Source organism: Fictibacillus barbaricus (assembly GCF_014635025.1).
GTDB lineage: Bacteria > Bacillota > Bacilli > Bacillales > Fictibacillaceae > Fictibacillus > Fictibacillus barbaricus.
In genome coordinates this window covers 1-57671 of record NZ_BMCE01000005.1, presented here as the reverse complement: position 1 = coordinate 57671, position 57671 = coordinate 1, and the positions used below count along the sequence as shown (strand labels likewise).

61 protein-coding genes and 1 pseudogene (1 of these 62 running past the window's edge) are annotated in these 57671 nt (G+C 37.6%); 14 read left to right on the top strand and 48 right to left on the bottom strand.

Translation table 11 applies throughout. The features are described from left to right. The 4 genes from IEV52_RS20345 to IEV52_RS20330 all read right to left on the bottom strand — a co-directional run. Nucleotides 1-58, bottom strand: the 5' portion of a protein-coding gene (locus IEV52_RS20345; RefSeq protein ID WP_188404425.1) for a magnesium transporter CorA family protein. The gene continues 878 nt to the left of window position 1, outside the view; 58 of the gene's 936 nt are visible here — the first part of the coding sequence; its start codon is at nt 56-58; its stop codon lies off the left edge, out of view. A gap of 30 nt (nt 59-88) precedes the next feature. Then, nucleotides 89-391 (bottom strand): hypothetical protein, encoded by a 303-nt coding sequence (locus IEV52_RS20340; RefSeq protein ID WP_188404424.1) that lies wholly within the window; start codon nt 389-391, stop codon nt 89-91. A 48-nt stretch (nt 392-439) separates the two neighbouring features. After that, nucleotides 440-850, bottom strand: a complete 411-nt coding sequence (locus IEV52_RS20335; RefSeq protein ID WP_188404423.1) for an NUDIX hydrolase — start codon at nt 848-850, stop codon at nt 440-442. 76 nt (nt 851-926) lie between these two features. Continuing rightward, nucleotides 927-1829: a hypothetical protein gene (locus tag IEV52_RS20330; protein ID WP_188404422.1), complete on the bottom strand. Its 903-nt coding sequence runs from the start codon at nt 1827-1829 to the stop codon at nt 927-929. A gap of 222 nt (nt 1830-2051) precedes the next feature. Here IEV52_RS20330 and IEV52_RS20325 point away from each other — a divergent pair, with 222 nt between their 5' ends. Continuing rightward, on the top strand, nt 2052-3299 hold the full coding sequence (locus IEV52_RS20325; RefSeq protein ID WP_188404421.1) for a tetratricopeptide repeat protein: 1248 nt from the start codon (nt 2052-2054) through the stop codon (nt 3297-3299). An 18-nt stretch (nt 3300-3317) separates the two neighbouring features. Next, a complete protein-coding gene (locus IEV52_RS20320) occupies nt 3318-3620 on the top strand; it encodes a hypothetical protein (protein ID WP_188404420.1) in 303 nt (100 codons plus the stop codon). Between the two features lie 59 nt (nt 3621-3679). Here the strand turns inward: IEV52_RS20320 and IEV52_RS20315 are convergent, their stop codons facing one another. From IEV52_RS20315 to IEV52_RS20300, 4 genes are read right to left on the bottom strand one after another with little or no spacing between them, the layout of a single operon-like run. Next, nucleotides 3680-4015, bottom strand: coding sequence for a L,D-transpeptidase (locus tag IEV52_RS20315; RefSeq protein WP_188404419.1), 336 nt, complete (start codon nt 4013-4015; stop codon nt 3680-3682). A gap of 48 nt (nt 4016-4063) precedes the next feature. Further along, nucleotides 4064-4561 (bottom strand): DNA-3-methyladenine glycosylase I, encoded by a 498-nt coding sequence (locus IEV52_RS20310; protein WP_188404418.1) that lies wholly within the window; start codon nt 4559-4561, stop codon nt 4064-4066. Nucleotides 4562-4609: 48 nt separating this feature from the next. Further along, nucleotides 4610-5167 carry a signal peptidase I gene (lepB, locus tag IEV52_RS20305; RefSeq protein ID WP_188404442.1) on the bottom strand — a complete coding sequence of 186 codons (558 nt, stop codon included), beginning with the start codon at nt 5165-5167 and terminating at the stop codon, nt 4610-4612. Between the two features lie 8 nt (nt 5168-5175). Next, nucleotides 5176-5577 carry a VOC family protein gene (locus IEV52_RS20300; RefSeq protein ID WP_188404417.1) on the bottom strand — a complete coding sequence of 134 codons (402 nt, stop codon included), beginning with the start codon at nt 5575-5577 and terminating at the stop codon, nt 5176-5178. Nucleotides 5578-5690: 113 nt separating this feature from the next. Here IEV52_RS20300 and IEV52_RS20295 point away from each other — a divergent pair, with 113 nt between their 5' ends. Beyond that, entirely contained in the window at nt 5691-7526 is a 1836-nt protein-coding gene (locus tag IEV52_RS20295; protein ID WP_188404416.1) for an LTA synthase family protein, read from the top strand. 19 nt (nt 7527-7545) lie between these two features. Here the strand turns inward: IEV52_RS20295 and IEV52_RS20290 are convergent, their stop codons facing one another. After that, nucleotides 7546-8091, bottom strand: a complete 546-nt coding sequence (locus IEV52_RS20290; protein ID WP_188404415.1) for a DUF6886 family protein — start codon at nt 8089-8091, stop codon at nt 7546-7548. Between the two features lie 49 nt (nt 8092-8140). Between IEV52_RS20290 and IEV52_RS20285 the strand changes: the two genes are divergently transcribed. Then, nucleotides 8141-8881 carry a metallophosphoesterase family protein gene (locus IEV52_RS20285; protein WP_188404414.1) on the top strand — a complete coding sequence of 247 codons (741 nt, stop codon included), beginning with the start codon at nt 8141-8143 and terminating at the stop codon, nt 8879-8881. A 9-nt stretch (nt 8882-8890) separates the two neighbouring features. Here the strand turns inward: IEV52_RS20285 and IEV52_RS20280 are convergent, their stop codons facing one another. From IEV52_RS20280 to IEV52_RS20230, 11 genes are all read right to left on the bottom strand, one after another. Beyond that, on the bottom strand, nt 8891-9250 hold the full coding sequence (locus IEV52_RS20280) for a VOC family protein (protein WP_188404413.1): 360 nt from the start codon (nt 9248-9250) through the stop codon (nt 8891-8893). 11 nt (nt 9251-9261) lie between these two features. Continuing rightward, nucleotides 9262-10287, bottom strand: a complete 1026-nt coding sequence (locus tag IEV52_RS20275) for an S-adenosylmethionine:tRNA ribosyltransferase-isomerase (protein ID WP_188404412.1) — start codon at nt 10285-10287, stop codon at nt 9262-9264. Continuing rightward, on the bottom strand, nt 10287-11012 hold the full coding sequence (locus tag IEV52_RS20270) for an SDR family NAD(P)-dependent oxidoreductase (protein ID WP_188404411.1): 726 nt from the start codon (nt 11010-11012) through the stop codon (nt 10287-10289). Before IEV52_RS20270 ends, IEV52_RS20275 begins: the two co-directional genes overlap by 1 nt. Before the next feature lie 174 nt (nt 11013-11186). Next, nucleotides 11187-12152, bottom strand: a complete 966-nt coding sequence (gene uvsE, locus IEV52_RS20265; protein WP_188404410.1) for a UV DNA damage repair endonuclease UvsE — start codon at nt 12150-12152, stop codon at nt 11187-11189. A gap of 418 nt (nt 12153-12570) precedes the next feature. After that, a complete protein-coding gene (locus tag IEV52_RS20260; RefSeq protein ID WP_188404409.1) occupies nt 12571-15600 on the bottom strand; it encodes an efflux RND transporter permease subunit in 3030 nt (1009 codons plus the stop codon). Nucleotides 15601-15795: 195 nt separating this feature from the next. Continuing rightward, nucleotides 15796-16254: a C40 family peptidase gene (locus tag IEV52_RS20255; RefSeq protein WP_188404408.1), complete on the bottom strand. Its 459-nt coding sequence runs from the start codon at nt 16252-16254 to the stop codon at nt 15796-15798. Between the two features lie 115 nt (nt 16255-16369). After that, nucleotides 16370-17539: a hypothetical protein gene (locus tag IEV52_RS20250; RefSeq protein ID WP_188404407.1), complete on the bottom strand. Its 1170-nt coding sequence runs from the start codon at nt 17537-17539 to the stop codon at nt 16370-16372. Next, nucleotides 17526-18071, bottom strand: a complete 546-nt coding sequence (gene sigX, locus IEV52_RS20245; RefSeq protein ID WP_188404406.1) for an RNA polymerase sigma factor SigX — start codon at nt 18069-18071, stop codon at nt 17526-17528. Before sigX ends, IEV52_RS20250 begins: the two co-directional genes overlap by 14 nt. Nucleotides 18072-18278: 207 nt before the next feature. After that, the gene (locus IEV52_RS20240) at nt 18279-18890 is read right to left on the bottom strand and encodes a TetR/AcrR family transcriptional regulator (RefSeq protein ID WP_188404405.1); all 612 of its coding nucleotides are present in this window, start codon (nt 18888-18890) and stop codon (nt 18279-18281) included. Between the two features lie 51 nt (nt 18891-18941). Further along, nucleotides 18942-19859: a GNAT family N-acetyltransferase gene (locus tag IEV52_RS20235; RefSeq protein ID WP_188404404.1), complete on the bottom strand. Its 918-nt coding sequence runs from the start codon at nt 19857-19859 to the stop codon at nt 18942-18944. Between the two features lie 151 nt (nt 19860-20010). Then, complete coding sequence (locus tag IEV52_RS20230; protein WP_188404403.1) at nt 20011-20307, bottom strand: hypothetical protein; 297 nt, start codon at nt 20305-20307, stop codon at nt 20011-20013. 108 nt (nt 20308-20415) lie between these two features. Here IEV52_RS20230 and IEV52_RS20225 point away from each other — a divergent pair, with 108 nt between their 5' ends. Continuing rightward, nucleotides 20416-22827: a transglycosylase domain-containing protein gene (locus IEV52_RS20225; protein WP_188404402.1), complete on the top strand. Its 2412-nt coding sequence runs from the start codon at nt 20416-20418 to the stop codon at nt 22825-22827. A 31-nt stretch (nt 22828-22858) separates the two neighbouring features. Here the strand turns inward: IEV52_RS20225 and IEV52_RS20220 are convergent, their stop codons facing one another. Then, the gene (locus IEV52_RS20220) at nt 22859-23731 is read right to left on the bottom strand and encodes a metal-dependent hydrolase (RefSeq protein ID WP_188404401.1); all 873 of its coding nucleotides are present in this window, start codon (nt 23729-23731) and stop codon (nt 22859-22861) included. Between the two features lie 132 nt (nt 23732-23863). Continuing rightward, entirely contained in the window at nt 23864-24352 is a 489-nt protein-coding gene (locus IEV52_RS20215) for a DinB family protein (protein ID WP_188404400.1), read from the bottom strand. A gap of 125 nt (nt 24353-24477) precedes the next feature. Here IEV52_RS20215 and IEV52_RS20210 point away from each other — a divergent pair, with 125 nt between their 5' ends. Beyond that, nucleotides 24478-24669, top strand: coding sequence for a YjcZ family sporulation protein (locus IEV52_RS20210; RefSeq protein ID WP_188404399.1), 192 nt, complete (start codon nt 24478-24480; stop codon nt 24667-24669). An 87-nt stretch (nt 24670-24756) separates the two neighbouring features. On the opposite strand, the gene IEV52_RS20205 is transcribed toward IEV52_RS20210, so the two are convergent. The 4 genes from IEV52_RS20205 to IEV52_RS20190 all read right to left on the bottom strand — a co-directional run bounded on the left by IEV52_RS20205 (nt 24757) and on the right by IEV52_RS20190 (nt 26377). Continuing rightward, nucleotides 24757-24978: a hypothetical protein gene (locus tag IEV52_RS20205; RefSeq protein WP_188404398.1), complete on the bottom strand. Its 222-nt coding sequence runs from the start codon at nt 24976-24978 to the stop codon at nt 24757-24759. A gap of 44 nt (nt 24979-25022) precedes the next feature. Further along, a complete protein-coding gene (locus tag IEV52_RS20200; protein WP_188404441.1) occupies nt 25023-25445 on the bottom strand; it encodes a pyridoxamine 5'-phosphate oxidase family protein in 423 nt (140 codons plus the stop codon). Nucleotides 25446-25571: 126 nt separating this feature from the next. Next, nucleotides 25572-26033: an SRPBCC family protein gene (locus IEV52_RS20195; protein ID WP_188404397.1), complete on the bottom strand. Its 462-nt coding sequence runs from the start codon at nt 26031-26033 to the stop codon at nt 25572-25574. Continuing rightward, the gene (locus IEV52_RS20190; protein ID WP_188404396.1) at nt 26027-26377 is read right to left on the bottom strand and encodes a MerR family transcriptional regulator; all 351 of its coding nucleotides are present in this window, start codon (nt 26375-26377) and stop codon (nt 26027-26029) included. The genes IEV52_RS20195 and IEV52_RS20190 overlap by 7 nt, the downstream gene beginning before the upstream one ends. Nucleotides 26378-26539: 162 nt before the next feature. Here IEV52_RS20190 and IEV52_RS20185 point away from each other — a divergent pair, with 162 nt between their 5' ends. Beyond that, a complete protein-coding gene (locus tag IEV52_RS20185; RefSeq protein ID WP_188404395.1) occupies nt 26540-26869 on the top strand; it encodes an Mpo1-like protein in 330 nt (109 codons plus the stop codon). A gap of 30 nt (nt 26870-26899) precedes the next feature. On the opposite strand, the gene IEV52_RS20180 is transcribed toward IEV52_RS20185, so the two are convergent. From IEV52_RS20180 to IEV52_RS20170, 3 genes are all read right to left on the bottom strand, one after another. After that, nucleotides 26900-28609 (bottom strand): ABC transporter ATP-binding protein, encoded by a 1710-nt coding sequence (locus tag IEV52_RS20180; RefSeq protein ID WP_188404394.1) that lies wholly within the window; start codon nt 28607-28609, stop codon nt 26900-26902. A 373-nt stretch (nt 28610-28982) separates the two neighbouring features. Next, the gene (locus tag IEV52_RS20175) at nt 28983-29675 is read right to left on the bottom strand and encodes an aspartate/glutamate racemase family protein (RefSeq protein WP_188404393.1); all 693 of its coding nucleotides are present in this window, start codon (nt 29673-29675) and stop codon (nt 28983-28985) included. Between the two features lie 136 nt (nt 29676-29811). Continuing rightward, on the bottom strand, nt 29812-30354 hold the full coding sequence (locus IEV52_RS20170; protein ID WP_188404392.1) for a GNAT family N-acetyltransferase: 543 nt from the start codon (nt 30352-30354) through the stop codon (nt 29812-29814). A gap of 363 nt (nt 30355-30717) precedes the next feature. On the opposite strand from IEV52_RS20170, the gene IEV52_RS20165 reads away from it, so the two are divergent. Then, nucleotides 30718-31473 (top strand): PAS domain S-box protein, encoded by a 756-nt coding sequence (locus IEV52_RS20165; RefSeq protein WP_308464587.1) that lies wholly within the window; start codon nt 30718-30720, stop codon nt 31471-31473. Between the two features lie 198 nt (nt 31474-31671). Here IEV52_RS20165 and IEV52_RS20160 read toward each other — a convergent pair whose 3' ends face one another. Together IEV52_RS20160 and IEV52_RS20155 are read right to left on the bottom strand one after the other, a co-directional pair. After that, nucleotides 31672-32121 (bottom strand): SRPBCC family protein, encoded by a 450-nt coding sequence (locus IEV52_RS20160; RefSeq protein ID WP_188404390.1) that lies wholly within the window; start codon nt 32119-32121, stop codon nt 31672-31674. 170 nt (nt 32122-32291) lie between these two features. Continuing rightward, nucleotides 32292-33698, bottom strand: a complete 1407-nt coding sequence (locus IEV52_RS20155) for an aminotransferase-like domain-containing protein (RefSeq protein WP_188404389.1) — start codon at nt 33696-33698, stop codon at nt 32292-32294. 114 nt (nt 33699-33812) lie between these two features. On the opposite strand from IEV52_RS20155, the gene IEV52_RS20150 reads away from it, so the two are divergent. After that, nucleotides 33813-34733, top strand: coding sequence for a DMT family transporter (locus tag IEV52_RS20150; protein ID WP_188404388.1), 921 nt, complete (start codon nt 33813-33815; stop codon nt 34731-34733). Between the two features lie 421 nt (nt 34734-35154). Here the strand turns inward: IEV52_RS20150 and IEV52_RS20145 are convergent, their stop codons facing one another. From IEV52_RS20145 to IEV52_RS20135, 3 genes are read right to left on the bottom strand one after another with little or no spacing between them, the layout of a single operon-like run. Next, the gene (locus tag IEV52_RS20145) at nt 35155-35937 is read right to left on the bottom strand and encodes a DUF817 domain-containing protein (RefSeq protein ID WP_188404387.1); all 783 of its coding nucleotides are present in this window, start codon (nt 35935-35937) and stop codon (nt 35155-35157) included. A 44-nt stretch (nt 35938-35981) separates the two neighbouring features. Then, nucleotides 35982-36200 (bottom strand): helix-turn-helix domain-containing protein, encoded by a 219-nt coding sequence (locus tag IEV52_RS20140; protein WP_188404386.1) that lies wholly within the window; start codon nt 36198-36200, stop codon nt 35982-35984. Nucleotides 36201-36210: 10 nt separating this feature from the next. Next, on the bottom strand, nt 36211-36699 hold the full coding sequence (locus IEV52_RS20135; protein WP_188404385.1) for a DUF2975 domain-containing protein: 489 nt from the start codon (nt 36697-36699) through the stop codon (nt 36211-36213). An 892-nt stretch (nt 36700-37591) separates the two neighbouring features. On the opposite strand from IEV52_RS20135, the gene IEV52_RS20130 reads away from it, so the two are divergent. Next, nucleotides 37592-38245 (top strand): DUF1801 domain-containing protein, encoded by a 654-nt coding sequence (locus tag IEV52_RS20130; protein WP_188404384.1) that lies wholly within the window; start codon nt 37592-37594, stop codon nt 38243-38245. Between the two features lie 336 nt (nt 38246-38581). On the opposite strand, the gene IEV52_RS20125 is transcribed toward IEV52_RS20130, so the two are convergent. The 6 genes from IEV52_RS20125 to IEV52_RS22635 all read right to left on the bottom strand — a co-directional run bounded on the left by IEV52_RS20125 (nt 38582) and on the right by IEV52_RS22635 (nt 44657). Further along, nucleotides 38582-39838 (bottom strand): DUF445 domain-containing protein, encoded by a 1257-nt coding sequence (locus IEV52_RS20125; protein ID WP_188404383.1) that lies wholly within the window; start codon nt 39836-39838, stop codon nt 38582-38584. Nucleotides 39839-40197: 359 nt separating this feature from the next. Further along, nucleotides 40198-41205 carry a DUF3231 family protein gene (locus tag IEV52_RS20120; protein WP_188404382.1) on the bottom strand — a complete coding sequence of 336 codons (1008 nt, stop codon included), beginning with the start codon at nt 41203-41205 and terminating at the stop codon, nt 40198-40200. A gap of 134 nt (nt 41206-41339) precedes the next feature. Next, complete coding sequence (locus IEV52_RS20115) at nt 41340-42110, bottom strand: isocitrate lyase/PEP mutase family protein (RefSeq protein WP_188404381.1); 771 nt, start codon at nt 42108-42110, stop codon at nt 41340-41342. A gap of 229 nt (nt 42111-42339) precedes the next feature. Continuing rightward, nucleotides 42340-43074 carry a DUF4261 domain-containing protein gene (locus IEV52_RS20110; protein WP_188404380.1) on the bottom strand — a complete coding sequence of 245 codons (735 nt, stop codon included), beginning with the start codon at nt 43072-43074 and terminating at the stop codon, nt 42340-42342. Between the two features lie 184 nt (nt 43075-43258). Next, nucleotides 43259-44308, bottom strand: coding sequence for an SDR family oxidoreductase (locus tag IEV52_RS20105; RefSeq protein ID WP_188404379.1), 1050 nt, complete (start codon nt 44306-44308; stop codon nt 43259-43261). Between the two features lie 214 nt (nt 44309-44522). After that, nucleotides 44523-44657: a hypothetical protein gene (locus tag IEV52_RS22635; RefSeq protein WP_268234797.1), complete on the bottom strand. Its 135-nt coding sequence runs from the start codon at nt 44655-44657 to the stop codon at nt 44523-44525. Nucleotides 44658-45131: 474 nt separating this feature from the next. Between IEV52_RS22635 and IEV52_RS20100 the strand changes: the two genes are divergently transcribed. Further along, a complete protein-coding gene (locus IEV52_RS20100; RefSeq protein WP_188404378.1) occupies nt 45132-49214 on the top strand; it encodes a S8 family serine peptidase in 4083 nt (1360 codons plus the stop codon). Here IEV52_RS20100 and IEV52_RS22840 read toward each other — a convergent pair. From IEV52_RS22840 to IEV52_RS20065, 8 genes are all read right to left on the bottom strand, one after another. Continuing rightward, nucleotides 49188-49331, bottom strand: a complete 144-nt coding sequence (locus IEV52_RS22840; protein WP_373869446.1) for a hypothetical protein — start codon at nt 49329-49331, stop codon at nt 49188-49190. The genes IEV52_RS20100 and IEV52_RS22840 overlap by 27 nt on opposite strands. Before the next feature lie 301 nt (nt 49332-49632). Next, nucleotides 49633-50535, bottom strand: coding sequence for an RCC1 domain-containing protein (locus IEV52_RS20090; protein ID WP_188404377.1), 903 nt, complete (start codon nt 50533-50535; stop codon nt 49633-49635). Between the two features lie 317 nt (nt 50536-50852). Further along, entirely contained in the window at nt 50853-50978 is a 126-nt protein-coding gene (locus IEV52_RS22630; RefSeq protein WP_268234796.1) for a hypothetical protein, read from the bottom strand. An 873-nt stretch (nt 50979-51851) separates the two neighbouring features. Then, complete coding sequence (locus IEV52_RS20085; RefSeq protein WP_188404376.1) at nt 51852-52397, bottom strand: GNAT family N-acetyltransferase; 546 nt, start codon at nt 52395-52397, stop codon at nt 51852-51854. Between the two features lie 214 nt (nt 52398-52611). Beyond that, nucleotides 52612-53352 carry a type I methionyl aminopeptidase gene (gene map, locus IEV52_RS20080; protein ID WP_188404375.1) on the bottom strand — a complete coding sequence of 247 codons (741 nt, stop codon included), beginning with the start codon at nt 53350-53352 and terminating at the stop codon, nt 52612-52614. A gap of 588 nt (nt 53353-53940) precedes the next feature. Beyond that, complete coding sequence (locus IEV52_RS20075) at nt 53941-54399, bottom strand: DinB family protein (RefSeq protein WP_188404374.1); 459 nt, start codon at nt 54397-54399, stop codon at nt 53941-53943. A gap of 197 nt (nt 54400-54596) precedes the next feature. Continuing rightward, complete coding sequence (locus IEV52_RS20070) at nt 54597-55412, bottom strand: GNAT family N-acetyltransferase (RefSeq protein WP_188404373.1); 816 nt, start codon at nt 55410-55412, stop codon at nt 54597-54599. 345 nt (nt 55413-55757) lie between these two features. Beyond that, nucleotides 55758-56657 carry a DMT family transporter gene (locus tag IEV52_RS20065; protein ID WP_188404372.1) on the bottom strand — a complete coding sequence of 300 codons (900 nt, stop codon included), beginning with the start codon at nt 56655-56657 and terminating at the stop codon, nt 55758-55760. Between the two features lie 28 nt (nt 56658-56685). On the opposite strand from IEV52_RS20065, the gene IEV52_RS20060 reads away from it, so the two are divergent. The 3 genes and pseudogenes from IEV52_RS20060 to IEV52_RS22685 all read left to right on the top strand — a co-directional run. Next, entirely contained in the window at nt 56686-56829 is a 144-nt protein-coding gene (locus IEV52_RS20060) for a hypothetical protein (protein WP_188404371.1), read from the top strand. Between the two features lie 116 nt (nt 56830-56945). Further along, nucleotides 56946-57341, top strand: coding sequence for a hypothetical protein (locus IEV52_RS20055; protein WP_188404370.1), 396 nt, complete (start codon nt 56946-56948; stop codon nt 57339-57341). A 179-nt stretch (nt 57342-57520) separates the two neighbouring features. Continuing rightward, nucleotides 57521-57671: pseudogene (locus IEV52_RS22685) on the top strand (dihydrofolate reductase family protein); the annotation flags it as partial.

Sequence of the window (57671 nt, the reverse complement as noted above, 5' to 3'; positions counted from 1 at the left end):
TTTCATTATGGTATTCATGACGATACCAGGTCCAGCCATAAACACTTGTCTGCTCCATCATTTAATCCCATCCTTTATTGTAAAATAATTAGACGATTGTATAGTCCTTAGCACCCTTTAGCTTTAACCATTTTAAAGAAAATTGCATCATTTCCGGATGGTTTTTTATGTTTTCCCCTATTCCATAAAACCAAATTGATCCCATTTTTTCTGTTTCTTTTACCTTTAGTAAAGCCACACCAGCAATCTCAGCGTCGTTTTGAAGAACAACTACTGAAGTGTCATCACGATCTTCTATATAGTGAGAGAGTTTTTTCTGAAATTCAGGAGCACCTTTACACCATTCCAGTAAACGGCTCAGATCCTCTTTTACTGCGAATATCGGCTTCACCTTATGTCCTCCCCATCTAGATTTCCCCCTTAAATAACTGGGCAAACCTTAAGTTATCTTTTCTGATTGAGAAAGGTAATTCACTAGAACTTCCCGATCCTCCGGGAAGGATAAAGGAAGAGATTGTAGCTCCTCCAAGGATACCCATCTAATATCGTAAATTAAACCATCCGGATCTTGGATCACAGGTGAACCACCGATCAATTCAGCTGAATAGTATTGCACCTTATAGGTGATCCCATATGAAACTCCTTCTTTACTATGCAGCTTCTGTTTAACCTTCACGACAAAACCTGTTTCTTCCCACACTTCACGGATACAGCACGCCTCAAGACCCTCGTTTTCTTCTCTGCCCCCGGACGGCACGCTCCATTTTTTCTCTTCTTCTGGTGTTCCCTGCAGCACCATCAATAACTTTCCTTTATGTATACAAATGCAGCTTGCTCCTTCCCATTTCATAACATCTCCCCCTTTTCCCCTTACTTTCTAGCTGCACAAAAAAAGTCCTGTGCAACCACACAGGACTTTTCAACAATTATATGACTTTGGACTGATCCGGTACTTTTTGGGTGTTCACAATTTTACGATTGCAATGGTCCCAAATGTATAGCGTTTTACTGTTTTGTTCTAAAAGTGAGAGGGAATCTTTTGTGCACTCAACAATCGTTGAATGAGGAATGTCGTGTTCCTTCTGTTCTCCTGTTTTCATATCAATGTATACGATCCGCTCGCTTTTCCCCGTTGAAAGATCTAGTTCATATACCAGCAGTTGGTCGTCAACTTGATATAGAGCACGTGGAGAGATGGACAATTTGAATTCACAAACCACTTTATCCTTATCATTTAACACCATAATTTTCTTAGGATCTCCGTTTAATACAGGAGCACCAGAAACATAAACATGGTTATCATGGCATAAGATATCTGTTGGTGCCATATTGCTTCCAAGGTTTACTCGTTTTTTCTTGCCGTTACGAATGATGTACAGAACTGCTTGATCTTCTTCTACAATATAGGAAGAAATGTATAAAACATCACGGTTCATTTCAACTTCCCAAAGGTATCCGTTCACTTTCCATTCTTTCATTAATTCCGGTCCGTTTTTAGAAAAGATCAAAACTGAGCCTTTCGAACCATCACCCTCACAAGCTACTACGACACATGAATCAAATTCATAAAAGTTAGGTTGTCCTTTAATGATCTGCGACTTAAGGCAGCCGTTCTTATGGTCAAAGATAAAAAGTTTATGGTCCTTCGATTGATCTTCTACCTTTTTTGAAAACCAGTAATTCTTCTGTTTGTCCATGAATACTTCGGAGTAGGCAAATGCGCCTTCCTCATTTTTTACTACACTTCCGGCCGGTTCAGGATCACGTGAGACATACAGCGATTGAGTCTTCTCTGCAGTTCGTGATGATAATTTATACATTTTGGCCATAGTACTCTCTCCCTTCGAATTTGACGCCGGTCCCATGCTGAAATAAGATTTATGTAAACGTTTTTTCTAAATTATCAATTTCTAGCAAAAACTTTGTATTTTCTGTTATATTTATCTTATCAAACAAACGGTTTATTCTGTATTGGGAAAAATAGTAGTATAGATACTTGTTTATTGGGGGTCTTGCATGACAATTTTCCCAAGTTCTAAAAGGGGGATTTTATGGTCGGTCAACGAATAAGATATTATAGAAAAACCAAAGGCCTAACCCAAGAAGAGCTGGCTCAGGGAATTTGCTCTGTCTCGTACTTGAGTAAAATTGAGAAAGGGGACGCCAAATCAAGCGAAGAAGTTATTAACCTGCTTTGTGAACGTCTAGGTATTTCGCCGGAGGAAGTGGACAATAACGAAATACTCGAGTTGTTAAATGAGTGGAATTTATTAATGACAAGCAGAAAATTTGATGAAGCCCAGGAACTTTTTCCTCAGGTGGCGGCTAAAATCACTACCGTAAGAGATCCAGATATACTTATAAGGTACAAACTTTTCTGTTCAAGGTATTATTTGATTTTAAAGAACCCTGATTTAGAAAATGCTCTAGACCTATTGGAAGAAGTAAAAGGTTTTTATAGTCAACTCACTCCAGAACTTAAATTTTATTATTATGTTTTCTGGGGCATGCATGCTAACTATAGCAATAAATACAAAGAGGCACTTGAGTTTCTGCATTCAGCAGAAGATCAATATAAAAGTACTTTAAACGTTAATGAACTTGATATAGCAGTTTTATATTATTTGTTAGCATTGACCTATAACTTCCAAATGAGAATAAATTCAGTTACAAATTATGCTTACAAAGCGATAACTATTTTTGACAGTGAGTATAATTATAGTCGAAGTGCGGACTGTCAAGTTTTGTTAGGGATAAGCTACCGTCGCGCAAAAAATTATGAACAGGCTGAATTCCATTTGAAAAAAGCATTAAAATATTCAACTTCTTTTAAAGATGACTTTTTAAGTGGTGTGATTTATCATAATCTAGGGTATGTAAACTCTTGTAAAAATAATAACCTTCAAGCTATCGACTGCTACAAAAAAAGCCTCCTTTATAAAGACTCTCAACCAGACAGTAATAAGGCAAACACACTTTTTCTTCTGGCAACCGAGTATTTTAATTTAGAAGACTATGACAAAGCTCTTGATTTAATTGAACAAGGATTTGAGATAGTTTCAACTGATAGTGAAATATATTACCATTTAACTATTTTGAAATTAAGAATTAATAAGTCTGATAAGTTTGAAAACTTTTTAGCAAAGGAAGTTATTCCATTCTTTGAAAAGAGAAATACGTGGGAATATGTATCTAAGTATTCTGAATTACTAGCGGATATTTATTTCGACCAAGGTTCTTATAAAAAAGCAAGTCAGTATTATAGAATTGCGAATAATGGAAGGAAGAATATTTTTTAATTTATAGGGGGAAGTTTGATGAAGAAATTTGCATTTTTGGCACTTATACTAGGTCTTATGGTTTCTATATTTTCTGTTAACCAATTAGCACATGATGATAGTCCTAAGCCCAATAGTCAAAAGTATTATGCTCATGATGACAGTCCTAAGCCTAATAGTCAAAAGTATTATGCTCATGATGACAGTCCCAAGCCTAATAGTCAAAAGTATTATGCTCATGATGATAGCCCGAAGATCTCGCATGATAATAGCCCTAAGATTACAAGAGCAAGTTTATTAGCACATGATGACAGCCCTAAAATTAATAGTATTCGCTCTTAATAAAATAATATGACCGATAAAATAACCTTACTTTTACTTTAAAAGTAAGGTTATTTTATTCATGCACTTATAACAACCTTCGTCCCAATAGGCACGATTTTAGATAATTCCATTACATGGTTGTTATGCATCCTTACGCACCCTTTGGATACATTTTTTCCTATGGATGCGGGGTTATCAGTGCCGTGTATACCGTAATGAGGCCTGGACAGGCCCATCCACATGACGCCAAACGGACCGCCTGGATTCGGGGCTTTGTTGATGATGGTATACGTTCCAGTTGGTGTGGGTGTCAGCATTTTCCCAACGCCAATGGGATACCGTTTGATTACTTTCCAATCCTTTAAGAGAGCCAGTCTTTTTCTAGCAGTTGAAATTAAGATCTGATAAGGCATTATCATACCTCCCGCTTTAGCTTATGCAGGATATGTATAAAATGCCTCTTATTTTATGTACATAAAACAATGTTCACTGTGTGATGCAGGGATCCTGCCGGTTGCTTCCAGGAAACTTTCCGCTGTCGTTAATCCCACATGCTTAAAGGTTTGTTGCAGTTTTTTCTGTTTCTCCTGTTTTTCCTCAGGAAGTTGATCGAGAAAAGCATCGAAGCTGCCATACTCGGTAATGAGTTGGCTTACTCTTTTTGCGTTTTCAATCGTGGCTTCAATCTTCTTTCTATGTCTGACAATGCCAGCATCTCCTAGCAGCCGTTCGATATGCTCTTCCCCAAAGTTCATCACTTTTTCAATCTCAAATCCGGCAAACGCTACCCTAAAGTTTTCTCTTTTATGAAGAATGGTTTTCCAGCTTAAGCCGGATTGAAACAATTCTAGTGTTAAACATTCAAACAATTTATCGTTTCCTGTTACTTGCATGCCCCATTCGTTATCATGGTACTTCTGGAGCATTTCACTCTCTTCACTCCACTTGCATCTGATCATTGGTTAAACTCCTTTACTAAATAGAAAAAGCACAGCTATGCTGCACTTTTATTGGGTCGTTCGCATTTCTGAAAATGGATAAATGACTACTTCTGATCGTCCTTCAATCGTTTTTGTTTCGATGAGTCCTAGTCCATTTCGTGAATCCATACTGTTTAAACGGTTGTCACCCATAACAAAGGCTTTACCTTTTGGGACTTTAAGGGGGCCAAAGTCTTCTGTCAAATAGACACCTAGACTTTTAGCTTCAGATTTATTCTCTTGCAGGTAAGATTCTTTTACCTTTTTATTGTTTACATAAAGTACGTCACTTTTCATTTGGATTATGTCTCCTTCAACTCCAATGACCCGCTTCACGTAACGCTTATCATCACCCTTAATGATTACGATATCTCCCTTTTTCGGTTCAGAAAAAGCATAAACAATCTTATTGACGTACAGCTTTTCTTGGTCATGCAAGGTAGGTGACATGGAAGCTCCTTCTACCATATATGGTGCAAAAAAGTAAGCTTTCATAATAAAAACAAAGACTAACGCAAATCCAATGGCCTTCATCCAACTTACCCATTCACTTTTTTGCTTCGTCTCTTTTTCCTGCTCGATCATATCTTTATTCACCTCGACGCCACTATTTCAATTTTAATCCTGTCTGGATCTTCAAAGAACAAAGCATAGTGATTATCTCCCCCAGCAAAAGGGAATCGATCTTCATATAAAAAGGAAATATTTTTCTTCTTCAATTGTACACGAAGGTGCTCTATATGCGCACGTGATTTAGCCCAAAAGGCCAGATGATTTAGTCCTGAACGTTTTCGGTGAAAAGGAATTTCTTTATAAGGCTCTTCTGTCTGTGTAAAAACGAGATAAGCTGTACCATTTTTGTAACTAAAGCCCTTATCCCATTGCTGAAAAAGAGAGTAGCCTAATTCAGGCATCAACCAGTCGTAAAAGAAACGACTCTTCTCTAAATCGTGAACATTTATCTCTATATGATGAAATCCTTGTGGTGTGGTCATCGCTTTTTACTCCCTATCCCTTTAAAAAATGAAAAAAGTAATCTATCACTTTTAATCTAATGAAAAATAGCCTACAATGGTAAAGATTTCCGTCTAAACAGGAGGGTTTTCATATGAATGGTAAAACGAAACACGGAGCAATCTTCCTGGCTATTCTTCTGCTTTGGTTGAAAACGTATCTCGTATATAAGGTTTCTTTTACGCTGCCTATCGATCATTTCCTGCAAGAAATTTTATTATTTTTAAATCCACTTGGTTTTTTAGTTCTTTATTTCTGTTTAGCCTACTTTAGTTCTCCGGTACTCAGAAAGCGCGTTATCTTATGGTTAGCCATTATTTATAGTATTATATTGTACGCGAATGTCGTCTATTATCGTTTTTTTACAGATTTCCTTACCATACCAGTATTATTTCAAACTAAGAATGTAGGAGACATCGGAAATAGTGTTTATGAACTCGTTTATGCAACCGATGTATTCTTATTTTTAGATTTAATCATTTTAGCTTATCTATTAAATAAACCAAGATGGAAATCTGACTATCTCTTAAAAAGTAAAGATCGTAAAAAAGTCTTTATAACTGGTATCGCCATTCTAGCTGTTCATTTAATTCTAGCTGAAATCAATAGACCACAGCTCTTAACACGTACGTTTGACCGAGAAATACTAGTAAAAAGCTTAGGAACCTTCAATTACCACTTATATGACATCATGCTTCAGTCAAAATCCTCGATGCAGAAGGCACTGGCAAGTAACTTAGATGCAGAGGAAATTCTTCAAAAGACTAAAAAAGATACGACACATGATCCCGAGTTATATGGGATTGCTAAAGGCAAAAATTTGATTGTTGTATCATTAGAATCAACTCAAAACTTTGTATTAAATTACAAAATCAACGAAAAAGAAGTAACACCTTTTTTAAATGAACTTGCTGACTCAAGCTATTATTTTAATAATTTTTATCATCAAACCGGACAAGGCAAAACGTCAGATTCAGAGTTCCTTGTCGATAATTCATTGTACCCGCTCCCAAGAGGTGCCGTTTTTCAGACCCACCCATTAAATGAATACAACGCCATGCCAGAAATCTTAAAAGCAAACGGATACTATTCTGCTGTGTTTCACGGAAACAATAAAAGCTTCTGGAACCGCGATGTAGTCTATAAAACAATGGGATACAACCATTTTTTCAGTGAAGAATATTATAAAGTTACAGATGAAAACACCATTAATTACGGATTGAAAGACATACCTTTCTTTGAGCAATCCATGCCTTATTTAAAAGATTTACCCCAGCCTTTCTATGCTCGTTTTATTACACTTACCAATCATCATCCGTATTTAATTCATGAGGATGAGCAATGGATTGAGCCCTATCCGGTTGATGACGGAACCGTTAGCCGGTATTTTACGACGGTGCGTTATGCAGACGAAGCGCTGCGCAACTTTTTCAATGATCTAAAGAAATCAGGTCTTTATAAGAACTCAGTCGTTGTGGTTTACGGTGACCATTACGGTATTTCAGAACGGCATCAGGATGCGATGGCCCAAGTGTTAGGCAAGCCTAATCTTACTGCCTATAACCAAGTCGAATTACAACAGGTTCCTTTGTTTATCCATGTTCCCGGAAAAAGAGGCAAGCAGCTTGATACAGTTGGCGGACAAGTAGACCTTAAACCCACCCTTTTACACTTGCTAGGTATTGACACAAAAAATGATGTCCATTTTGGATCCGATCTTTTTTCAGAAGATCATCATGAGTTAACGGTATTGCGCAATGGATCTTTTGTAACAGATAAGTTTATTTACACCAATGAAACATGTTATGTAAAGCCATTTGGAGCACCAGTTGATATACGTAAGTGTGAGCCTTATATTGAAAAAGCAAAAGAAGAACTCGATCAATCGGACCGGATTATCTATGGTGACCTGCTGCGATTTCTAAAATAATAACAGCCCCGTTTTGGGGCTATTTTTTTGCGTTTCGCATTCGAATCATTGAAAAATGCAGTGTGGTTTTCAGAAGCTCTTGGGATAGAGGCTGAAGAGAAGGCACAATCCTAATTTCTACCTCATCGTTAATAAGCGCATCCAGTAAATTGCCAACCGCTTCTACACTTACTGGTGTTTCAATCTCATATGAAACAAAATATCCTGCTCCCTCATCCAGCATCTTAAAATGATCCGGTTGGAACGTATAACGGTGGAGATCCGTTGTTTGTAACCGGTGAAGCCAGTCTCCTTCTATCGCTACTATTTTATTTGCAGTGGTAGTACGGAAAAAACGGTCACGATCACGTTCAGTTGTACCGGGTACAGCCCAAAACGCAATTCTAGGGCAATCACGCGGGAAGTAATAAAGTGGTGAACGATCTTGATCAATGGCCCACACCATTGGAGGACGATCAGGAAAACCAGGGTGCTTTCTTGGGTGGAATATTTTAATGTTTTCTTCTTCTGAAAAGTGATAGAGCAAATATAATACCTCCTTATCAATTGCTACTGTTGTTATCATGTAAGCCCTCTCTTATAATAATTCATAACAATAAGAAGGTGGGAATATTTTGAAACCTCTATTTGCTTACTTTACAGATGTTCATGGAAACATAGATGCCTTACAGGCTGTTATGGATGATGCGAGACAATGTGGAACTGACCGTTTTATTTGTGGAGGTGACATGGTTGGAATCGGCCCATTTACGAATGAAGTGCTGGAAACCTTGTTTAACATGCCCACTATTCAAATGGTTACAGGTAATCATGATGAAGCAGTGCTTGCTTTGAAACTTGGCAGAACTCATCCTGAGAGCCATAATCATGCAAAGAAGCATCATCAGTGGATTGCCGATCAACTTAAGGATACATATGCTGATAAGTTGAGCAAACTTCCTCGTCAGTTGGAATTTGAGGAAGAAAATTTTCGATTTCTCATTATGCACTATCCTTTTAAGAATGGGAAAAAGGAATCCCCTATATCAGAAGATCCCTTTATGCCCATTATTAGTAAGCCAGACACAGCTTCCATGAAAGAACTTTTTGGCCACGCGCTTCCCTATCACTTCGTAGCGTTTGGTCATCACCATATTGTTCATGATTTTAAAATTTCACATACACATTTTGTGAATCCTGGTGCTTTAGGGTGTAACAGAAAAGCAGAAGCACGTTACGCACTCGCTTATGCTGCTAATCAAGAACTTCAAGTTGAGTTTAAATCGGTACCTTACGACCGTACAAATCTATTTAAAGCTTATAGAGAGCAGCAAGTTCCAGATGGTCCATTCTTGATGAATGCCTTTCATAGTTAGAAAAACCATTTAGTTCATTGAAGACTCGGTAGTACGTATAAATTCAATCTCTTCACCATCCGGCCCATCATAAAAGACAGTCTTCCAGCCGTTTGAGAGCTTATAAGGTCCCTCTGTAGGGGTTAATCCCAATTGTTTAAGAGCATTTATTTGATCTGTTACAGATGTAACCGAAAATGCGATATGAGTTCCTGCAGAGTTAATGGTCGATGAAGGAATTAATTCAATCTGAAACCCTTCTCCTCTTAAAAAGAGCAGCTCCTTATCCTCCCAGATTAGTTTTTCTTTTGTTAAAACAGGTAAGATTGTTTCATAAAATTCACTAGAACGTTTCATGTCACTAACGTATATCCCAACATGATGCATCATAACGAGTCCCCCTACAAGATGAGGTTCATATCGCCAAACTCGTGCCAAAGGTAACGTTGTTGAATCGCATCCGTATAAGCATCATATAGTTTCTCACGATCAACAAATGCTGACAGCAGCTGAAGGTGACTCGCTTCCGGTTCATGCATGCCAGTAATTAATCCATCACATACTTGGAGTTTCGTATTCTCAGTGATATATAGGTTCGTCCAGCCACTTGCTGCCTGAAGAATTCCTTTTTCACGGGCAACGGTTTCCAAGGTTCTTACAACTGTTGTGCCTACTGCGATGACTTTGCCTCCTGATCTCTTCGTTTCTAAGATCATTTCAGCGGTTTCTTTTGGAACTTCATAGTTTTCAAAGTTTGTATCAGGTCCTTTGTGCCACTTATCATCTAATAGATAACTAAGTCCTGTGTGAAGCGTAATATACGCGATCTTCACTCCCTTTTTCTGCAATCGAAACAGAAGCTCCCAACTGAACGCACGTCCAGCTGAAGGCATTTCAACTGAACCTGGTATTGTGGCAAACACCGTTTGGTAGTAGTCTAAGTTCCATGGTTCTTGAATGTATTCATACCTTACCGGCTCACCTAACCTATAAATCTGGTTAAAAAGAGAAGAGCAGCATAAATTAAAAGCTAACAAGACAAAAGGTGTTTCGTCGGACTGCTCAATAATGGTTGCTGTTAGTGTCGGTGAAAAGCGAATCACGTCTCCCTTTTTAACGGTCCCGCTAACCGGAAGTGCTTCCCATATGGATTCATTCTTTCTGTGGGCAAGTCTGATTTCCACTTCTGTTCCATCCATCTCTTTCTGACTTTTTAAAACAGCTGGGACCGTGCGACTTGCGTTAAGAACAAGCAGGTCACCTTTTTTCAAATAACGGTCTAAATGATAAAACTGAGTGTGGTTTGTCTGGCCTGTCGTTTTATCGAGCACCATCATTTTCACATAATCTCTGCGTATTCCCCTTCGTTCTGGTGGTTCTTTTGCATTTAATTCTTCAGGAAGCTCAAACTTCATGGCGGATTCCATTAAGATTCACTCCCCTCTAACTGAAAGGACTGTGCTTCAAAACGTTTTCCGGTAATATGGGATGACGCATCTGACGCCAAGTATCCGAAAACCGCTGTAATATCTTCCGGCTTCGCAAGATCGTAATCACAATCAGGAACAGCAAGAGCATGCATGTCTGTATCCATCTCTCCAGGGTCAACCATGTTTACACGAACCCCGGACTCACTTACTTCGTCTGCCCATGTTTCTGTTAGCCCCTCTAGTGCGAACTTGGAAATCCCGTATGCACCCCATCCTGCATACCCTGTTGCTCCCGCTTCAGATGTGATGTTTATGATGCTGCCTTGCTGTTTTTGCAGCATGATCGGAAGCACCCTTCTTGTTACGAGAAATGGTCCAATCGTGTTTACGCGCAGAACTTCCTCAAAATCCTGCTCTGGGTAGTCCAGTAAATACGGCATAGGACTAGGGCCGAGAATGGAAGCATTGTTAATCAATACGTCTATTTTTCCAAAGTACTCTTCTGTCAGTGCTACAAATCGCTCTACATCTTTTGCTCTAGACATATCTGCACTTACTGCTAAAACATCTGCGCCTAATTGTTCCGCTTCTTTTTTTACATCTTCTATGGCCGATTCGTTCCTTGCACAGATTGCTAAGTTATAGCCTTCCTTTGCGAAGTATTGTGTAAGCGCTTTACCTAATCCCTTTGATGCACCTGTTATCATGACTACTTTTTTCATGTTTGTTCCTCCTCAAAATTTTTAGCTATTGTTTATCATATACTTTTTATACATTTATGTTTACTAAGTATATTAATTATAGTTCCAGTTATTTTCTTGCGTCAACACTTTGATTTACAAATTTTTCGACAAATTTCCCGGAAAATAAAAAGACCTCTGCTCACAGCAAAGGTTTTACTTAAGTCGGAATGAAGCTTTATCAATGATTTCTACGTCAGATCTTTTCTTTATTTCTCTCATTAATTGGAAAAGGGCTAAATCCTTTTTCTTGGATTCAATCATGCAGTGCATTTCGTCTACACTGCCTTTCACTTCTTTTAAAAAATCAAAAAACATATCGACATCAACAAAATCGGCGTGATTTCTGAATTGCTTTTCACTCTTTGGGCTGGAAATATGCATCTTTAACGGGAGGGGTGACGTTTTCCATGTATCTACAACACGCGTCCAATGCTGTGTCCAGTTTTCGTCATGATGGTATGCAAGATGATGATGGTAATCAAAGACGAGGGGAATTTGAAGCTTTTCACAGAGATAAAGGGCATCAGCCATTGTAAAGGACGTATCATCATTCTCAAGCATAATCATTTTCTGGATCAGCACAGGGACGCTTCCCCAGTTTTGCACAAACCTTTCGAGTGCAACATCCGTCTCTTTATAGTTCCCGCCCACGTGCATAACACATCTATGGACAGTATCGATTCCCATGTTTTTCAACAGCTTATAATGCAGCTTAAGTGTCTTTAGTGAGTTTTTTAGAATCTCTTTTTTGGGAGAGTTGATCAGCACAAAATGATCGGGATGAAAATCAAGTCTCATGTTATGCTGCTTTGCGTATTGTCCCATTTCGTGAAGGGCATCCGTTAAGGGACTGATATAATCCCAGTCGAGCAGTTCACTGTGATTCGCTAACGGAATGATCCTAGATGTCATTCGATAAAAGGTAACATCATTTGCCACAGCATGCTTTAACACTCTGAGTGTATTGGTTATATTGGCAAGCGATATCCGCTCTAATTTTCTTAATCCTGCTTCTCTATTTTGCAGCTGGCTGAATTGTTTAAAAGTCATCGTTTTTGATGGAGATGCATTTTTAAGTTCCATGCTCATCGCAACAAATCCAAGTTTAATAATGGTCATCTGTCACACCTCGTTTCATCGTTAACAGTATGACCCTGTTGCTTGCGATTTTAACCAAGCTCTTTATGTAGATCTAGGCATTTAGGAATTAGAACGGGTCGTCTGATTGAAGAGAAAATGACCAAGAATGCGAGGTGAGTTTTCCCGTTTTCTTGAGCAATAACTAGGTAATGTGGAGAAATTCTTCTTTCTAATTCGGCATTCAAGAAATTTAACCGATAATCCGGCGAGATTAAGTCATATTCCAGCGAGTTTCACACTTATTCCAGCGAGTTTCACACTTATTCCGGCGAGTTTTGTTCATATATCGGCGAGTTTACAAAAATCTCCACAATTCGACTCATCCGACCTCACTCCCACCAATAAAAAATCACCCGAATGCCTTCTCAAGCACTCGAGTGATCCCATCTAAAAACTATTAAGCTGCTTTCTCAGCGTTCTTTTTCTTTTTACGTTTAAACAGGTTTCCGATATTAGCGAGCATTTCGTAGATGACCGGTACTACAACCAATGTAAGAAGGGTTGATACCGATAGACCGCCGATAACTACGATCGCTAAACTCTTTGAAACCAGGCTGCCGCTTTCTCCGCCAAACATTAACGGCAGCATCGCGCAGATCGTTGCAACAGCTGTCATCAAAATCGGACGAAGACGGGTTGAACCCGCTTCTAATATAGATTCTCGTACACTTAATCCTTTATCACGCTGCTGCTGAACACGGTCGATAAAAACGATCGCGTTAGTTACTACGATACCGATCAGCATCAATGCACCAATCAGTGATGAGATATCTACTGGAATGCGTGTGATAACTAGCGCTAGAATCGCACCAACTGCTGCAAAAGGAAGCGAGAAAAGAATCGCAAACGGTGCACGCGCCTGGCCAAACGTAATGACCATGATCAAGTAAACGATAAGAATAGCTGCTCCCATCGTTAAGAAGAGGTCCATAAACTGTTCGTTCATCTCTTCGCCGACGCCGCCTAAAGCAACAGAAACACCTGCTGGTTTCTCAATTTCTTTTAAGATAGCCGCAACATCTGCATTTACTTTTTTTACATTTTGATCTGTGATGATTCCTGTTACTTGAAGATATTCTTTGCTATCTTTACGGAAGATCTGTGACTTTGCAGGCTGAAGCTTTAAATCCGCTACATCTTTTAACGCCACAGGTCCTGTTACCGGGGAAAGAATAGTAGTGTCTAATAAATCATCCCGATCTTTTACATCACTTAAATCATAGCTCATCATAACAGGCAGCTTGATGTCATCAATTGTAATCTGTCCGACAGGACTATTTCCTGTTAACCCTCTTACCTGCTGAGCAACCTCTGCAGGTGTTAAGCCTGCTGCCTGTGCTTTACTCTGATCAACATTCAACACCCATTCATTCTTTAGGTCTTCATTATTGGATTGAACATTCTCAAGTCCTTTTACATCCTTTAATTCAGCTGTCAGTTTTTCAGCCATAGGCGCAAGGTCGGATTGTTTTTCCGAAGTGATGTTAAGCGTAATAGCATCAGAGCTTCCACCCATCATACTCGCCATTCCGGCTGAAATAGTAGCTGGCGCATATTCTTTCTCTAACGCTTTTATATCTTCTACAAACTTTTCAGTGTCAGCTCCTTTTTCCATCTTTGCAACAAGTGTTGCCTTGTTATTCCCTTGTGCTGCTCCCCATTGTGCCATTTCACTTGAAACACCAACCTGTGAATAACTAGCGGCCACATCATCAGCGTTATTGATATATTCCTCCAGTTTGTATGTTCCTGCTTTTACTGTATCGAGAGATGTATCTTCAGGATATTCGATACTTACATTTACCATGCTTTCATCTGCAGAAGCCATAGACCCCGCTGGCATCACAACGTAAAGTGCGATCGATCCAGCGAATAAAACCATACAGATTCCGCTTATGATCCATTTATGATTCAGTGACCAATTCAAGATGTTTAAGTACCGTTTTGGCGGTTTTGTTGTGTGTTCTTTAACATTTTTCAGCATTTTATAGCTCATGAGCGGTACAACCGTAAGAGCTACAAGTAAGGATGCTAATAGAGAATAGACCATTGTTAATGCAAAGGGTAAGAAGAATACGCCTAGAGCACCCTCAACCAGACCTACCGGTAAAAATACAGCAATGGTAGTGATCGTTGATGAAGTGATGGCTTTTGCTACTTCTCTTACTGAATCGACGATCAGCTCTTTTGATCGCTCACCCGTTTGCAAACGACGGAAGATATTTTCAATAACTACGATACTGTCATCTACTAATCGTCCAACCGCTACTGCCAGACCGCCGAGCGTTAAAACGTTCAGTGTGATTCCAGATTGATGCAACAAGAATAATGTTAAACAGATCGAAAGCGGAATACTGATAACCGCAATAACGGTGGATTTAAAATGTCTCAAAAACAATAGAATGACTACAGAAGCAAACAATGCTCCTAAAGCTACCTCTTTTGCCATACTCATGACAGAATCATAAACAGAATCTGAGGTTGCATAAAAAACATTAAGTTTAAACGCATCGCCATACTGTTTATTGATTTCTTTCATTTTTTCACGAACATCATCGCCAATTTGAACAGCGTTTGCGCTTCCTTCTTTTGTTACGGACATGTACATCGCATCTTTTCCATCGACATGTGTGAAGGATTCTAGGCGCTGCTCATCTTGTAAGTCAGCTACATCTTTCAATAACACACCTGGAGCTACAGAGATGTTTTTCCAAGCTTCTAAATCTTTCATTTCTCCTACTACTCGCAGCGTGTTCGTTTTGTCTTCTAAGGTCACATCTCCTGTTGGCAATGAAACGTCTTTTCCTTGTAGAGCAGCCATGATCTGTGGAGCCGCTACTTTTTTCTCAAGAAGCTTCTTGCTGTCAAGTTGCAGCGTGATCTCGCGAGTGGCTTTTCCGTATAACGCCACATCAGAAACGCCTTCAACACCTTCAAGCTGCGGAATAACCTCTTCTTCAATCAGTTTATAATCTTCAGTTGTAAAAGCACCGTCTTTATTTACCGTTAGATCCATGATTGGGATCATCGATGTATTTAATTGAACAACGTATGGCTTATTAACCCCTTCAGGCAGCGGGAAGCTATTCGTCTTTCGCTCAACCTCGGCTGCTGCCTCTTTCATGTCTGAATCCATATCAAAGGTAAGATCAATCTTAGATATTCCTTGCCCAGATACTGATGTGACGGTATCAACACCTTTTATATTGCGAAGGTCTTGTTCCATCGGTTCAGTAATGGTGTCAGTCATCGTTTCCGAATCCATGCCATCCGCTAATGTCGTAACAGTAACCATTGGATTGTCTATGCTCGGTAAAAACTCCATCGGTAAACGCTGTCCTGCATAAACCCCTAATGCAGAGATCAACAAACACATAATTACGATAGCTGAGCGGTTCTTTAACGAAAACCAAGTCAGTTTCAACATTTCCCTTCCTCCATCCCCTGCTGCCTTAAGTAGTACAAAAGGCTTGCTATTAAATTCAATACTTGGATATTGTAGTACGCACATTAAGGGAAAACAAGTAATATCTTTAAAAATTTACCAAATATACAAAAATAGAAAAAATCCTACAAAAAACCGCCCTCAAACGTCGAGGGCAGTTTACAAACTCCATTAAATTTACGGTAAATATCTTTTAGCACCTACATATGTCTCTTTCCAGTATTTCGTGTTCAGCGATTGGATCCGAACACCTTTAGAAGTGGCTGCGATAAACTCTTTATTTCCCATATAGATTCCTACAAAAGATACATTCTTACTGTTTGTTTTAAAGAAAACAAGATCACCTAATCTTTCTTTCCCTTTTGCAACTGAACTGCCGCCCTTATATTGTTCCGCGGAGGTTCTTGGTAAGTTCTTGTTGACTACTGTTGTTTTAAAAATATATTTTGTAAAACCTGATGCATCAAAACCTTTTGGTGTCGTGCCACCCCATTTGAAAGGAGTGCCTTTATAAAGCTTAGCCGTTTCCGTAACTTCTTGGTCGTAGGATGGAGATGCTTTAGCCGCCGACACACCGCCTAGGATTAACATGGCAGCGAGCCCTAATGAAACAAATGCAACAAGAATACGTTTCATGTGTAAACATCCTCTCTTATTTTAACTGCTTCACTTTATTAGTCGCCGGGCTAAAAGACAAAGTTACTATTTCTCCATAAGAAAAAGACTGCAAATTGCAGCCTTATTCGACAACCTATTGATAGTGGTAAAGATTTGTTCCTATAACTCCTTCAATAGGTTTATCCATTTGGTAAGGTCCCATTGAATCTAGTTTTGCATTATTAAACTTTACTGATTCATACCCATAACTTTCAGCAGTTAATAGAATAGCGTCAATCATCATTTGATCTTCTATGTTTTCAGCAGAAAGCAGAAGTGAGTCTGGGAACGTAATTTCAACATAATCTTTTGTTATTTCTTTTACTTCTAGTTGAATGTCTTCCGGCAACAGCGGCTTGAGCCCACGCTCTTGTTCATCATCCATCATTTCAAGGGCGTCCTCAAACTCCTTTGGCATAGAATCTGCCTCTTGCCCCGTTGAAAACAGACTGACAATAAATGCATCTGTTGTCGATGCGTCGTAACGGTAGTGAGGAGCTCCTGGAACGTTTAGTGGCAATTCAGAAACAGTACCGAAACGTGGAAATTCATACCCTTTTTCTCCGTTCATTCGGAACTCCACTTTTGCCTTTTGCCCTTCATTCGCAAATGTCATTGAAATTAATGCCTGTAATAGCGGTTCCTCTGATTCATTAATCGATCCCGCTGGTAAGTCGACAATGACCGTTTCTTCTTCTTCCGTAATTTTAGCTTTCACCAAGGGGCTATCTGCTAAACCAGCATCATTTGGTTTAAACTTTCCAAGCTGTTCTTTTACTTTTTCTACATAATAATCTTTGTCTGTCATAAAGCTAACTGGTATAACGAGCTGTGCCTGCTCATCAAGATAACCCACCGTTACCCAGTCTTTATTTGATTCAATATCTTTTTTTAATAATGGTACATGGTATGCCACGGGTGTTTCTGTTTTCATGATACCGACTGTACCTTGATCATCATCTGAAGCAGAATCTTGTATCAATTTCGCTTCCGTCCCACCATCGTGTTTTGACATTTTGGCACTCTCCATCTGTCCGCCATTCTTCATGAGATCAGGTACAAACATGCCAAACAACACGAGCGCACAAGCTGTTGCAAGTGCAGGCAGACTCCAAGTGGGAAGTCTTTTTCCTTTATACTCTTTATATTCAATCTTTGCCTGAACCTTTAGAAAAAGCTCTTGCTTAGATTGGCGATCTTTTATAGGGGGCAAATTTTTAAGATGCTGTTCAAGTTTATCGTCATTCCATTTAATTGGTTCCATCTTTCAATTCCTCCTCCAGGCCCGGTTGCTGATCCAGCCATTTGCGCAATTCTTTTATAGCCCGGTGCTGGGTGGTCTTCACTTTACTTTCGGTCCAACTCAATATTTGCGCAGTTTCTGAGATCGATAATGATTGAATGTACCGAAGTACAAGCACTTGCTGCTGATCCAGTGAACAGCGTTTCATCATTGTATATAAATCTCGATAAGACTCTTTCTTTGCAACTAACTCTTCTGGAAGGGGATCCTGGTCTTGCAGCACATTTTCACTCTCTTTTATATCAAAGAAAAGAAATCGTTTGTTGCGTCTTGATTGTTTTCTAAGCCAGTCAATGGCCACGTGCCTGGCGATAGAATACAGCCATGTTTTTTCTGAACTCTTGCCTTCAAAACTTTCATACGCGTTTAATACCCGGATATAAACTTCTTGTACAAGATCCTCTGCCGATTCACGGTTTCGGACCATATAAAAAAGAAATTGAAACAACGCTGTATGATATTCATCGTACAACCGGTCGAACGTTTCTTTCACTTCGGATGGCCCCCTGTCTCTATCTAAATATGTAGTCGTATATACTCATAAAAAAGTTACATTACAATCATGTTACTCCTTAGTCTACTCCTATTTTTTATATCTTGATAGGACCATTTTGTCGATAATTAACAACAAAAGGGGTACTTCTTAGACAAAACCAGCCATGCAATCAAAAAGACACCATACGTATGGTGTCTTGATGCTTTATCCATTTTTAACATAGCTTAAAAACATTTCTTCTATTGTATCCCAGGCATTTCGATACTGTTCTTCCTCACCTAAGAACGAATAATGAAGAACATTGCCATCACGAACCGCCCAAAAGATACGTGATATATTTTGTGGATCTAAATCCTTGTTAATCTCTCCTGCACTTTGGCCTTCTACAATAATCTTTTCAATAAAATCAATAAATCTATTATACCTTGCTACGAGAATTGATCTTAAATCATCTTGCCTGGAACCATAAAGCCAGAACTCGATGTACACACGCATGGTTTGCTGATCATCCTCTTTTAACTCCTGCTTTTTAAAGCGTTTGAATAAGTTAGCAAGTTTCGCATTAGCACTTGTAAGAGAAGCGTTCTCTTGTTCCATATCTTCAAAGAAACGATCTGTACGCTGTTTTAGCAGCTGCAGATAGATTTCTTCTTTACTTGTAAAATAATTGTAGATAGCACCTTTACTAATGTTAGAGTCTTTTACAATATCATCAATAATCGTTGCTTGATATCCTTTTTCTCCGAAACATTTTAAGGCACTCTCAAGAATATGGTTTCGTTTCTCTTCTTTATACTGAGCTGAAACTTTAGGCATGATGTATCCTCCATTTATGAAACGTATTCACATTCAAGTATAGCAGAGTTTTCAGTCTATTTCGGAAAAAGTTTTCATGGCTTGTGTTTCGCTAGATACTTTTATAGGGCGTTCCATATGCACTTGTTCGACGAAGGTTGTAAATCCTTTTTCTGTTAATAATCGATTTAAAGCGTTATCTTTTTTAGGAATATTCATCGTTATTTTTCTCACAGCCGTATCTTCAGAAGTAAAGGCTCTTTCAATAAGTGAAGAGACTGCTTCCTCTTCTCGTGAATGATGCGCACCGATTACACACTGGTAGAGTACAATAGCCGCAAGCTCCCCAGTTTCTTTATATCCTCTTTTATAAACCGCATAACCCAAAGGTGTATTATTATCCATAGCTATTAAGCATGTAAAGTCTTTTAAACTTGGAAATTGTGTCTGCCATGCTGTGACAGGCTCATAAAAGGATAGATTTTGTATGTCACGCATACTTACTTCATTAACTGTTATATCTTTGCTCGTTTCTATAAAATTAGACATCACACCTTCATGCTGAAGAAAAATTAGCTCTTCAAACGTCTGATAGCCCATTTTTTTATACAGTTTGATCGCTGCTTCATTTTCTTTAATTGCTTCAAGACGTGCAATCTCTACATCAAGCTCTTCATAAATATTTAGACAAACAGAGATCAACTTTTTACCGATACCCATCCCTCTAAAATCTGGTGCGATCGCTGTACCGCCGTTCCATACATAACGTTTCCCATTAATTGTTCGAAAGCTATTTAACACAAATCCTGCCAGTCTACCATCATAAACGGCTACAACTGAGTTTTCTAAGGAGATGCCTTCCCCCGTTACTTTTTGCAAAAATCGAGATAGATCCATAGTCATATCAGAGTAATAATGTTTCCATGCTTCATTCCATAAAGAGATCGCTTCGTTAAAAGATAATTCGCTAAAACGTTTAATGACTAACACCACAATCACTCCTTAGATAACATTTTAAAAACGACTGGTCATTTTATTTAATTTTATTAAAGTATTCGGAAAATGGCTAACAAAATCGTTCGACAAACTTACAAACAAAAAAGCTGACTTCCCCTGGGATAAGTCAGCTTCCAAAATATTATTATTCTTCCTTAAACAGCATTTTAAAGTGCTCGTAATATTCTTCTATCTTTCGGTCCTCTTGTTTTAAGAAATCATTCATTTCTTTTTCTGACGATAGCTTTAAAGCCTTTTCACCAAATTCACTAATATCATCTAATACACCTGATGTCTTCTCACCAATCTCTACATCTTCCTTTAAAAGTTGTGCGATTTCTGTCAGCCGGTTTAGTTGTTCTTTACTAGCATTCTTTTTTAGGCTGATCTCTTCCAGCATTAAGTAAATAATCTGTGCTCTCTCTTTGGTCTGTGTTTTCATAAGATCACTCCTCTTTTTACTAGTTCCCCACCATATATTTTATAAACTGTTTTATTTATCCCACTTTTGGGTAAATCAAGGGTAATATCCTAAGAAAGGAAGAGTGCTGTGGCGAAAAGAACAGAGCTTCGTCAAAGAAAGAAACGCTCCCGCTGGATTCGGCGAACGGCTATTATAACTCTTATTTTTTTCTTATCCAGTGTGACATTTGGAGGCGCCATGATCTACGCTTATGTAAACGGTACTCCGAAATTAACAGATGCTGATTTACAAGATCCTCAATCATCTATGATCTTTGACATGAATGATGAATTTGTTACTTATGTAACCGGTTCTGAACGACGAGAATATACAAATATCGAGGATATTCCAAAACTTGTACAGCAAGCATTCATCTCTACAGAGGATGTACGCTTTAAAGACCACAGGGGAGTTGATGTGAAACGCATCCTAGGAGCTGCAGTTGCAAATATTCAAGATGGATTTGGTGCTGAAGGTGCGAGTACGATTACACAGCAAGTCGTAAAAAACAGTGTTCTATCATCAGACAAAACGATTGAGCGTAAAGTACAAGAAGCTTATCTCGCGATTCAATTAGAACAAAAGTACTCCAAAGATGAGATATTAGAGATGTACTTAAACAAGATTTATTTTGGCGGAGGTGCGTATGGTGTTGCGACTGCCTCAAAAACATACTTTAATAAACCGCTGAAAGACCTGACACCAGCTGAAGCAGCTCTTCTAGCTGGACTGCCTCAAAGACCGAGCAGCTACGACCCTTTTCTCCATCCAAAGGCTGCTGAGGAAAGACGTAATACTGTACTGCAGCTTATGTATAAAAACGGTGCGATCACAAAGAAACAAAAAGATGAGGCAGTCAGGACCTCAGTCACCGATTCACTCGTAAAAGAAAAATCAAAACGTCTAAAATTTGACTCTTTTGTCCAGCGAGTGATAGAAGAATTAAAGGAAAAAGGGATATCAGAACGAGCGATCTATGAAGGCGGTTTAAAAATCTATACAACCCTTGATCCAAAAGCACAAGCGCATACTGAAAAAGTATTGTCTACAGAGGAATATGTAAAATACCCCAACGACAAATTTAAAGCAGGTGTAGCTCTTCTTGATACGAAGACTGGAGTGGTTCGTGCTTTAGGCGGAAACCGTACAAGCGGCGAACAAGATATCGAAAAAGGATTTAACTATGCTACAGATATTACACGCCAGCCGGGCTCCACAATCAAACCGATCTTGGATTACGGACCAGCCATTGAAAAGCTAAAATGGTCCACCTATAAACAGATAAAAGATGAAGAGTTGGAAATCGACGGATGGGAAGCAGGAAACTGGGACGATGAGTTTCATGGTGATGTTTCGATGCGTGAAGCACTCGTCATGTCTTATAACATCCCAGCAATCAAAACCTTTATGGAAGTTGGTTCAGAAGATGCGGTTAACTTTGCCAAGCAGTTAGGGATTCCTATTGAAACTGCTCATCCCGCTTATGCAATCGGCGGGTTCAAGCATGGTCCATCTCCACTTGAACTTGCAGGAGCTTATACAGCATTCGGGAATCAAGGTATATATCACAAACCTACGACTCTTCGTAAAGTAACATTTCCTGACGGATATGAAACAAAATACGAATCAAAGCCTGTTGCAGCTATGCATGATTACACAGCTTATATGATCACCGATATGCTAAAAGATGTTGTAAAACGCGGAACCGGAACTTTAGCTGCTATCCCTGGCCTTGAAGTTGCCGGAAAGACAGGGACCACTAACTTGCCAGAAGGTATAAACATTGAAAAAGGCTCAAGTGATTCCTGGTTTGCAGGTTTTACAACAAATTATACTGCAGCTGTTTGGACAGGATATGACAAAACTACGGCAGAAACCTATTTGACGCCTGAAGACCAAAAGATCGCTAAGTATATCTTCAAATCAATCGTTGGTGAAGTATCAAAAGATAAGCAAACGGCAGCATTTAAAAAGCCCGAATCTGTTGAAGAAATATACATCAATAAAGATACTGGATATATCACAAAAAACAAGACAGGACCTAACATAGCTAAAGAGCTCATCGTAAAAGGTACCTCCTTAAAAGATCTTACAGCTCCAGTTAAAGTGAAGACAGCACCAAAGAAAACAGAACCTAAAAATCAAGAGAAAAAGCTGAATGATAAGGATAAGAAAGCAGAAGAAAATGAAAAAGAAATAGAAAAAGAAGAAGAGAAAGAGACGCAGAAAGAAGACGAGCAAAATACGGAGCCGCCTCCAGCAAAACCAAAAGATGATGATGAAGGAGATCCTCCACCACCACAAGACGATAATCCGGATGACCCAGGTACAGACCCTGAACCTGAGGAGCCTCCAACAGAACCTGAGGAACCTGAAGAACCTGAGCCAGAACCGGATACTCCACCTACTGAACCACCTCCGGAAGAAGAAGATACAACCGGAACAGGAACTGGAGCAGGAACAGCAGGTACATCAACGAGTACGCAAACTACTGATTAAAAAAAAGAGTAACCCCCATGATACTGGCGGGTTACTCTTTTTCTATGAACTCATATAAAAAGGATTCACTATCACGATAAAACCTAGGATCATAAATTCCGAGTTTCTCCTCTTCTTCAACCACTACAACAAACGGTGACCAATCATAAAGAGTCGCTGCACGCGGATTTTCTTCAAATAACGGTTCTAAGTCCGCTTCTTCACTTGAGACTAAGTGATGCTTCAATTTTGGTTCTATAAAAATACTATCTTTGACGATCTCAACTTCACTGTCTTTTTTACCGATCACATGGAATTGTGTAGGAACAAAACCAGCCGCTAAAGCGACTTCGTCATACTTTTCTTTTGCATCATTGTATAGTACATACCCTTGTATAGATTGAATGGCAACGTGAGCAATCATCAACAGCCATACCGCTCTGAAAACTTTGTAACGGTTTGTTTCTTCTTTCTTTCTGGAAACAATAAACCCAGCAAGCATGAAAAACCAAAATACAAAATCAACGATTGGTATCGTACCAAACGTTACACGATAACTAGAGAAAGGCTCGATATATCCTGTTCCCCATGTATTGAATAAATCACTCGTATCATGAATAAATACAGCAAGCAGAGCCCAGTAAAAAAGCCTCCGATCTTTTACCTTAAATAAAACCCGGTTCAGGAAATAGATAATAAGCCCCCATACAGGAATAAGGAAAAAAGAATGCGTCAATCCTCTGTGCCACATCTGCTGCATAATCCGACCTGTTTCCGTAAGGTTTACCACGACATCAATATCAGGTATCTGGCTTCCGACTATGGTGGTAAATAACAAAGCTTTTTTATGAGATTTATCCATGTGCATTTTATTAGCAGTGCCAAATAGCGTTAAACCAAATAATGTGTGTGTTACGGTATCCATATGGTCCTCTTTACTTCCTTTTTTCTTTTATGTTAACGAAAAAAAGAACTTCTGTCTTGGCAGAAGCTCTTTTTCCATTCCATTATTTCCTAAGATAATTTCCGGGGAAATTCGACTTTATTTCCTAATGCTCTACACTTCTTGTTTATACAGGCTAATCCCTTTATTAACAAGGAATTTTTCAATCTGCTGCTTGTGATGCTGATCATGTTTAATCATACCCTTAATATATTCACATAATGTGATCATCCGATTTCCCATATGAATTTTTTCCTGCCAGATTACACTTGGAATCTCATCCAGTTTTTTAGATAGAACAAGACGGCATTCAATTACTTCATCAATCAATTGATTTTTGGAGATTCCTGACCTTGCTTCATTAGCAGCTATTCTATTAATTTCTTCTACTTCACCTTTTTTAGGTGAAATGGTTGATCCTTTTAAAAAATATATAAATCTCTCATCCCACACAAAAACATCCCATGCTTTAATATGAGCAATGATTTCCCCAGTTGACCACTTTCCAATCTTAATTGGTTCTAGCCAACAGGACTCTGGCATCTCCTTTAACTGTTCCAGCCAATTCGTAAAATCTCTGTATGCTTTTAATACTTCACTCATCCGTTTGTCCTCCTCTGCATATAAAAATTTTCGTTTTTATTAGGATTTTGTCCCTGTCACTCTTCCTCCTGGGACATACACTATGATGAAAGCATAAGGCACAAGAAAGAAGGAGGACTTACAGCATGTTTGGAAAGAGACAAAAACAACAACGTAACTTGGGCTACCCAGGATACGGGTATGGTGGTTATGGATGCTCTCCATGTGGTTATGGTGGTTATGGCTATGGCGGTTACGGGTACGGCGGTGGCGGAGCGTTCGCTCTAATTGTAGTGCTTTTTATCCTTCTCATCATCATCGGTGCGTCGTTGAGATAATATCCCTGAAAAGGGCAGGAGGATGAACTCTTGCCTTTTTTATTACCTTATATCTCAAGTTCATGAAGAAACTCGATTGAAAGCTCACTACTTTTTTGTGTTTTCCCCTTTTTTCCTTCCTGACAGTTGTTCTCCTGCCCGCTTAATTCGTTTAGCCATAAATTTAAACGGCAAAAATTGACTGCTGCAAAGCTTTAGACCGGGTAGAGGACAAGCCAAGGTGCTAGTCCCGAGCTGCACATTATCTTTTAAAATGTATGGCAGAACATCCCCTATTTGTCGCTTTTCTTTTTTTATTCTTTTTATCATTAGACGAACAAAGGCCTCCCTTTTATTCAAAAGAGAGGCCAGTTTTATAATTCGATTATTTGCGGTTCATGTTCTTCAGTATTCATGAGTCTGATCAAGCTGGGTTTTATCTCAAGCAGGATATAATTTAGATCGTTTGGACCTTCGAAATAATGTTTCATTTGTTCTGACCAATACTTTTCTTTTAATCCTTGATCATCCCTAATCGTTGCTGTACCTTCTATCTCAAGATAAGGATCTCCATACTCCTCACCTTCATAACCTACTAATAAGTGAACATTCGGATTTTCCTTAATTTCTTCGGCTTTATGTGTCTCGATACTCGTTGGTGTGTAGAATGTAAGCTCATCATGATAAAAAGTCATATATCTGGAATGCGGTTTGTTCTTCTTAACACTCGCTAGTACTCCTGTTTGTCTCTTTTCTAATACTTCTAGTACTTTATTTTTGGTTTGCTCTTTATCCATTTCATTCATCCACTCCTTTAAATAAGCTCCTTAATCTCTACCTTTTAGGATGGAAAATAAAACATCATGTTATGCACGGATATGGTTAGCCGAGCGGAATTCAGGGTTTTTAATCAAATAGGTTAGCTATACAGCAGCATTCGCCAAGCTTTCTTTTTCTATTGTATCCATGAAATCTTGCACCACTTTATTATTATTTTTATTTCCTGCGATCTTTAGCATCACTTTACCTAAGAAGTTAATGCCTTTGTTATATCCTTCATATTGAAACCGAGTCGTTGATTCATCTATTTTTGATAAAGTAAAAGCTATTTGTATTTCAAATGCTTTAGCCAAATTGAAACCGATCCGTAAGTGTTTTTTATCTTCTGTATTCTCGTAGGCTAACGTTTCAACGATGTACGTTTCTATTCGGCGCCCTTCTTTGTAAGATTGCTTATATGTAGAGCCTACCACCCCTTCTTTCTTTTCAATAGGCGTGTGTTCTACGACATTCGGCATGATCCTCCTTATGTTTTCATCAGCAAAAAGCTCCCAGACTTTTTCAATGTTGACCGGTATTGTTTTTTCTTCATTCCAAGTTAGCATTTGTCTTCCTCCTCTTTTCCCCATTGCAAGAATTGATCGATCTCATCTATCGTACTGTTCAAATCAGCTATCTTTCTTTGAATGTCCCGCCTTTTTTGTAAAAGAATATTTTCAAGGTTTTCAAATGACTCATCTTCTATTACAGTTAGCATCTCTTGAATCGTGAAATTAAATTTTCTTAAATTCACTAAAATCATAGCCACTAAATAGGAACCGTTATCGTAATACCGGTAATTATTATTCGGATCGATATAGGCAGGTTCAAGGAGTTGAACCTCTGCATAATACCTGAGTGTTTCTTTACTTAGACCAGTCATTTCCGAGAATTCACTAACTTTATACATGGATCATTCACCACCTGCCATTCCATCATAAACCGTGTTGTGCACCACAGAGTCAAATCATTTCTGTTTTGATATAGTCTTCCTCAAGAAGCGGATTTATCCTTTTATAAAATGGAATTCATTTAGCAAAACCAAATGTAAACGTAAAAAGGAGGCATACAGATGGAGTTTAAAAATTTCGAGGAATTCTGGCCATATTATCTTTCCCAGCACAGCAAACCTTCCACGAGAGCGTGGCACTTTGTCGGCACTTCGTTTGTTTTTATATTTATCCTATTAGCTGTAATAAAAAGTCCTTGGTTCTTATTAGAAGCACCTTTAGTGGCATATGGGATCGCATGGTTCAGCCACTTTTTTATTGAGGGAAACAAACCGGCTACGTTCGGTCTTCCCGTTTGGTCACTTCGGGCAGATTTTCGTATGTATCGAATGATATTATTCGGTCAGCTGGGAAAAGAGTTTAATAAACTCTCAAGTCATAAAAGCATGTAAAAACCCCCATTTTCATATGGGGGTTCTCTATCAACCAAATTGAGCTGCATGCAGTCTGCTATAGACGCCTTTTGATACTAGCAGGTCATGATGATTTCCCTGTTCTGCAATTCCTTCATCTGTCACAACCATGATTCGATCCGCATTCTTAATCGTAGCTAGTCTATGGGCTATGACTAATGTCGTTCTTCCTTCTGTAAGCTCCTCTAAAGCTTTTTGAATAGCAACCTCTGTTTCTGTATCTAAAGCAGAGGTGGCTTCATCTAAAATTAAGATCGGCGGGTTCTTTAAGAACATACGGGCAATAGCGAGCCTCTGTTTCTGACCGCCAGAAAGCTTCACTCCTCTTTCACCAATCACCGTTTCAAGCCCTTGTGGCTGATTCTTAATGAAGTCATCGAGACGTGCCCGTTGTGCTGCTTCCATGATTTCAGCATCAGATGCGTCTAAGTTACCATAGGCTATGTTCTCTCTGATTGACCCTGAGAAGAGAAAAACATCCTGCTGAACAATACCAATCTGTTTTCTTAATGATTCTAGCTTCATTTCCTTAATATCAATGCCATCAATTGTAATGGATCCATCTTGGATATCGTAAAAACGAGGGAGCAAGCTGCATAGTGTCGTTTTACCGGCACCAGATGGACCTACAAACGCTACAGTCTCACCAGATTGAATAGATAAACTGATACGATTCAACACCTTATTGTGACCTTCATATCCAAATGTCACATCTTTGTATTGAATGGCACCATGTAAGTCAATCTCAATAGCATCTTCAGAATCGGCAATATCCGGTTCCGTATCCATGATTTCAGTAAATCGTTTAAAACCTGCTATACCTTTTGGATAACTTTCGATGACTGCGTTAATCTTTTGAATTGGTCCGATTAATATATTCGAAAGTAGGATAAAGGCTACAAATTGTCCGTATGTTAATTCCCCTGAAATCACAAAAAACGTACCAAACAACAAGGTGAAAAGAGTAACCAGCCTCATCAATACATAGTTAGACATTACGTTCTGAGCCATGATCTTGTAAGATTGCAGCTTGGTTAAACGATAGTTTTGATTGTTCTTCTCAAACTTTTTCTGTTCATATTTTTCGTTTGCAAACGCCTGTACAACCCGGATCCCGCCAATACTGTCCTCAACTCTTGAATTAATCTCTGCGACATCTTGAAACATTTTCCTAAACGTAACGGTCATCTTTTTGTTAAAGTAGATTGCCAATATAATAAGAAGAGGAATGACAACAAAAGAGAGTACAGCTAGCTTCCAGTTGATCGTTAGCATCAGTCCAAATGATCCGACCAACGTCATCACTGCGACAAAAACATCTTCTGGTCCGTGATGGGCCACTTCTCCGATCTCTTCCAGATCTTTTGTAAGCCGGGAGATGCTATGCCCAGTTTTGTTGTTGTCATAATACCCGAACGAAAGCTTTTGCATATGCGTAAACAATTGCTGGCGCATGTCTGTCTCAATGTTAATACCGAGCTTATGCCCCCAATAGGTTACAACAAAATGCAGACCTGTATTTAAGAGATAGACTAGCAATAAACCCAGACAGGCTAATGAAATGATTTCCCAGTTTCCTTCTGGAAGCAGACGGTCTATTACTTGATTAACTGCTAAAGGGAATGCCAATTCTAAGATCCCGACAAGAATGGCGCATGTAAAATCGAGTATGAACAACCATTTATAAGGTCTATAGTATGAAAAAAATCTGGCTAACAAGAGTAGACCTCCTTCTGTATTATTTAGAGTTAGTAAACTTAATTGAAATTCATTCTCAATTATACAGAATAGAAGTGTTTTGTACAATCTGGAGAATCTCCTATTACATTTTTTCCAAAAAAACTGTATCGCTGTTCAGAAATAATAAGTTGTTATTTTTATTACTTCAAACACATATAACACCGTTCTAAAAAAGGAGCGGTGTTATAACATAGTTGTTTAATTTTTATCGCCTTAAATAAATTTCTCTAAAAATTGATAAGAATAAGGCTGGTTGAAAACATGTTTTTATTTGCACCCGTTTGTGGAATAACTCATTACAGGAATGCTGCCCGATTAAAGTAAGATCAAGTTAAAAAAAGAGACTCAAAAACTACTTCTGTAGAGACATATTTACTGCTTCAAGAGCATGGATATTAGCTGTATCAAATAGAGGAACAGTCACATCCTCTGGTTTTATTAATAATCCAATTTCTGTACAGCCTAAGATAATTCCTTCAGCCCCATTTCTGATTAGATCTTGGATAACCTTCTTATAATAATCTCTTGATGTTTGTTGAACCTTACCTAAACATAACTCTTCATAAATTATTTTATTTACATTTTCTCTTTCCTCTTTATTTGGTACCATAACCTTTATATCATTAGACTCTAAACGTGTGCTAAAAAAGTCTTGCTCCATTGTATATCTTGTACCAAGTAATCCAACGGTGTTAATTCCTTGCTCTTTGATTTTATAAGCTGTTGCATCTGCAATATGTAAAATAGGTATACTTATTTTCTCCTGTATATCATCTATTACTTTGTGCATGGTATTGGTACAAATAACAATAAAATCCGCACCTCCTTTTTCTAGAGAAAGTGCAATATCACCTAATGTTTTACCTGCTTTTTCCCAATCTCCTACTGATTGAAAATGCTCAATTTCTTCAAAGTCAACGCTGTATAGAAGGCACTTTGCAGAATGTAGGCCTCCTAATCGCTTTTTTACTTCTTCATTAATAATTCGATAATACACAGCAGATGATTCCCAACTCATTCCACCAATAAGTCCAATAACCTTCATGTAAATCCCCCAATATTCATTTGTAATTTACCTTCTCTAACAAGAATATGACTTCAGATTTTAAAAGAGACCTTTTTACAGATTTGCACCCGTTTGTTTAATAAGTTAGAACGCCACCAAATCTCGGCGACTACTATTATTCGTTTCTATTATTGATGATCGCAAGGATCTGATGATCTTCCCACTTCCCGTTTATCATCACATATTTCTTTGCAATTCCCTCTTTTTGAAATCCTGTCTTCTCCAATATTTTGATAGATCCTATATTATGGGGCATTACCCCGGCTTCAATTCGGTGGAGCTTTAGTTGATCGAATCCAAAGTCTACAATAGATTTAAGAGCTTCTGTCATATATCCCTTTCCGTTCTGATCTTTATCAAGAGAGTATCCTACCATGCCCCTTTGGGCGGGACCTCTTTCGATCTTAAACAAACTAATTTGTCCGATTAGCCTATGAGATTCATTAAGGTAGATGCCAAAGGAGTATCCTAAATCGTTTTCCCTGCTTTCCTCAATCGTCTCCATCCTTTTCAATTGCCCTTCTAAGGTATAAAACTCCGAATCTCTATTAATAGAATATTGACTAAAAAACTCTTTGTTCTTTATTTCAAGTTCCAATATGGATGTTGCATCACTAATATTTAGCGGTTTTAAATAAATATTCATACCCTTCATCATCTAGCCTCCCAGTAGTAATCCTATAAAACCCGTCCTATTAGTTCAATAAGAAAGGGCACTTCTCCTTCTTAAAGAAATGCACCCGATTGTTGAATTTAAATTTTTATAAACATGAGTTAAATAAAAAATTCGTTTAATCCCTATACTGTCCCAAGGAACGATATTTCCCAGCAGTCCTCATTACTTTCATCAAGCCTTCTACATAGGACTATAATGTGTAATTTGGTATACTATGAGAGAAAAGTTTAATCATTTCAAATATTTCCATTACAAAGTAACTTGAATATTGATGTGGTAATTGAATATTGTAGAGGCCTAAATCTATAAAAGAGATAAAATATAAGGGAGTGGAGATATTTGGATGTGAATATATCTAAAATTGATTATCGTCAGATTATGGAGTTCTCACTTGATCCATTAATTATTCATACAGATCTTAAAATAATCGATATTAATCATGCAGCAGAAAAATTTTTTAGAGCTAAAAAAGAAAGTATCATTGGAGCAAGTCCTTTGGATATATTTCAGGAAACCGCAAAGATAGCAATAGAAAAAAGAATACAGTCAGCATACTTACAACCAGCAAAAGTCATAGAAGAAACGATATATCGAATGGATGGAACAACAGTTGACGTTGAGTTATATTGCCATCCTGTACAAATAGGAGATACCACAGCCATCCAGACTTATGTAAAAGATATTACGGATAGAAAAAAGACCGAGAAAAAGCAAGTAGAAATAATAAAACAAATAAATGAACTTTCTGCAACAATTGTTCCTCTTTCAAATGAAATTGCGGTGCTTCCCCTGGTAGGAGCCATTGATGAAGATAGGGCAAGAATGCTTTTGGAGGTCTTGCCGAATAAGGTTCAACAACAAAATGTAAAATATTTAATTATTGATTTCTCTAGTATTTATAAGATAGACCATATGGTAACAGATTATCTATTTAAAATTCATAACATAATGTCATTGCTCGGAGTGCGTTCGATTATTACGGGTATAAGACCCGAGCTAGCTTTAATTGCTATTAATATAGATAATAGGTTAACTTCAACATCAACAATGGCAACTGTAAAAGATGCACTGTATTCATTAGGTATGAATTTTAAATATTGATTATTCTATTTTTCAAGAGTAATAGTCTTGCATTTTGCAAGACTTTTTTATTTCATCAAAAATGGAAGGTTAGGTTGCTTAAGTATTTGAATCTTTAATATTAACACTCCTATTTCATCAACAAACTTGTACGTTACTTATAAAGGTTCCTAATAATTTCAGAAATGCACCCGTTTTTTAATAAGCAGAATCCTTTATTCATGAGTAACCCAACATTCGTTTGTCTTGCTGTTCAAGCACAAGAGGCCATGCTTGTTTATGCTGGTCCCTCGACTCTTCATCAGGAAATCCAGTATGCGTAAGGGTGAGTTGTGTACCATTGCCTTTAGGTTGAAGTTCAACCGTAACGACCGTTTCAGCTCCATTTGTTCCCCCAGTCCCAGTAACCCATGTTAATTCGACGAAACGGTCTTGTTCAAGTCTAAGAAACCGTCCGTAATGAGGATGACGTTTTTCTTCAAAGATCGTTTCAAAGAAGAAAACCGTGTTGACTTCTCCTTTCATTAACAATGTTCCAGGGGCCGCAAACCAAAGATCAAACTGCTTCGTCCATGCTTGGAATAGTATATCAGGCGAAGCATCCATTTGAATTTCCACCGTAAGGCTTAACTGTCTTGTTGAAAGGTCTGGGATAGTAATAGGCTTCATCTTATAATCCTCCAATTCAATTTATAAATATCTACTTTCAATAAATTTTATCATCCATTGTTGCTTCTTCTTAAACTACTCGCCCTATACTTCAATAAAAAAAGTGCTTTCTCCTTCTTGAAGAAATGCACCCTGATTGTTGATAAGATTATAGTTAGGTAGCTTAATATCTAATCAAAGTATTTTAAATCGTTCGATGTTTGGATTAATAATCGAATTCCTTTTTGTATTTGTTCCTCATTAGCATAAGAATAGCTGAGTCTAATCCATGAACCCATCCTTCCCTGAGTGTCACATATAATACCAGGAACAAAGGTGAGCGAATGTTTTATGGATGATTTAAGTAATTGATCTACTGCTAGCCCTTCAGGCATCTCCACCCACAAGGTAAACCCTCCTCCAGGACTAGTCCACTTCCATGAGGTATCATTTAGCTCTCTTTCCATTATTTCTTTTCTTAAATAAAGCGCTGTTCTAAGTTTTGAAAGATGAATCTGCATACGCTCAGAAAAGAAATAGAGCAGAAAAATCTTTTGATCTAACAAAGAGGTCCCATTATCGGCAAGAGATTTCGCGATGATGAGATTCTTCATTAAAGGATGTTTACACACTACAACTGCGATACGTAATCCCGGTGAAACGTATTTACTAAAACCACGGATATAGATGACATAACCTTCCGTGTCAAACGTATAAATGGGAAGCGGCGGCTTGCCCTTAAAGTAGATATCTCGAAAAGGATCGTCTTCGATGATTACACATTTATATTCCTCTGCTAGTTCTACTAGGCGTTTTCTTTGAACAACAGGTACAGTATAACCTGTTGGATTATGGAATGTTGGGTTCACATAAAAGAGGCGTGGCCGATAATTCTTCATGTAGTGTTCAAGTTCTGATAAATCATATCCGGATGGCCCGATTTCCACTCCCACTATATTTGCACCATACTGTCTAAAGATATCGATTGCTGTGCTATAAGTAGGTCTTTCAACAAGGATTGTATCTTTTGGTTGAATTAGAGTCTTTGCTAAAAGATCGATAGCTTGCTGAGCTCCTGAAGTAATTAAAAGTTCATCTTGGGATGCATAAAAACGGTACGTTTTAAGTAAATAACTAGAAAATGCGTATCTAAGCTCGTCATCTCCTTGGACGTTTGAATATGTACCAAGTACTTTGGGATAGAGATCGAACACTTTCTTTACATATTCAGAAAAATACTTATTTGGCAGGAGACCTGGATCGATCAGGGCTTTTGAGAATTGGTATGCTGCGGGCACCTGGTGGATGGTCGATAAGTGATTATTTTCTACATAAGTTGAGATGGTTCTTCCCTCATTCTCCTTTAAAACCTTCTCTGGTCCAACAAAATAACCTGATTTATCCTTTACGTATAAAATCTCATCCTCTTTTAATAATTGAAATGCCTTTAAAACCGTTAGTCGATGGACTTTAAACTCTTTTGCTAAAGCCCGAACAGAGGGAAGTTTATCATATTCTTTCCATTCTCCCCGTTTTATTTGGTGTACTACATAATCATAGACTTGTTTGTACAACTCCTTAGAAGCATTCTTTCTCACTGGTCTCCCCTCCTTATTTGTTCATTTTACCTTTTTAGCTATTCATCTGTTCTAACTAATTCAATCTGTTCTATTCTCCATCCTTTATGATTGTTCAAAAGGAGGAAAACTACTATGATTATTGTTAACTTTATCTTGATGTGTTTGATCTTTGGAACGACTTTCCTAGCGATTAAAGTCGGAGTGGACGGAGGACTTCCACCGTTTTTTTCAGCGGGAATCCGTTTTTTTACTGCAGGATGTATCCTCTATTTCATAATGATGTTACGGAAAAAAGGGAACCTTTCTGTTCTATTGTCCAAAGAATCTTTTATTACAGGTAGTACGCTTACGTTCGGAACTTTCTCCACGCTCTATTGGGCAGAACAATATGTAACATCGGGGATGGGAGCCGTGCTCTCTGCGACAGGACCTTTAATGATCCTTCTGATTCAAACTCTTGTCCTGCGAATAAGGCTATCAAAACAGTCATTAGTGGGATGTATAATCTCTTTTATTGGTGTAATCATGTTATTGCTTCCTAACCTGAATATTTCTAAAAGCTACCTTTTGCTACTGTCCTGCTTACTTATTCTATTGGGTCAGCTTGCATTCGCTTCAGGAACTCTCTATTCGAAGAAAGTATCTGAACGTTTTTCTAATAGCTCACCAATCCTTTTAAATGCTTCACAGATGATACATGGAGGAATCTTACTCTTGGTTCTTTCCTTATTTAGTGAATCAATCTCTGTCGAGCAGCTAACAAACCATGTAACAATCGGATCTCTATTGTATTTAACTGTTTTTGGTTCCATGATCGCCCACACACTCTACTATTGGCTCGTCAAAAATACGGATCCAGTCTTTCCGTCGACATGGCTCTATATTTCTCCATTGATAGCCATAGGTTTAGGAACCTTAATCTATAATGAATACGTTAGTTGGATTATGGTTACGGGTGGATTAACCATTGTTTTAGGATTAATCATTATAAACGTCAGTAACTTGGAGATATTTTCAAAAAAAGCAAGAGTTCATCAGAGAGAAGGGTTATAAGATAATGAGAAGCAAGTTATTCTAGTACCTTAAACAAAATAAAATACAAACAAAGGTGCAAATCAATAAGTTGCCTATCACATTACTTAGGCAGCTTTTTTATTTAAGACAATAACCAAAGGCATACTCCATAAACTGGGTTATTTCATAAAAAGAGCACATATCTTGTTACAGATATGCACCCGTTTGTGGAATAAGGGTCTAGCCATATATATGGGTAGTAGCTATTTTACTTGACTGTCCAATTCTCAAAGTGAAGATAACTGCTTATGCTCAATTTTTTCCCATATGCACTGGCCTGCCCCACAAGTGGTGGACATATGGGAGCACCTTCTCCAAATACTTTACGTTAAGTTCTATATCCTAAAAGCTATAAATGCTAGCATGTTCGGGCTTTCAAACACATGTTTAGGAGTTGCCGCTATGCTTCCAAGTTCATAATTTTTGTTTTTCCCTTAACCTGCTTTAACGTAGCTACTATAAGAAAGCTAACAATCACTAATAAGAGCCATGAACTCACCTTTCCTACATGAACGAGACTCCATGCATCGGTTTGGTTTGGATATTCCCATGCTCCAAAAAACGTCGCGATATTTTCGGCAATCCATATAAAAAATCCGATGAGCACAAAAGAAAGTGCGAGTGGCATACGGTAACGAGTTCTATCAACCTCGTATGTGACCCATGATTGCCAAAAGACGATAATTACAAGTCCAGATAACCACCAACGAACGTCAATCCAATAATGGTGGGTGAAAAAATTCAAATAAATCACTGCTGTAAGAGGTACAACTACCAAAAACGGGGGCCACTTAACGAGTTCAACATTAAACCTCCTCCACGCCTGGCAAAGATAACTCGCTACACTTGCATACATGAATCCGCTGTACAAAGGCACTCCAAAAATTTTTACATATCCTTCCTCTGGATAAGACCAGGAGCCCATATGTACCTTGAAAAGTTCAAGAGCAAGTCCAATTAAGTGGAACAATGTGATAACCTTAAGTTCATCCATTGTTTCAAGCCCAGAACGCACCATCCACCACTGCATCAGAAGGCAGATGATGAGCAGCCAGTCATACCGTGGCAGGAAGGGAAGTGGCATGATTTGTGTAAAAGCCAAAGAGGCAAAAATAACGACAGGAAACAAGCATGATAGGGCCTGCTCCCAACCAAAACGAACGAGTTGTTCTAGTGCTCTCATGATTTGTGCCTCCAAAGTTTTTTTCTGAATATATTTAGTCCTGCTTAATGCTTGTCTTCATCACTTTTGTATTCTAAAATATCTCCAGGCTGACATTCTAAAGCCTTACAAATCGCCTCTAAAGTTGATAATCGAATCGCTTTTGCCTTTCCATTTTTCAATATAGAAAGGTTAGCCATTGTTATTCCAACTCTCTCCGAAAGTTCTGTTACACTCATTTTTCTTTTAGCCAGCATCACATCAATATTGATAATAATCGCCATATTATACACCTCAGACCGTTAAATCATTTTCTGATTTTATGTCAATCGCCTCTTGTAATAGCTTTTGAAGAACAGCGGCAAAGACTGCAATCACCATTGAAGCAAAAATCATGACCATTCCAATTAGTATGATACCTGGGGCGTCGTCCATCTCCGCTATAAGATAAAAGAGTGGCATACCTAGCACATACAAGATACTGAATGTGATTGCACAGTATTTTATTTTCTTTAAAGCTCTTACAGATAATTCCGAGAACGCTTTGTTCTTGTCAATATAGCTTAAAAGTTTAAAAGCTTGATAAAGAGCCAAATAAAAAGGTATCGCCGTTGCATACAAATCGATTAAAACAAGATATTTCAAATAAGCACGATCTGGATACAATTCTGCTGCAAAATTCGCTATCTCAGGTACCCAAAATATGCACAAAGCAAGAACTGGGATTCCCATCAGAAAAACAACTAACCTTAAGAAAATGGTTGAAGTTTGTTTACGTTTCATAAAAAGCACCTCACATATTTATTGTTAATTTGACTTTAACACACGATTTATTGTTTTACAATAAATCGTTATCGTACTTTATTATATTATTATTGTTAAAGAAATATCCGTTTAATTTTATAAAAAGAGAAAAAGCATTCCTCATTACAATGAAATGTGTTTAGGAATAAAAAAGTAGTTTAATTTTATTACTCTAAACACACATAACACCGTTCGATTATAGGAACGGTGTAATAAAATAATTGTTTAGTTTTCTTCGTCTTAAATAAATGTCTTTTACAATCAAAGTATACCTAGTCAATGTGGCAACAAGGAGTAATATCTCCATCTAACACATTGTTTTCTCGGAAGACAAAATGTCTTAAATGAGTTAATGATTTAATAAAGTTTATTGAAGATACTTCCCAATGTACCGTTTATTTTTATGTGAAACAGTGATACTACATAAGAACCTTAATAAAATTGACAAAAAACCAGAAAGAAAAACGTGGCATTCGTCAACAGTAAATGTTTGACCGAAGGGAATTTAAGGTGTTAATGAATTCGCTCATCCTGAACCCTCATACACATTAGTTCTGATGGATGGTAGTAATACAAACTAGACACGACACCAATTCATGTCCTATTATAAATCAGACACTAATCGGAGTCTTTTTATAACGCGAAAGTAAGGGAAGGATGATTTTGACCGATACAAATAAAATGAGGGATGTGTATGTTGCCGTTGCCTACCCTGGACGTGAACTGATTCATCTATTGGCAGACCTAGAAGATTACCTCTTCAGGAATTGACATCAGTAAAGCCAAAAAGTGACAGAAAGAATTGGAGAAATTGAGAATATTTCATTCTTAACTATCAACTGATCGAAAAATTGAAGGGGAGTGTTCCTTGATGACAAATAGTAGAATGAATCCTAAGGTTGATGAATTTTTAGGTAAAGCTAAAAAGTGGAAGGAAGAATTTGAGAAGTTGAGAAATATCGTTCTTGACTGTGAGCTGACCGAAGAATTTAAGTGGATGCATCCTTGTTACACGTTTGAAGAAAAAAACATCGTTTTAATACATGGATTTAAAGAATATTGTGCGCTTCTGTTTCACAAAGGTGCCTTGTTACAGGATGCCCATGGGGTTCTAATCCAACAAACGGAGAATGTACAGGCGGCGCGCCAGATTCGGTTCACCAATGTTCAAGAAATAGTTGAAATGGAAACCATATTGAAAGCCTATATTTATGAAGCCATTGAAGTGGAAAAAGCTGGTTTGGAAGTGAATTTTAAAAAGAATACTGAATTCATAATTCCTGAAGAGCTTCAAAATAAATTCGATGAGATCCCTGCCTTGAAAACTGCTTTTGAAGGATTGACCCCGGGACGGCAAAGAGCATACATTCTTTATTTTTCTCAACCCAAACAATCCAAAACTCGAGAGTCAAGGGTTGAAAAATGTATGCAGAAAATTCTCAATGGAAAGGGATTAAATGATTGCACTTGTGGACTATCTCAAAAGCAGCCCAACTGTGACGGCTCGCACAAGTCTATTCGATGAGAAAATAAATTAACCAAACTTCAAGATATTACCTCACTTTACGTTCATTCGAACTCCTTTTTAGATCGCAGGGAACACTCAATCAAATAATTTAAAATGGAAACAAAAAAGTGCTCTGTAGAGTATAAGCAAACTACCTTGTATCAGGCTTACGCATTACCAGCTAACAGTGCTTTCGAGTAAAGTTCATTGCAAAATACATAGTGCTGCCAAAAACTTGTATGATGTATATTACATTTTTGCTGTAAACTAAACGAACATATGGTATAAATCTTTACAACAAAACCCCTTCTCTTTTTTGAGAAGGGGTATTTATTGCTTAATGCTTTTTTATACTTACACTATGGCTTTAAAAATCGTTAAGATAATTCCTATTAAAAAACCGCAAATTGCTCCATTCACTCTAATCCACTGTAAATCTTTACCTACATTATTTTCCATGATATCGATAAGAGTTTCGTTATCCAGTTTTTCAAGGTTTTCTTTTACAAGAATACCTATTTTCGAATGGTTTTTTTCAATCAAATAGGAAATTTGTTTTTGTACCCAACTTTCAATCATGTCCATTTTTTCAGGATCATGTTTCATTCTCTCAATGAGGTCTTTAAATAATGGAAGCACATACTGCACTATAAATTCTTTTTCTTGGGTTTGCAGAATCAATTTATTTTGTAGCTGTTCCAAAATGTTTGTAATTTGATCAGCAGGATTCCAATTTTTTATCAGGTCATCTTTCCATATATTTATATCAGCAACGAGCTTTTCTCTATCTTGCACATTTTCTAATTCTTTGCGAATCCGATTAAGGATCAAATACCTATATGGATTATCAGACTCTTGTAAGAGAATGATCCTCTTAAGAATAAATGGTTGAAGTATATTCCCTAGCTTTTCTGCGTTAATTAAATTGCTAAAAGATTGAATAGTCATTTTTAAAAAGCCATCTGCTTCAGTATTGTCCAGCAATTGTTTAGCCATAATACCGATTTTTACTTTCGTATCTTCTTTTGCCATCCACTTTTCAGTCTCAGCCAGGATATAATCCAATGCTTTTTCATCCAAATTTCTTTTGAGAGCTTGATTGATTAGGGATTGAAGAAAACCCGCGGTATCTAATGTAAGAATACGGTTCTTTAGCTCTTTTTCTATAAACGGAGCGATGTTTTTTGGATTAACATGACTGATAGCCTGTTGGAGTATAGATCTTATCCCTTTATTAAAAGTAACTGAATACAATTCTTTCTCTGCAAGTTGCAATAATTTCTCTGTAATTTTAAATTGTTTCAGTTTCCCCTGAATACTTTCTTTCGTTAGCCAATTATTTTCAAGCAGGGATATAATAGCCCTTAGCATTCTATCTCGGTTTTTTGGAAGCAGTGCAGTGTGTGGAATCGGGATACCAAGAGGATGGCGAAAAAGAGCTGTAACAGCAAACCAGTCTGCCAGTCCTCCTACTAAACCCGCCTCAAATCCTCCTTGTAATAACCGGCCAATGAATGAGTCTTGAAAAGGAATACTTATGAGAAATCCAGCACCCATAACTCCTAATGAAATTTTCGCAAAGTATTTTGATTTTTTATCTTTTTTCTCCATTATAACTTCCCTCGAACGGCTTTAATTTGATTAACTATAACATAAAAGAACAGAATGAGTATTGTTCCATCTTTCCCTAGAAGGACTTAATTTATTTGACTTCATTTTCATTCAAAATATTACCTGGATTATCTATATTACCACTTTACCTCTTTTCATTTTAATAAATATAATTTTAACATTTATTTCCTGAATAAAGGTGTTATTTTCCCCTTCCATATTCCATAATCTGGCCCAATTATTGAATAAAAAAGAGAGCTGTTATCAGCCCTCTGGATCTTTAACTAAAGCACCCGTTTGTTGAATAACTTTAAATTTGTATTTGTAATTTCAAATAATATCTACCTAGATTCCTTTTTCTATTGTCTGGCTAATTTATCCCTGTCACTTGCTAAAGGCGGTTCTTCCATCCAACCGTTGTTAATCATAAGATTTGCCCCGTCTTCGGCGTATTTTGCAATTTCTGCCGACAATCTAACGTAATGTGCGGATAAATCACGTCTGGTACATGTCGCTAAACTCGTTCCGTAGTATCCCATCCCAATAGCAGTTAGATAAGAGGTGGAAGCTAACATTAGTTTGTCAGAGAATGGTGAAGTCGTTGAAGCAGTTACCTGTGTGTCCCAAGTCATTGGTGAAGGAAGGTCAGCTTCACTCAATATTGAACCAAATATTTCAATATGCTTGGAAGAGATATCTTTTCCTCTAACCATGTATTTTCTTACTTCTTTTGAATTAGATGCTTGACTAAATCCAATCATAGTCGCTTTACCTAACGCATTACGTTGAATATTTGTGTACAGATTAGTAATTTCCATTGCTGTTAATGGCCTTCGATTACCTAGCCATCCAGTCATGTAACTTTGTTGTTGAACAAATGCTACTTTTTCAGGGGGATTTATATAGGGTGCACGAATGAAAATACCTTTTGATAATGATAGATCCTTTGCCATTGTATTGAATTGACTAAGCTCTGCAAGACATTCAGCGTAATATTGATTAATATCTGAACGAACGGCTAATGTCTGAGAGACACTATAATAATTTAAGGCAATTTCACCCATACTTTGAATGAAATGAAGCATAAAAGTGTCTGAAAATAACCGTGGGGCTTTAATGTCCACATCTTCTTCTTCTTTGAATCCATGTGGAACTGGCCAATTTTCCTTTTCAAATAATGTGGTTAACTTTTGAATATGAGATTCTGCCAAGTCTAATGCATGTTGAATAATAGGGCGAATTTGCGTATCTTCAACTTTCTCTAAAAAATATAGAAAAAAACATTTTGACATAGTGCTATTTATATACGAAGTCCATAGCTGCGAAATTTCCGCTGACGTTAATTTAATATTATGTTCTGTGTCCATTTTTTAGTTCCTCCGTTTCTTTTTACAGTCTATCTAATTACTATTGGCATTGAAGGAACTTTTTATTTACGTTATATCGAGTAAGTTGTTTTTTGAATTTGCACCCGATTGTTGAAGAGGCATTTAAGAATAGGTTAGTCTTCATATAAAAATGAGGTATCCCTTGATTCTAATATTTGTGCTGCACTCTTCTGTAATAAGGCAATAACCTTATCTGACAGTGCATTTCCGAAGCTAAATCGTTTGACACCTAATTCTTTAAGCTCGTTACAATTTGTTAATCCAGGTAATGATAATACATTAAGGGGAGCATTTACTTTAGCAGCGATTTCTTTTATCTCATCCCTTTGAATTAAGCCAGGGACAAAAATTCCACTTGCCCCACTCTCTACATAGGCCTTTGCTCGCTCTATCGTTTCTAAAAAAGGATTTTTCTTTTGAAAATATGTATCAGTTCTAGCATTAATATAAAAATCTTTATAGCCGTTCTGCTCTAAAGCCGTTCTCATTTTTGATACAAGGTTACAGTGCTGAGAAATCTCTTTTAATCCTTTTTGTTTTTTGAGAGAATCCTCAATATTGATGCCCGCTACACCTACATCTGCCACCCTTAAAACATTATCAACAATCGTTTCTATATCTTCACCGTAACCCGCTTCAATGTCTGCGGACACAGGTATTTTCACATTCTCTGTAATTGTTTTAATGATTCCTAAATGTCTTTCAAAATCGATCAATTCACCATCCGCATAGCCAAGCGAGTTTGCAATTCCCCAACTAGTTGTACCAATTGCTTTGAAGCCTGCTTTTTCAAGTATTAAAGCGGATAGTAAATCCCAAGCATTACCTAAAATTAATAATTCCTTTGACTTATGTAACTCATTGAATTTCTGAATTTTAATCATTTTATTACCCCTTTATGTTTGGTTGAACTCATTTTAACAGGGGATTCTAATTCATTTCGTCCTCATTCTTGCACTTATCATCTAAAGAATAAGATTTTTGCAACCAAGCCTCCCATCACATTTTGACAAGTTATTAAATTTTTCCTTATTCCAATCCTGTCCTTTGTTCAATAAAAAGAGCACTTCTCCTCCTTAGAGAAATGCACCCGTTTGTTGAATAACTACTTGTTTATTCATGATTTCTATAATGGGATAGATTGTATAAACCAAAAGAATTAAAAAATATGTCATCTTCCTCATATCTGAAATCATCAATGAAGTGAATCTTGTATCTTGGTGACTCTTCTTCCAAGCTAAAAGTTGCCCCATCTTTAAATGTTGGTCGATCTACAATGTTATATAGATTAAAGTTGTTTAATAAATCTGCGGCCTCATCTGCTGAGATTATGGAAGGGACCACAACGTCAGGTAATCCAAAAGCTTTCATCCCACAGGAATAAAAAACATCATTATCACCAATTAGAGTGACAAAATGTGAATAAATCGGAAAGAAATCTTGATTATCAAACAGCTGAAACCAGTCTTCTTTCGTATGTGCTACTCCTGTTGTTTCAATTTTCACCGCTAATCCGCCAGCTTTTAATAACGCAGCTGCGACATCTATTATTTCTTTTATGCCTTCGATGCTGTTCTTATTTGCAAAAACATAAACGGTAAAGGTGTGCTTATCAATTTCTTCTAGAAGACTATTTTCAAAAGAATCCCCACCTGCATAGAAAAAAGCTTCTTTTAAATTTGGATCTTGTTCATAAACTTCTACCTGAAAACCAATGTTCTTATTTCCATTATGAATAATAGACCCCGCCAATAAATACCCTTCACTTTTGGCTGCTACAGACTGAATTAACTCAGTTCTATTTTTCCATTGACCAGGAATACCAATAACAACTTCCGCTTCAACCATATAAACACTTCCTTGATCACTTAATTAGTTCTTTACAATGTAATTGCTTCCCCAATAATTCAATAAAAAGAGCACTTCTCCTTCTTAGAGAAATGCACCCGTTTGTTGAAGATCATAATTTAGAAGAATCAACATTTTAAGCTATAATTTTACTTTGGCTTAATAAACATTGGGGTATAACCCATCACAATGTCTGCTTTTTCTCTTTTTGGAACCAGGCATCTAGTAACTCTTGCTCTTTTTCAAGCGATATCCCTGTTTTTCGCTTTGAATCTTGCCTCGTTTTCTCCCATTGATACACATCATGTATTGTTTCTTCAAGGGGACGGAAGGAAAGCCCGGTGTCTAAAGCTTTTTTTACGCTTATGCCCATTTTCCACGGTTCAGTTTCTCCTTCTAACGGGAAATGTTCAGGGATCCATAACGGCATTTCCGTCCACGGCTGTATTTGATGATTCAATACAAATTGTTCAGCTACCCAGACAAATTCAGCATCGCTGTTTGTAACCGCTTTACACGTGTTTAAAAGCTCTTCTATCGTCAATTCATAATCAGGGCCTGTAACATTGAACGTTCCAGCTTTTCTTTTTTTCACCATATCGAACACCCATGTTGCTATATCTTTCACGTCGATTAGTTGAATTGGACGGTCCGGACTTCCGGGTACCACTATGTTTCCACCTTCCGCCACACGTTGAACCCAGTATGGGAGCCGATCCGTATAGTCAAACGGTCCAACAAGCTGACCTGCCCTGATATGCAACACGCGCCCCGGCCAATATTTTTCTGCTTCTGCTTCGCATAGCACTTTCAACACGCCGTAATGCTCATAAGGAGAAATTCTCCCTTCCTCAACGTCTTTCAATATCTCTTTCAATCGATCCGATGGCATGGACTGTAAATGATAGTCTTCCGCGATATTGGACGGAATCCAATCTTTATAAACAGAGATGCTTGAAATGTATGTATAATGTTCGATGCTATTCCCTAGCACAGCTGCGATTTTGTTAATTTGGTGGGGAGCGAATCCACATGTGTCTATAACGACATCCCATTTCCTGTTTTCGAGCTGTGATACATCTCCGTCTCTATCACCGATGAGCTGTTCCACTTCGGAAAACGCCTCTTTACTGTTCCCGCGATTAAATAATGTGATTTCATGCCCTCTTTTCAATCCTTCTTCTACCAACGCTTTTCCTAAAAAACGAGTACCTCCCAATATAAGAACCTTCATACTTTTCCCCCATTCCTTTAATTGCCTACAAAGTTCATTCGTTTTATATAACGTTTTTCCTTCTTAGAGTGTATGAAAAAATGGGTATGTTTGTTAAAAAAACATGTATTTATAAGCTATTTATTTCTTTGCATTCTTCCACAATTTGGCCCGTTTGTTGAATAAAAAAAGACCTCACCCTTTCGATAAGCTCAAAGAAACCTTTAATAAAACCTCAAACTGTCTTACAATCCCTATCTCGAACGGTCATGCAAGATCGATGTTTTAAACGTTCAGTTAACTCGAAGAAAAAATCAAGTTCATCCGATTGACCTGTTATACGATCTGCCTCGATTGTTAACGAACTCATTCAATCACTCCGATTTTTCATTTTTCCTATGATAGCCTGTTTTGCACGGATAAATAGATAGCAGAATGGCCAGATATCTCTGTTTACCATTAAAACCCTAAAATTCAGGAGGAAAACTGGAATTTGGGGTAATGAAACAAAACATTTCCTCCAACAAAATGTTTTTTTTCCTGTTAGCCAGTTCGATTTAACTAGTAAACCATTAAATAATCTTCTAAACCAGTAATAAAGGATCATAAAATCCCGATTTAAACTGTATTAAAAACCCCAATTTACTTCTACCAACTGTACCCCTAACATTAATCTATGAAAACTCAGAAATTTTAAATTATTTACAAAGAGGTGAAATCTAAAATTCATATCGAACAGCCTTTTTAAAAGAACGTACTGAGGAACTGACAAGTACTCTGCAAACCTTTGACGGTTAAATCAATTAATCGAGTATTGAAGATTAAATATGGGAAGAGGTATCCTATGAAAATTTCAAAAATGTATTGGTTCAAGAAAGCTGTTAAGGGCTGTACAGCAACTGCTATATTTACCACCCTGCTATTCCCTTCCTACCAAGTCCCTCCTGTTTCTGCTACCGATGTATCAAGCCAGAAGTCTGAAGATATCTTACGTTCATTAACTTCAGAACAACGAAATGCATTAAAAAAGCTGCAGGTTACCGAAAATGCCGGACTCCAAGGGTTTGATAAAAAAGACTTAGAAAGTGATGAGGAACTGACTGTTATCGTCGAATTCAAATCCAAGCCAGCAAAAGTAGCAGTCCTTGAAGCAGCTATGGATGGAAAGAGCTTGACGATTGGACAGGCAAAAAGGAATGTTGATCAGGAGCATTCTGCTTTTGAAGAGGAAATAAAACGAATTGTCCCAACAGCTAAAAAGCAAAGCAGCTACAAAATTACTCGTCATTTCAAGACCGTCTACAATGGGGTTTCAATGAAACTCGCGGCAAATGAAGTGGAGCAACTTCTTCAATCTGATGCTGTAAAAGCTGTTTATAAAAGTGTTCCGTTTACAGTAAAACCGCCTCTAGATGAAGATTTTGCCAAAGAAGAATCTACTAAAAGAGTAGAGAGCATTCCATTTCTAGGAGTAGATAAGCTTCATAAAGAAGGCATTACGGGGAAAGGTGTGAAGGTCGGGGTCATCGATACGGGAATCGATTATACACATCCTGATTTAAGAGATGCCTACAAAGGCGGATATGATCTTGTAGATAACGATGCCGATCCAATGGAAACGACCTATAACGATTGGAAAGAGTCTGGCATGCCAGAGTTTAATGGAAACCTTGCAAGCTATTATACGTCTCATGGTACGCATGTATCAGGAACAATTGCAGGACAATCAAAAAACACTGGAGGTGTAGCTGTAATCGGAGTTGCTCCTGAGGCTGATGTATACGGATACCGTGTTTTAGGTCCATATGGATCCGGAGAACTGGAAGATATTCTGGCAGGAATCGAAAAAGCGGTCGAGGATGGCATGGATGTCATAAACCTTTCTTTAGGTGCAAATATAAATGATCCGATGTATCCAACAAGCACAGCTGTCAACTATGCGGTGCTTCAGGGAGTTACAGCAGTTGTTTCTGCAGGGAACACCGGATCTAACTCATACACACTTGGAACGCCTGGAGCTGCTGCTTTGGCGCTGACTGTCGGAGCGAGCAGCACGCCTATACCTGTGGCAAAATATTCAGGAGTACTCAAAGATTCTAATAAAGCTTTTCATTTAAGCAATCTTTACACAGACTTTGTAACAGACTTAAGTGTGTTCAACAACCAGACGCTGGAAGTCGTGGATCTAGGTGTCGGAAAAGAAATCGATTACGCCAATAAAGATGTAGCAGGAAAAGTAGTGTTTGTAAATACAGGAGAAATCGGAACACAATCCAAGACGGTATATGCCAAGAACCACGGTGCGCGCGCTATCATCGCTTATAACAACAGGCCTAATGAAGGTCCGACACCGTTTGTGAAAGAGGATCAAAATTTTATTCCTGCCTTTTCCATGAGTTATGAACAAGGTCTGGAATTAAAGGCACAGATTGCAGCCGGCCATAACCTTATGACATTTAAAGATTTTAAAGAAGTATATACAGAAGGCGACAAGCTCGCTGCTTTTAGCTCTCGTGGGCCTTCTCGAAGTAACTACGATATTAAACCAGAGTTGACTGCGCCAGGTGTAAGTATCTTATCGAGTGTACCTGCGTATGCGATTTATAAGAATGATCCAACCAATTATCAATTTGCTTATAGCAGAATGTCCGGTACATCAATGGCTGCTCCCCATGCAGCAGGAATTTCCGCTCTATTGTTGCAGGCAAATCCTGAGCTTCAGCCAAACGATGTCAAAACTATTTTGATGAATACAGCTAAACCGTTGGCAGAAAACTATAGTGTATTTGAAGCTGGTGCAGGGCGTGTGGATCCTTACCGTGCTGTTCATGCTGGAATGAAGCTTCAGGTACAAGATGAAACACCAATTCCATTAAATGAAAAGGACGTTCTAATAAAAGAAGAAACAGGCGGACTAAGCTTCGGGAATCATTATGCCGGAGAACAAATTGTTATTGAAAAGTCCTTAACATTTTCAAATATGGAGAACACAAAGAAAAAATTTGATGTCGACGTTCATTTCCAAACAGATATAAAGGGATCTCTTGATGCGGTTGCCAATGATGTGAAAGTAGATGTCCCTCAAGTCATTCCTGTTCAGTCTGCAAAGTCAAAGAAAGTTCCTGTCTCTATTACAGTTCCAGCTGCTGCTAAAGCAGGTGTATACGAAGGATACATTAACATAACGAACCAGGAAAACGATGATGAACACTATCGGATTCCATTCAGCGTTCGCACTACGGAAGAAGGCTTTAACTCTACTTCCCTTTCTTCTTACGCCATTTCACCGCCGTATTTGCATGTGAAGCGTGTCTATCAAGCTACTTCTAATGTTTCGTTGAATTTTAACATAAAAGCACCTATGAAAAAGATAGATCTGGTTCTAGTGGATGGGAAGACAGGAGCAGAAATGGGATATATCGGAATGATTACTACCGATAACCTCTATGATAGACAAACGTATAATGTTCAGTATGCATTTGAAGGAACGTATTTTGCATTCACCGGAGATCAAGAACAGCCCCTCTCCTTTAAGAAAAGTTATGCAAAACCTGGACCGTACCGCTTAAAAATCATAGGTACAAGCACAAGGGATCGAATTTTCATAAATTACAATGATGTATATATCGACCATAATAACTCAACGATCAAGACGTCCTTAGATGAAAAAGAATCTCCTGTCATTGAATATCAGCCAGGGCAAAAAACTGTTCCTCTTCAAGTCAATGTTTTTGATGAAGAAGTGGAACAAATGAAGGAAGCGGGCATGGATGTAAATCAAGCTGTCAACAGGATCAATTATTCGATTAACGGAAACTTTAATCCTGTCCTCCCACTAAAGGAGGATGGAACGATAGACCTTAGTGTGCCGATGAATGAAGCCATCCCATTCTTGCGCTATACATTGAATGGGCTTGATGCGGCGAACAACTCTACTGCAAAAATGAATTACTACTTTGTCAAAGCAGGTACACCTTATGGATATGTAATGACAGAAAAGACGAACGTAAAAATGGGTGATTCAGTATCAGCCACACTTGTTCTGAATAACGTGGAGATGTTAAAAAATGCAGAATGGACGCTCAGCAACATCGGGCAAAGCTTTGAAATCCTGGAAGCAACGCCGAATGAGGCACTTGCAGACTATGGTTCGTCCAAAGTGGACATTGAAACAAATGGCAGCACTTCTAAAGTGAAGCTCACTATGGATCGAACAAAACCAGTGAGCGGAAACATACCTGCCATTAATCTGACATTAAAAGTAAAGGATACTGCATTTTCAGTAAGTGCCGCTGTAAATCCGACAGTTTCGTATATGAACGAGTCGGGTAATCAAATTCCCCTTGCTTCTGCAGGAATAGAGTGGATGATACAGCCAACTTTCTCTGAAGTATATGGTACATTAAGAGCGGAGGCAATTGCCTATAATGCTGATTGGAGAAAGGTTGGGGCATCCATCCGATTGATCAATGACAATGGCACCGTATATGATGGTTCGTCTACCCTTCTCCCATATGGGGATTACCGTATCTCTAAGCTTCCAATCACTGACAAAACGTTTGTTTGGGAACTGTCACTCCCCGGTCATTTTAAAATGAAGAACGAAATCCCTGTAGGTGTCGAGAAAAAGGGCATCATTTGGGGACAATCGCTGCAATTCTTTAATGACCTGCCAGTTGCCGGAGATGTGAATCAGGACGATGTGATCGATATTTTGGATGCATTGGCTATCCAAAAAGCTTGGAACACAAACGACAGGGAAGCAGATATTAACTTCGACGGCATTGTGAACACAGAAGATATACAGTTCGTTGTCAAACATTACCTAAAACAAAATTCTGATGCCGAAAATCCTCCAAAACCTCTTGAACAAGCTGAAGGCAAGACACTGGAAGATATTTTAAGGGAATTGCAAATTGCAGCTTAACTTGTAGATTATATTATTAAAAGAGGATGACCCAAATATATGGGTCATCCTTTTCGTTACTTCAATGACGATTTGATGGAAATAGTGTTTCGCATCATAAATGATCTGTTTTAACAAGAGTCTTCCAAGACCATTTCTTCGATAATCCCTAGAAACATAGAACCATCAAGATTTTTTCTTGTAGCCTCTTTAGCGAAAAGCGAGCGAATTTCATCAAAAACATCCATTTAGGTTGCGATAACAGAGCGTTTATTTCTGCTTGGTTTTTTTGACTAATACTCACTATATCTTCAAATTTGTTTAGCCACTGGATCTTATCAGTATCTTTAAACCACTTGTTGAAATCTCACCAAAAGCAAACTAGATTTCCCAGATCTCGAAACACCTGTTATAACAGATAAACAGTTTGCAGGTAAAACTAATTACCTGGCAGTTGGATACCGCGCCAGCCGCTTACATCGCATTGTCCATATTCATTATCACCCACAGCAACCACCGTACCGTCCGATTTAAGCCCGAGAGAATGAGCGCAACCCGCCGCTACCGCCACCATATCACGCCAGCCGCTTACATTGCATTGGCCTTTATTATTTCGACCCACAGCCACCACCGTACCATCCGATTTAAGGCCGATGGTATGATTACTACCCGCCGCTATCGCCACAATACCTCGCCAGCCGCTTACATCGCATTGGTCATGCTTATTCCAACCCACAGCCGCCACCGTACCGTCCGATTTAAGCCCGACGGTATGAAGGTAACCCGCCGCTGCCGCCACTATGTCGCGCCAGCCGCTTACATTGCATTGGCCATACCGATTATTACCCACAATCGTCACCGTGCCGTCTGATTTAAGCCCGACGGTATGCCAGTCACCCGCCGCTACCACCACCATATCGCGCCAGCCACTCACATTGCATTCGCCTTCATTATTTCGACCCACAGCAACCACCGTGCCATCCGATTTAAGCCCGACGGTACGACGCCAACCCGCAGCTACCGCCACAATATCGCGCCAGCCGCTTACATCGCATTGGTCATGCTTATTCCAACCCAAAGCCACCACCGTGCCGTCCGATTTAAGCCCGATTGTATGAGCATTACCCGTGTTCGTCGCCATATGAACATTACCAGCCGCGACCGACACAATATCGCGCCAGCCGCTTACATCACATTGGCCATATTTATTATCACCCACGGCCGTCACCGTTCCGTCAGATTTAATCCCAACGGTATGACGATGACCCGCCGCTATGGTATCTTTAGGCCACCGTTTTTGTTTCAGATTTTTTTCATAAGCATTCCGAATTTCAATATTCATTTTCCTCACCTCACTAATAACTCCTTATTATCGGAATAATGTTATAAAATTTTTGATTATGAAATAATGAAAAATCCTTTTTTCCGTTTTTCACCCTATTTTTCGGATGTTATTTAATGTATTTCTATTTCCTTGTTCAACTATCCTGCACCTTTAGTTTAAGTACATTTTTTTACAATCTCTTCTATATATTTAACATGAAAATCCATTTATCTTGAAAATGAGTTATTCAACAATCTGGCCCGTTTGTGGAATAAGATGCAGCATTTTTTAACCACAATAAACCCCCACTCTTTTAATAGTGGGGGTTACAAAATTTAGTTCACATCAAAGTTGTTCAGTTCACGTTCGAGTTGTATGGTACCAATGCAGTTACCGACTTTGTTGTCATTTAACATGCATGCTGTTGTTAAATAAAAAAGTTCTTTACTGTAACTGTCCAATACATTTGTTTTTGAACAAATTGATATTAAACATTAATTTGAAAGATCTTTACTAGCTGTAACAAATGTAACTATTCTCTATTCTTATGAGATAAAAAAGTTCTTTACTAATTCTTATTCAATTAACGCACCCGTTTGTGGAATAAGAATTTATTGTTTATCCCATTAATTTAGTAATAAAATACTTAAATATAAAATAACCACCCTATAAAAAGAGCTGCCAATAAAAAGAAGATAATTGCTAATTGTTTATTCATTAAGGATCTTCTCCAATCAAATTTAACCTATGCCCTTCATACCTCTCTTATAATTCAATAAAAAATGCACTTCTCCTTCTTGAAGAAATGCACCCGTTTATTAATAAGATGGAGTATAGATTCTGTCAGTATCAGTATCAATAACAAAATCGACTTCTAATTCTTCATCATAAGGTATTTGCTCAAACTTATGGAGTCGACAAAAAACATCAGGAAAATCTCGGATATCAGACAATAGTTTTTTGATTGCATATACATTTGCTTTAACTCATGTTTAGAACATTTTCTACCTAAAATAAGCACCTGATGAAAAAAACCATCAATTTCTACTATCAATATAATCTCGACTGGTTGCTAACCAATCAATATAGTTTTGAATATTTAATATAATTCCCTTTGGAGTACCGTTTTCCTTCTTCAACTAAAGCACCGGTTTGTTGAAGATGGTAGAACAGTACTAAATTAAATCTTTAGCTCGATGCTTTCTAATTATTTTCTTTGTTCGATTTTCTCATTTGCTGGTAAGAAGACTTCAATTAATAATGCACTTCTCCCTTCTGAAGAAATGCACTGATTGTTTGATATGAATAACGGTCCACCATATTCTAGCAGAGTACTAGTGCTCATAATTATTATTAATAATGGCAAGGACTTGATGATCTTCCCACTTTCCGTTTACCATTACATTTTTCTTTGCAATTCCCTCTTTATGAAATCCAGTCTTCTCTAATATTCTTATGGATCCGATATTATGAGGCATTACTTCAGCTTCGATTCGATGCAACTTAATTTGATTGAATCCAAAGTCAACGATTAATTTAAGAGCCTCTGTCATATAGCCCTTTCCGTTCCGCTCTTTATCAAGAGAGTATCCTACCATCGCCTTTTGGGCAGGACCTCTTTCCAGCTTAAAAAAACCAATTTGACCGATGAGTTCATTGTTTTCATTAAGGTATATACCAAAGGAGTATCCTAAATCCTTTTCTCTGTTCTCCTCCATCTTTTCCAGTCTTTTCACTTGTCCTTCCAACGTATAAAAATCAGAATCACGATTTGGCGCATATTGATTAAAAAACTCCTTGTTCCTTGTTTCAAGTTCTAGTAAAGATTCAACTTCACTCCGATCCACCGGATTTATATAAACATTCATACCTTTTATCATTAACCAGACCTCCAAAATTTGCAGTTACCATTTAAACAACACTGTACCTTAAGTTCAATAAAAAAGAGCACTTCTCCTTCTTGAAGAAATGCACCCGATTGTGGAAGATCATTGCAAAGCCTTATTTAACAAAAGCACCCGTTAGTTTAAGTACATTTATTCACAATACAAAGTCTAAATAAGGGCTATAACTTTAGAAACTTCATTGCTTGAATTAAAGTGTGACAATAATCGGACCATTTTTAGTAAGGATAATCGTATGTTCTAATTGAGCTACATAGCTTTTTTCTGTAGCATAGGTCCAACCGTCTTCTTTTTGGAATACTTCTTCTTCAAAGGTTGAGATAAATGGTTCGAATGCGATAACCATCCCTTCCTTTAATATTTCATTATCCCATGGATCATTATAATTTAAAATATGGTCAGGTGCTTCGTGTATTCTACGTCCAACACCATGTCCTGTAAGGTTTTTGATAACAGTGAATCCATGCTGTTTCGCTGTTTCAAATACTGCTTTTCCGATTCTACTTTTTTTGGAACCGGGTTTTGCTTTCTTAAGACCTGCTTCAAATGCCTTTTTAGCAACGTCGCATATTCTCGTTAATACTTCTTCTCCTTTTCCTACTACAAATGAGATTCCTGTATCTGCGAAATAACCGTTCTTTGAAGCAGATACATCTATATTTACTAGGTCCCCTTCATGAATAACCCGATGACCCGGAATACCATGTGCCACTTCTTCATTAAGACTAATGCAAGTAAAGCCAGGAAAATCATATTCACCTTTTGGAGCTGAAACTGCACCTGCTTTTTCTAAAAGTTCTCCGGCTATATCATCAAGTTCTTTGGTCGTTATGCCAGGAATTGTTCTTTGTACCAATTCATCTCTAATTGAGGCAATAATTTTGCCAATTTCTTTCAAACCATTAAAATCTTCTTCTGTTTTTGCAATCATTTTTTTCCTACCTCATTATCTTTTATCATCAATAAACTAAATAAGTATTAATTGTACCTTTACATTCTTGAAAAATAATAGCAATGTAAATTATTTGGTACAATACCCCTCATCTGAATTTTTTCTTCGATCAAGAAAAAGACCACAAAAAGGATCTGGTACATATGAATATACTAGTAATTGGATTTACCTTCCACTTTTCTTATAGAACTAAACTCGTTACTTTAAGTGAAAACCTTCACATTATCCACCAATCTTAAATTTTGTTAAATGAACCATTTCTTCCTTGGTATCATCTCGGAAATCATCCCACTTTAATGGAGGATTAAACATCTGAAAATCTCCTTGGTATTTTCCTATACGTTGTGATATGCGAAATCCATTATTTTCATAAAATTTTTCTGTTTCTTCTACAAAAGGGGTCCAAAAATGATAATGAAACAGCACAATATTCACCTCTATTAAAACCAAACCTATTTTCTTACCTATTCGATACAAAATTAATAATTTTTCCTTGAATCAACTAACGTGACGCACTTCTCCTTCATAAAGAAAAGCACCCGTTTGTTGAATAAGATAAATTAATATTTAGTCGTTATTTTTAATTAGAATTTGATTGTTAATATGATGTTCCATATGTTCAAGGTAGTCCTGTATAAGCCACTCTAATGTTTTTTGATGGTTATTACCAATATTACAAAGATAAGATAATTTCTTGACGGGAATATTTATAATTATATTTATAACTTGCTTATTTAGTGTTTGAAAAAGATTTAGAATTTCATTAAGTGGTCTATCTTGATAATTCTGAACTACCACCCATTGTTCTTGATTATACGACTGGATAACATAAGGTTGTTCTGCATATTGAATTTTTACAAACCTCTCAATATTATTTATTGCAGAGTCACAAAGATGTCCTAGGATTTCTTTTTTAGACCATTTATTTGGTGATGGTCGATTAGATATTTCTATTTCAGACATTGAGTTGTACTCTTTTGGTAATGATTGTATCCAGTGGTTTATTTGATTAATTACATTTTCCATACTCCTACCACCCCTTCAATTACAATATTCGTTTAATAAACTTAATATCCCTTATTCAACTAAACTGCCACTCTTGAGTAACGGCAACTGCCTTGTGCAACAATCGCACCCGTTTGTTGAATAAGAAAAGTCTCATTATTTTATATCATAAGATAATCTATCAAAACTTCTCTGCATCAGGTCTACTTGTTTTTATGTTAATACGTATAATAATCCTGTGAATGTACAACTTTGAATCCTACTGCTTTATATAATCCAAGAGCATGGTCATTTTTCGTTTCAACTTCTAAGTGTACCGAATGCCCAGCTGAACTTTGATCTTTTATGACTCGGCGCAACACTTTCCTGCCGATTCCTTTACCTTGATGCTCTGGCAAAATGGAAAACCCATATATCCAAGCTTGCCCATCTTTTCGTGAAACACGAATTTTCCCTACTGTTTTTCCATTCACATCGATCATTAACATATCGGTGTTCCCCTCTTTGTCGAACGAATGTTCCATCGATAGGGCATCTTCTTGGGTCATTCCGAATGCTTCAACGGATAAACGTATACGCATGTCTAAATCATCTACTTTTGCTTGTCGAAGTGTTAAACCCTCTACTGGTTCTAATGTTCTTACTTGCCACACCATTTGATGTTCTGAAAATTTATAATTAGCACCTACTTTATACAAAAATGCTTTTGCTGCATTTGATCCCGCCGGTGTATTCAATAAGATTTTTTTATATTGTTTTTGTTTAGCTGTTTCCATTCCTTTTTGGAACAACAGATGGAAGTGTCCCTTCCGTCGTTCACTTGGTTTTACCATACCGCAAACTTCGACTGTAGATCCAAAAGGATACAAACCTAAAAACGCGACAAGTTCGTCTTTTTCATAATGAAGAAAGTCTAGTTGATAAGAGTCGCGGTTCTCTAGCATATCCCAGTTAAGTTTTAGCTGTAAATTATCATGTGTCTCGCACACTTTTTGTAGATTTTTTATATCTTGAAGTTGTTTTTTCGTTAACATAGTTATCTCCTTTATTTTTTAATCGTGTAAAATTGTATCCTAATCACTACTATGAGATTCTATATGATTTAGGGGTTATCCTTTTCAAAGAATAATGGTAAAAATAGATGGATTTTTACTTCCCTTAAAATGAAAGGCATTAGTGAAAATCCTTGTTGCTGTTTTAATACAAACCTGCAATTAACTCAGGATTTATTCGATATGGATACACTACATAAATAGGGTGTATATCTTGTTACAGATATGCACCCGATTGTTGAAGATTACTATAGCTTCTATTAAGTTAATTAAATAGTTAGATTTTCTTCTGGATTCTTGTCAATAACCTGAGAACCTATCATTAAATTAATCCTGTACAGCTATCTTCACATTCTGCTTTCTAATTCCAAACCCTAAAGCAATTGCTGCGCCAATACAGCTAGAAAAGCAACCAGCAAACAAATACAATGATGGATCTGACTCACCGATCAAAACGGAAGCTATCCCTCCAATCGCCGGGAAAAGTGCAACCATATAGCCACTTTGAGCTCCTCCAATTTTTTCTACAAGCTTTAAATAGAATAACCATGCTGCAAATGAAGCAACCAGGGTTAAATATATCAAGGCAGATAAGTATGAAACCGATGTTGGAAGTATAAATTCTTGTCCTTGAAATAATACAATTACTCCCATCAATATACTGCCCACTGTAAATCCAATTGCATTTGCATAGATAGGATTAACCTTCTGTCTTGCATTTCTTGCCGAGCTGGCGTCACCAACTGCTGTAAGAATCGTACCTAAGATCGCAACTAAAATTCCTCTTATATCATTGAACCCTTGGAAATTGTTCAAAGTTGGATATATGAGAATACACACGCCCAATACACCTAAAATTCCCCCAAACAAAACCCGTGAATGTAACTTTTCTTTTAAAAAAATCCGGAGAGCAATTGGGGTTAAAATCACTTTTAACGAAAAAACCAATGTTACAATTGCAGCAGAACTCAAAATTGTAGCGTAATAAAGGCATAAGTAGCTTAATGCAAAGTTACATATACCAAACACCATTACAAATGAGATATCTTTTCTTGTTGGCCTCCCCTTTGGTCGAAGGAACCCAACAAGAAGTAAAAATAAAAAGGCTGTCATAACTAAACGATACGTTAAGGATAACTCCAAGCTGACTGGAGTTCCTTGAATTTTTACTGCAATAAAGTTAAGTCCCCATACAATCAAACAAAATATGTACATAAATATGGTCATTAATTTTCCTCTTTCTGCTGTTCTTCTCTTGATTAACGTACAATTAGTAATTGTAGCAAAACACACCAGTTTTGTTCATATCTTCTTTGCACTCAGTAATCTGGCCGTTTTCATAAAAAAGAGCAAATTTCTTGTTACAGAAATGCACCCGATTGTTGAACAAGATAAATAAAAAACATAATTTCAGCTTTAATACGACCTTCCCATCAACATAAATCCTTAATGGTTGAATAAATTGCATTTAGAGTCATTAAAATTAAGTAAAGCTCAACTAATGAGGAGTGGGAAATGAAAAAATTCATTAGCTTTAAACTGGCAAGTAATATTATAATCACTATCAATACATTAGCGCTTTTAATGCATATACTGATACTTCTAAAAATTGTACCACATCATTTTGTTTGGGGAGGACGATTAAAGAGTACGGCGGATTTAATCATCTTTGAAAGTATTTCGATAGTTGCGCAAACACTTTTTATTTCAATTATTGCTGTAAAAGCGGGATATATTTTCAAAGGAAAGTTCAAAAGAACTGTAAAAGTCGGTACATGGGTAATGTTTGGACTTATGGTGCTTAATACAATAGGAAATTTAGTTTCAAGCTCTGGCTTGGAAACAATGGTAATGACTCCAATAACCAGTTTACTAGCACTTTTGGTATTCAGATTAGCAATTGAAAAATAATATTACGAAAAGACCACAAAGGTCTTTTTTCTTTGGCTTGAAATCAACACAAAAGATAACAGAGCCATGATTCTAAACTGCTAGTATAGCAATCCATAAGAATCAACCCAAGTTGAATTATGCTAAAATGTAGTAAATGTATAATGTAGATATCCCTCATGAACAAAGGAGTACTGAAAATGAGAAAACTCGTTCTATTTCTGCACGCATCGCTTGACGGTTTTGTAGAAGGGCCGAATGGTGAAATGGACATTGGCTGGGTTACCTACGATGCTGATTTGGAGAAACACGCGAAAGAAATTCTGAGTACTGCCGACACTGTCATTTGGG

Bases quoted from the DNA above. Each gene is read 5' to 3' on its own strand.
- IEV52_RS20220 (WP_188404401.1), bottom strand. From the start codon at position 23,731: ATGGATACCGTAACACACACATTATTTGGTTTAACGCTATTTGGCACT.
- IEV52_RS20135 (WP_188404385.1), bottom strand. From the start codon at position 36,699: ATGAAACGTAAACAAACTTCAACCATTTTCTTAAGGTTAGTTGTTTTT.
- IEV52_RS20260 (WP_188404409.1), bottom strand. From the start codon at position 15,600: ATGTTGAAACTGACTTGGTTTTCGTTAAAGAACCGCTCAGCTATCGTA.
- uvsE (WP_188404410.1), bottom strand. From the start codon at position 12,152: ATGACCATTATTAAACTTGGATTTGTTGCGATGAGCATGGAACTTAAA.
- IEV52_RS20150 (WP_188404388.1), top strand. From the start codon at position 33,813: ATGATTATTGTTAACTTTATCTTGATGTGTTTGATCTTTGGAACGACT.
- IEV52_RS20215 (WP_188404400.1), bottom strand. From the start codon at position 24,352: ATGAGTGAAGTATTAAAAGCATACAGAGATTTTACGAATTGGCTGGAA.
- IEV52_RS20190 (WP_188404396.1), bottom strand. From the start codon at position 26,377: ATGTATAAAGTTAGTGAATTCTCGGAAATGACTGGTCTAAGTAAAGAA.
- IEV52_RS20085 (WP_188404376.1), bottom strand. From the start codon at position 52,397: ATGATAAAAGGTATGAATGTTTATATAAATCCGGTGGATCGGAGTGAA.
- IEV52_RS20115 (WP_188404381.1), bottom strand. From the start codon at position 42,110: ATGATTAAAATTCAGAAATTCAATGAGTTACATAAGTCAAAGGAATTA.
- IEV52_RS20075 (WP_188404374.1), bottom strand. From the start codon at position 54,399: ATGGAAAATGTAATTAATCAAATAAACCACTGGATACAATCATTACCA.
- IEV52_RS20105 (WP_188404379.1), bottom strand. From the start codon at position 44,308: ATGAAGGTTCTTATATTGGGAGGTACTCGTTTTTTAGGAAAAGCGTTG.
- IEV52_RS20315 (WP_188404419.1), bottom strand. From the start codon at position 4,015: ATGCCTTATCAGATCTTAATTTCAACTGCTAGAAAAAGACTGGCTCTC.
- IEV52_RS20170 (WP_188404392.1), bottom strand. From the start codon at position 30,354: ATGATGAAGGGTATGAATATTTATTTAAAACCGCTAAATATTAGTGAT.
- IEV52_RS20230 (WP_188404403.1), bottom strand. From the start codon at position 20,307: ATGAAAACACAGACCAAAGAGAGAGCACAGATTATTTACTTAATGCTG.
- IEV52_RS20280 (WP_188404413.1), bottom strand. From the start codon at position 9,250: ATGATGCATCATGTTGGGATATACGTTAGTGACATGAAACGTTCTAGT.
- IEV52_RS20295 (WP_188404416.1), top strand. From the start codon at position 5,691: ATGAATGGTAAAACGAAACACGGAGCAATCTTCCTGGCTATTCTTCTG.
- IEV52_RS20175 (WP_188404393.1), bottom strand. From the start codon at position 29,675: ATGAAGGTTATTGGACTTATTGGTGGAATGAGTTGGGAATCATCTGCT.
- IEV52_RS20320 (WP_188404420.1), top strand. From the start codon at position 3,318: ATGAAGAAATTTGCATTTTTGGCACTTATACTAGGTCTTATGGTTTCT.
- IEV52_RS20205 (WP_188404398.1), bottom strand. From the start codon at position 24,978: ATGATAAAAAGAATAAAAAAAGAAAAGCGACAAATAGGGGATGTTCTG.
- IEV52_RS20195 (WP_188404397.1), bottom strand. From the start codon at position 26,033: ATGCTAACTTGGAATGAAGAAAAAACAATACCGGTCAACATTGAAAAA.
- IEV52_RS20240 (WP_188404405.1), bottom strand. From the start codon at position 18,890: ATGCCTAAAGTTTCAGCTCAGTATAAAGAAGAGAAACGAAACCATATT.
- IEV52_RS20300 (WP_188404417.1), bottom strand. From the start codon at position 5,577: ATGACCACACCACAAGGATTTCATCATATAGAGATAAATGTTCACGAT.
- IEV52_RS22635 (WP_268234797.1), bottom strand. From the start codon at position 44,657: ATGAGTTCGTTAACAATCGAGGCAGATCGTATAACAGGTCAATCGGAT.
- IEV52_RS20130 (WP_188404384.1), top strand. From the start codon at position 37,592: ATGACAAATAGTAGAATGAATCCTAAGGTTGATGAATTTTTAGGTAAA.
- IEV52_RS20055 (WP_188404370.1), top strand. From the start codon at position 56,946: ATGAAAAAATTCATTAGCTTTAAACTGGCAAGTAATATTATAATCACT.
- IEV52_RS20330 (WP_188404422.1), bottom strand. From the start codon at position 1,829: ATGGCCAAAATGTATAAATTATCATCACGAACTGCAGAGAAGACTCAA.
- IEV52_RS20335 (WP_188404423.1), bottom strand. From the start codon at position 850: ATGAAATGGGAAGGAGCAAGCTGCATTTGTATACATAAAGGAAAGTTA.
- IEV52_RS20310 (WP_188404418.1), bottom strand. From the start codon at position 4,561: ATGATCAGATGCAAGTGGAGTGAAGAGAGTGAAATGCTCCAGAAGTAC.
- IEV52_RS20065 (WP_188404372.1), bottom strand. From the start codon at position 56,657: ATGACCATATTTATGTACATATTTTGTTTGATTGTATGGGGACTTAAC.
- IEV52_RS20290 (WP_188404415.1), bottom strand. From the start codon at position 8,091: ATGATAACAACAGTAGCAATTGATAAGGAGGTATTATATTTGCTCTAT.
- IEV52_RS20250 (WP_188404407.1), bottom strand. From the start codon at position 17,539: ATGGAACCAATTAAATGGAATGACGATAAACTTGAACAGCATCTTAAA.
- IEV52_RS20200 (WP_188404441.1), bottom strand. From the start codon at position 25,445: ATGGATAAAGAGCAAACCAAAAATAAAGTACTAGAAGTATTAGAAAAG.
- IEV52_RS20100 (WP_188404378.1), top strand. From the start codon at position 45,132: ATGAAAATTTCAAAAATGTATTGGTTCAAGAAAGCTGTTAAGGGCTGT.
- IEV52_RS20140 (WP_188404386.1), bottom strand. From the start codon at position 36,200: ATGGCGATTATTATCAATATTGATGTGATGCTGGCTAAAAGAAAAATG.
- IEV52_RS20185 (WP_188404395.1), top strand. From the start codon at position 26,540: ATGGAGTTTAAAAATTTCGAGGAATTCTGGCCATATTATCTTTCCCAG.
- map (WP_188404375.1), bottom strand. From the start codon at position 53,352: ATGATTGCAAAAACAGAAGAAGATTTTAATGGTTTGAAAGAAATTGGC.
- IEV52_RS20120 (WP_188404382.1), bottom strand. From the start codon at position 41,205: ATGGACACAGAACATAATATTAAATTAACGTCAGCGGAAATTTCGCAG.
- IEV52_RS20145 (WP_188404387.1), bottom strand. From the start codon at position 35,937: ATGAGAGCACTAGAACAACTCGTTCGTTTTGGTTGGGAGCAGGCCCTA.
- IEV52_RS20255 (WP_188404408.1), bottom strand. From the start codon at position 16,254: ATGAAACGTATTCTTGTTGCATTTGTTTCATTAGGGCTCGCTGCCATG.
- IEV52_RS20160 (WP_188404390.1), bottom strand. From the start codon at position 32,121: ATGAAGCCTATTACTATCCCAGACCTTTCAACAAGACAGTTAAGCCTT.
- IEV52_RS20270 (WP_188404411.1), bottom strand. From the start codon at position 11,012: ATGAAAAAAGTAGTCATGATAACAGGTGCATCAAAGGGATTAGGTAAA.
- IEV52_RS20090 (WP_188404377.1), bottom strand. From the start codon at position 50,535: ATGAATATTGAAATTCGGAATGCTTATGAAAAAAATCTGAAACAAAAA.
- IEV52_RS20275 (WP_188404412.1), bottom strand. From the start codon at position 10,287: ATGGAATCCGCCATGAAGTTTGAGCTTCCTGAAGAATTAAATGCAAAA.
- IEV52_RS20125 (WP_188404383.1), bottom strand. From the start codon at position 39,838: ATGGAGAAAAAAGATAAAAAATCAAAATACTTTGCGAAAATTTCATTA.
- IEV52_RS20110 (WP_188404380.1), bottom strand. From the start codon at position 43,074: ATGGTTGAAGCGGAAGTTGTTATTGGTATTCCTGGTCAATGGAAAAAT.
- IEV52_RS20210 (WP_188404399.1), top strand. From the start codon at position 24,478: ATGTTTGGAAAGAGACAAAAACAACAACGTAACTTGGGCTACCCAGGA.
- IEV52_RS20070 (WP_188404373.1), bottom strand. From the start codon at position 55,412: ATGTTAACGAAAAAACAACTTCAAGATATAAAAAATCTACAAAAAGTG.
- IEV52_RS20325 (WP_188404421.1), top strand. From the start codon at position 2,052: ATGGTCGGTCAACGAATAAGATATTATAGAAAAACCAAAGGCCTAACC.
- lepB (WP_188404442.1), bottom strand. From the start codon at position 5,167: ATGATCGAGCAGGAAAAAGAGACGAAGCAAAAAAGTGAATGGGTAAGT.